Here is a 56891-nt window from a genome sequence, read left to right as displayed (position 1 = left end):
CGCGTCGATTTTAGCACCTTCGCCTCATAGATGAGCGACAAGGGGCGGGATCGAGCCGTTTCGATCCGGCGTGACGTCGACCCTGGGGCCATGTTTCTAGCCACGTTCCTGAGAACCGTTGCGACTGTCGTGCTGGCCGCGCTGATGGCCGTGACGACGGACTACTGCGTCAACATCCTGATCCTGAAGCGGGCCGAGGTCTTCACCCCGTGGATGACGATGGTCATCGTCGTCATCGTGGGCGGGCCGCTGTTCTATGTCCTGCACAGCCAGCGGCTGAAGCTGAAGGCCGCGAAGCTCGATCTGTCCCAGAGCCTGAAGATCCAGCGCCAGACGGCCGAGGAGGCCGAACGCCGGCGCCGCGAGGCCGAGCAGACCCTGTCGCGCCTGCGCGAGCACGAGTCGCTGTACCGCATCCTGGCCAACAACCTGACCGACGCGCTCTTGATGTGGTGGCCGGATGGCCGCCGCCGCTACAACTCGCCGGCCATCGAGCGGCTGACGGGCTACACCCCCGCCGAGTTCCTGGTCGCGCCCAACCTGCTGGGCGTTAGTGATGAGGACGGCGCCAAGGCGCTGGCGGCCATCCGCTCGCTGCAGACCCCTAGCGACAGCAGCACGCTGGAGTACCGGTTCCGCCGCAAGGACGGCGAGACGATCTGGATCGAGAGCACCTATTCGCTGGTGCCCAAGGACGAAGGCGGGGGCTTCATCGCCACCAGCCGCGAGATCACCGAGCGCAAGCGCCTGGCCGAGGAACTGGCCCGGGCGGCGCAGGAGGCCCAGGCGGCTGCCGCGGCCAAGGCCGACTTCCTGGCCAACATGACCCACGAGCTGCGTACGCCGCTGACGGCGATCATCGGCTTTTCGGGCCTGCTGCGGCAGTCGTCGGCGCTGGACGAGACCGACGCGCGGCAGGTGCGCCTGATCCACGAGGCCAGCAACACGCTGCTGGGCGTCATCAACGACGTGCTGGACTTCTCGCGCCTGGAGGCGGGTCTGGAGCTGGACGCCGAGCCGTTCAAGCCCTGCGACATCGCCCGTTCGGCCGCGGCCCTGATCGAGAGCCAGGCCCAGGCCAAGGGCCTGCCGGTGCTGATCGAGTTCGGTCCGGGCCTGACGCCGCTGCTGGGCGACGCTGCAAGGCTCAGCCAGGTGATGCTGAACTTCCTGTCGAACGCGGTGAAGTTCACCAGCGAAGGGCAGATCGTCATCAGCGTCGAGCAGACCCCGACGAACCTGGGCCAACGGCTGCGGATGGCGGTGCGCGACAGCGGCATCGGCCTGCCCGACGACATGCACGAGGCGGTGTTCGAGCGCTTCATCCAGGCCGACGCCGGGGTGGCCCGCCGGTTCGGCGGCACCGGCCTGGGGCTGGCGATCTGCAAGCGGATCATCGAGGCCATGGGCGGGCGCATCGGCGTCGAGAGCGCGCAGGGCCGCGGCTCGACCTTCTGGTTCGAGGTCGAGCTGCCGGTCACCGAGACCGTCGCCAACGACCTGCCCGTCGCGCCCCAGCCAGCGCCGCTGGAGCGGCCGGTGCGGCTGCTGCTGGTCGAGGACAACGCCGCCAACCGCGAACTGATCGGCGCGCTGCTGGCGCCGTTCGAGGTCGAGGTCGACATGGCGGTGGACGGGGTGGCGGCCGTCGACGCCTTCAAGTCCGGCAAGGCCTACGATCTGGTTTTGATGGACGTGCAGATGCCGGTGATGGACGGCCTGACCGCCACCCGCCGCATCCGCGCCCTGGAGCCGATGGGGATCCGGACCCCGATCGTCGCCATGACCGCCAACGTCCTGCCCGAACAGGTGGCTACCTGCATGGCCGCCGGCATGGACGACCACCTGGGCAAGCCGATCAATCCCTCGCGCCTGCTGGAAATGGTGGCGCGGTGGGGGCAGGCGCAGGCGGCTTAGGTCGGCGCAGACCCCCTCCGGCCCTCTGGGCCACCTCCCCCAGAGGGGGAGGATCTACGACGCAGATGCTCCCCCTCTGGGGGAGCTGTCGCGAAGCGACTGAGGGGGTAGCGCCACCCAAACAAAAACCCCCGCCGTTTCGGGCGGGGGGGCTGAGGCATCAGTTGATGTCCGGGATCTGGTCGCTGCCGACCGGGGGCTTGGCTTTCTCGCCGCGGCCCCAGAGGCGTTCGTACTTCCAGCCGGTGAGGTCTTCGACGATGGCCTTGGACTCCGGCGTCTCGGCCTCGGTCGCGCCGGCGCGCAGGCGTTCGACCTCGTGGACCAGGACCTCGTGGGTCTTGGCGTTGAGGCGGAACTTCCACGAGATCAGCATGCCGGTGACCATCACCAGGATCGGGCCGCCGACCATGATCAGCACCAGGGTGTGGATCGCCTGGGGCGTCTGCTGGACGACCTGGCCCTTGCCGCCCGAGACGAAGCCGCCCAGGCCCAGGAGGGTGGTGGTGAGCAGGATGGCGCCCGACTGGGCGATCTTGCGCACAAAGGTCATGACGCCGGCGAAGATGCCCTCGCGGCGCTGGCCGGTGACGGCCTCGTCGACGTCGGGCAGGTAGTTGTAGACGCCCCAGGGCACGAAGTTCAGCGTGCCGCGGCCCAGGCCCGCAAGGATGATCGGCAGGAACAGCCAGAGCAGGACCGTGGGGTTGAAGCCCGAACCGGCGGCGTTGAAGATGTTGCCGTGCAGGCCCTCGACGCCCGCGGCGAAGCCGGCCGGCTTGACCAGGTAGAAGCCCAGGAACAGCAGCAGGGCCGCGGCGACGAAGGTGATGGCCATGCGATAGGCCGCCGTCGGGCCGGTCTTGATGATGACCCGGATGGCGATCATCACCGAGATCAGCTGGGCGAAATACATCATCGTCATCGCCTGGGAGATCACCAGGGTCGAGCCGACCATCACCGTAGCCACGAACAGCGGGAAGGCGGTGTTGAAGATGTCCTGGCTGATATAGCCGCCCAGATACAGCGACAGGTGCTGGCGGAAGGCCTTGAGCTTCAGGGTCGAGAACAGGTCGCGGAACATGTTGACCGGGATCAGCGCCGCCTTGCCCCAGTCCATGGGCTCGGGCTGGATCAGCTTTTCGTCGTCGGTGTAGGGGCGCTCCCAGGTGAACAGCACCACCAGCACGACGACCAGGCTGAACAGGCCGCCGAAGATGGCCGCCATGATGAGGAAGGTGTTGGAGCTGTCCTTGCCGCCGAAGTTGTTGATGATCAGCGTGGGCAGGTACGAGGCCAGGATCGCCGAGCTTTGGGCGATCAGCATGCGGGCGCCCGCGAACTTGGCCTTCTCCTTGTAATCCTTCGTCATTTCCGCCGCGAGGGTTTCCCACGGGATCAGGAACATCGTGTAGACGAACTCGAAGAAGATGAAGGTCACCAGGTAGTAGGTGAAGGTCTGGCCCGACACGAAGATCAGGGCGAAGCTGGGCAGCAGCGGGATGGTCAGCAGCAGGAAGATCTTCCGCCGCCCGACCTTCCGGCCGATCCAGGTGTGGCGCAGGTTGTCGGAGATGTAGCCGATCAGCGGGCAGGTGATCGCTTCCAGCAGGCGCGGAAGGCCCAGGATCAGGCCGGTCTCGACCGGCGACAGTCCGCAGAAGGTGATGAAGAAGTAGGCCAGCCAGCCGGTGATGACGGCTTGAGCGCCGGCCCCCAGCATGTCGCCGGAGCCCCAGCCCCAATAGTTGATCCAGGACGGTTTGCGGGCGTCTGGCGTGGCCATGTGCGTCTCATTCCCAAGAGGAGGGGGTCTTGTCGCCCCCAAGTCCGGTCCGGTCGATCGACAGGACTGGGTAGTTCGAAGTGTCTGGCGTTTGAGCCGAAAACCTCGCCCTTCGACAGGCTCTGGGTGAGGTTTCTCTAGCGGCCGGGCCTATGGGTGGTCCTCATCCTGAGCTTGTCGAAGGACGAGGACCACGCAACGGACCGAAGTCAGCGGCCTAGATGAAGGCGCGCTGGAATTCGCCCAGAGCCAGCATGGCCAGCGACTGGCCGTACGGCATCGAGGTCAGCGGGATGTCCTTGTAGCCCTGGATCGTGTCGAACACCGGGGTGCCGAACGAGACCTGCTGCAGTTCGCCGGCGTCGTCGATGTTGGCCAGCACGCCCTTGATGGCGCGGATGGCGACAGCTTCGTATTCCTTGCCGATGTAGCGCTTGCGGACGGCCTTAAGGACGCCGTAGGCGAAGCCGGCCGTGGCCGAGGCTTCAAGGTACGAGGTCTTGTCGTTGATGATCGTGTGCCACAGGCCGGTTTCCTGGTCCTGGTACTCGGTCAGGGCCTTGATCTGGGCTTCCAGGGCGTCGATCAGGAAGGCGCGCAGGCCGTCGCCCGGCTTCAGGTCGAGCAGCTCGATGAATTCCGGGATGGCGATCGTCACCCAGCAGTTCCCGCGGGCCCACAGGGCGTCGGCGAAGTTGTGACGGCCCTCGAAGGTCCAGCCGTGGAACCACAGGCCGGTCTTGCGGTCGGCCAGGTACTTGATGTGGACCATGAACTGGCGCTTGGCCTCCTCGACGAAGTCGGGGCGGTCGAGCAGCAGGCCGATCTTGGCCAGCGGCAGCACGGTCATCATCAGCGTGTCGTCCCACAGCTGCTGCGGGTTCTCGCTGTTGAAGACGATGTGCTGGAAGCCGCCTTCCTCGGTGCGCGGACCTTCGTACATGACGTAGTCGGCCCAGGTTTCGAGGTAGGGGATGTAGGTGTGGTCGCCGGTGGCCTCGTACAGGTAGGCCAGGGTCAGGAACGGCGAGACCGTGTTGATGTTCTTGGTCGGGGTGCCGGCCTCGAAGCGGTCGGCGAACCACTTGGTCATGATGTCGAAGGCGCGCTCGTCGCCGTACATCTCGTACTGCTTCCACAGGCCGTAGAGGCCCACGCCGTGGGTCCATTCCCAGTCGTTCCAGCCCTTGGTGTCGATGACGCGGCCGTCGTCGAGGCGCAGCAGGAACTCGCCCGTCTCGTCGGTGATGTCGACGAGGTTGCTGATCAGAAGGGCGATCTTGGCCTTGACGTCCTTGGCCTCGATGCCGTGTGCGAGATTGGGCACGGTAGTCTCCTAAAGGGTAGGTCTTGAAGTAGGCGGGGGCCTACTGCTTGTAGTTCGGCGCGGGGACGCGGGCGACGGGCACGCCGCCTTCCACGTTGCGCAGCACTTCCAGTTTGACCGCTTCCAGGGCGTCGCCGGGGGCGCCGTCGCTGGTTACGGCCAGAGCGATGGTGTTCTTGCCGTGCGGATCGACGATGCCGTTGGGCAGCACGAAGGTCCGCTGAGGGCCGACATGGGCGATGAACTGGCCCATGTTCCAGCCGTTGACGAAGATCAGCACGCGATAGCGGCCGGGCGAGCGCGGGGTCTTCGGATCGCCGATCGTCAGGCCCAGCGTCACGTCCTGGTCCTTGGGCAAAGCCAGGTCGAAGTTGGTGCGGTACCAGGTGGTGCCGGCATAGGGCGCAGTCTGCGCCATGTCAGCCTTCTGCCAGGCCTGGTCGGGGAAGCCCGGCAGGTGCCAGCCGTTGCGTTCGCCGTACTGGCCGCCTTCGTTCATCGGGCCGCGCACCGGATCGGCGATGTCCTCGCCGCCCTTGTTGCCCTGAATCTTCCAGCTGATCGGCACGGCGAAGCTGTAGCTCGTGGGGCTCGACAGCGAGGCCGAGACCAGGCCGCGAGCTTCCTTGTGGAAGTCGTCGGCGTCGAGGTCCCAGTTGTGGCCGTTGTTGCGCACCATCACCGACAGCACGTGCTCGCCGTCGCCGCGCAGGTCTTCCGGCAGCTTGAAGGTGGCCACGCCCGTGGTGATCGGGCGGGGCAGGCCGCCGTCCAGCTCGTGCTGGCCCAGGAACTTGCCGTCCAGCCAGACCTGCAGCATCCCCGCGCCGCCGGCGCCGTAGTGCAGGGTCAGGGTGTCGATGTCGGCGCGGCCCTTGTAGCGGCCGCGATACCAGACGTCGCCGTGGTGGAAGCCGTGGGTGCTCATGTCGAGCGCCGGCTGGCCCGTCGGCGGACGCACGGTGGAGCCGCCGCGCTTGCCCTCGGCCTTGGCCCAGGCGCTGTCGTCGAAGGCGGGATCCGACTCCGGCGAGCCGGCGGCGGTCTTCCAGTCGAGCCTGGCGAGATCCGGCACGGTGACGGCGGCGGGGCCGGCCAGCGCCTTGGACGCCAGCAGCGAGCCCGAAGCCGTGGCCTTGGCGGCGACGGCCGCGCCGTTCCAGCGGACGGTCTTGACGCCCTTGGGGGCGAAGACTTCCAGGGCGCTTTCGGTTTCGGTGTCGCCGGTCAGCGACAGGACCGCGCCCTTGACGCTGGCCGAGCGAACGAGGCCGGGGCCGCGTTGCAGGGTCGGGCCGGCGGCGGTGTCCTGGCGCCAGAAGGTCTGCCCAGTCGCCTCGTCGGCCAGCAGCAGCATCAGCGGCGGACGGCCGCCGCCGGTGATCCGCACGCGGGCGAGGCCCGTGTGGCTGTAGGCGAGCTTCAGGTCGCCCTTGGCGGCGTCGAAGCTTGACGAGACCTGGCCTTCCAGCACCTCGACCTTGGGGGCCTCGGCATAGCGCAGGACGGTTTCACCGGCCTCGCCGGCGCGGCCGTACATCAAGGCCAGGTCGCCGCCGTTCCAGGGCAGGTGGGTCTGGATCTCGGACGTCGAATAGACCAGCCGCTGGCCGCCCAGGTCGTACGAAGCCATCAGCATCTTGCTGTCCTGGCCCTTGATCCGCGAGGGAACCACGTACTCGCCGTCGCGGGTCTTGACCTTGAAGGTGAAGGCCTCGTCGCCGGTGGCGCTGCTGGGGTTGTGGATCACCACATAGAGGTGGCTGCCGGTCTCGGCGTTGACGTTGTGATAGACGCGGACCTTGTCGTTCGAGGGAACGACGGCCTCGCCCTTGTCCATGCGGGTCAGGTCCGGAACGGCGTTCAGGAACTGGCCCATCTGCTTCATGACGCGGGCCTTGTCGCGCAGGCCGCGGGCCTCGTCGATGGCCGAGCCGTAGTCGTAGGAGCTGAACACCACCGGAGCCGGCGACCAGCCCCAGCTGGTCCCGCCGTAGGTCATGTAGAAGCTCTGGATCGTCAGGCCGTTGGCGATGTTGGTGCCGTAGAACACGCGCTGGTAGCCGACGCCGCGATGGATGGCGGTGCAGTCGTAGTCGCCGTTGCTGCCCCAGTAGTCGAACCAGCCGCCGCCGAACTCGGCCGCGAAGCCGGGGGTGTTGGGGCTGGCCGAAGCGCCGCCCTTGGCCCCGCCGGCGCCGTAGAGACCCCAGTCGGGGGCCACGCCGGGCGAGGAGGGGGTCGAGTCGACCTTGCACGAGCCGCCCGGATAGCCGTCGAAGGCGTAGAGGTCGGTGGGGCCTTCGACGGCGCCGGGCACGTTGGAGCCCTTGGGCACCCAGTAGCCGTTGCGGCCCTTGTCGTTGTGGAACAGCGGCACGGTGATGCCGTCGGCGCGGGCCTTGTCGGCCAGCCACTGCATGTAGCGCTGCTGCGGCGCGCCCACGACGTCGAGCTCGTTCTCGATCTGGTGGGCGATGACCGTGCCCTGGCCGGTGGTCAGCTGGTGGCGGGCGATGACCTTGTTGATCTGGCTCAGCCACTCGTCGGCAGCCTGGATATATTCCGGCGCGTCGGTGCGGGCGCGGGCCTGCTGGTTGACGAGGTGGCCGGGGAAGCCGCCGCGCGTCAGCTCGGCGTTCACGTACGGGCCGGCGCGGGTGATGACGTAGAGGCCTTCTTCCTTGGCCATGGTCAGCACGCGGTCCATGTCGCGGATGCCCGAGAAGTCGTAGACCCCCTGCTTGGGCGAGTGGTAGCCCCAGTCGATGTAGATCGCGACGGTGTTGTAGCCGCTGGCCTTCATCTTCTGCAGGATGTCGCGCCACAGGTCGGGGCTGGGCACGCGGAAGGGGTGGAACTCGCCGCCCCAGGAATAGATGCGATTGCCGTCGACCTTCAGGGAATACTTGTCCCAGGTGATCTTGTGGGCTTGCGCGGGCTTGGCCGCGACCGCCTGGTCGCCGCCTTCCTTGAGCACGGTGAAGTGGCGGACGGTGCCCGACAGCTCGGGCAGTTCCTTCTTGGGCGTCCAGGTGCGGAAGCCGTCGGTGCTGTCGGAGTACCAGTAGCGCTTCGACATATACTCGTCGAAATAGATGCGCCACGCGCCTTCAGGCGTGCGCGTGAGGGCGGGGCCCTCGAGGAACTTGCCCCAGCCGGCCCAGTCGCCGCCGCCCTTCACCTGCCAGGGACCGTCCAGCGACGGGGCGGTCAGAAGCTCGATGAACTTGGTGGTCTCGTTCTTGGCGAAGGCCTGGTACTGCGAGCCCTCGCGCACGACGAAGGCGTCGATGTAGTTGGGGCCCATTCCTGACAGCGGGCGCGGCGCGCTCCAGCTGGCCAGGTCGGCGTCCTGCGCCGTGATCCGGTAAGGCTGGAACTGGCCGGCGATGCCGGTGGTCGAGACCGACAGGATCAGGTGCTCGGAGCCGTCGGCGTCGACGAACCACTCCGGCGCCCAGGTGTTGGTCGAGCCGGCGACGTCGACGGTGACGTCGCGCAGGAAAGTCCAGTCGACCAGGTCCTTGCTGCGGGCCAGGCCAATGGTGTTGCCGGTCCAGCCGGTGGTGTAGGCGACGTAGTAGAAGCCGTCCTTGCGCTTGATGACGCTGGGATCGCGGATCAGCCCCTTGGGCGGGGTATAGGCCAGCGGCTTTTGCAGGGTGAAGCGCGAGCCGTCGGCCGAGTCGTACACGCTCATGTTCGACTGGCTGGCGTTGGTGAACGCCGTCATGACGTAGCGCGTCGGCTCGGCCGCATTCGCGCCGGAGAGCGCGGTCGTGGCGAGCAGGGCGGCGGCGAGGCCGAGGAGGGCGGGACGCTTCATCATCACTGGTCTCAGCCCTCGAAGTAGAAGACGGGCTTGAGCGGCCATTCGACCGGCTTGTTGTCCGGGTGGACGTCCATCAGGTCGGCCATGAAATCCCACCAGCGCCTCATCACGGGCTGCAGGGGCAGGGCGTCCTTGTCGTTGTCCGGCTTCAGGCGAAGCACGGCGAACAGGCTCATGGTCTCTTCGTCGAGGAAGATCGAATAGTCGTAGATGCCGGCGTTGCGCAGCGCCTCGGCCAGGTCCGGCCACAGCTCGTCATGACGGCGCTCGTACTCGGCGGCGACACCGGGCTTCAGCTGCATGCGGAAGGCGATCGGGCGGCCCTCGGTCAGCGTGCTCATGGTTTCCTCCTGGCGTCGTTTCTTGGTTTTCAGGCGATGCGGTAGACGGCGGCGGCCGTGCCGGCGAACAGGCGCTGGCGCTCGGCGTCGCTGAAGTCGGCCGTGATGGCGTCGTAGGCGCAGTAGAAGGTGTCGAAGCTGCCGTGCACCTTCTCGACCGGGAAGTTGCTGGCGAACATGGTGCGCTCGACGCCGAAGGTCTCGATGACCTGCAGGACGAACGGGCGCAGGCTTTCCACCGTCCAGGCGCGGTCGACCATGGCCAGGCCCGAGACCTTGCAGGTGACGTTCGGACGCTTGGCCAGCGCGGCCATGCCAGAGCGCCAGAGCGACAGGCCCGCCTCGTCGCGGTCGGTCGGCATGCCGGCGTGGTTTACGACCAGCGGAATGTCGGGATGGGCGTCTGCCAGGGCCGCGGCCGTCTCCATCTGCGCGGGATAGAGCTGCAGGTCGAACGACAGGCCGTGCCTGGCCAGCAGGCCAAAGCCCGCGCGCCACTGGTCGTTCAGCAGCAGGTCGGACGGGCCGTAGGTCTTGGCCGGGTCTTCGTGGAAATTGACGATCTGGCGGATCCCGCGCACGTGCGGCCGCGAGGCGTGAGCCTCCAGCAGGGCCTCGACGTTGGGATCGTCCAGGTTGGCGCCGGCGACGATCGCGCCGATAGGCGCATTGGCGGCGATCAGGCCTTCCAGCCAGTCTGTCTCGGAAAGCTGCTTGTCGGCAGGCAGGCCGCACTCGACATGGACCAGGCTCTCGACGCGCCAGGGCAGGGCGTCGGCGGCGTAGTCGGCGGGCAGGTAGTTCTTGCCGGCGATCAGGCTCATGTCGCCCGCCGGGTTGCTGGGCAGGGGAACGTCCTGCAGCCAGGAATAGTAGTGCTTGTCGAGATCCCACAGGTGCATGTGGGCGTCGATGATCGGACCCGCGTACGCCATGCCTGTCCCCTTGGTCTCGTAAGCTCCAGGCCCGCGCATCCCCAGGGACGAGCGGGCCTGGTCTCAAACTAGAAGGTCGTCCGGCCGCCGGACGTGTCGAAGGTGGCGGCGGTGGTGAAGCTGCATTCCTCGCTGGCCATGAAGCAGACCATCGCAGCGCTTTCCTCGACTTCGCCGAGGCGACCCATCGGGATTTTCGAGCGCATGTATTCGACCTGGCTGGCGGGCAGCTGCTCGAGGATCGGGCTCTCGAAGGTGGCGGGGGTCAGGCTGTTGGCGATGACGCCCTTGCCGGCCAGTTCCTTGCCCAGCGACTTGGTCAGGCCGATGACCCCGGCCTTCGACGCCGAATAGGCGCTGGCGTTGGGGTTGCCTTCCTTGCCGGCCACCGAAGCGACGTTGACGATGCGGCCGTAGCCGGCCTTCAGCATGTGCGGCACCACCGAACGGCAGCAGTAGAACAGGCCGTTCAGGTTGATGTCGATGACGCGCTTCCAGCTGTCGAGCGGGAACTCGTGCACCGGAACCGTGGCGCCGGTGATGCCGGCCGAATTGACCAGCACATCGATCTTGCCCAGGGCGTCGACGCTGGCCGTGGCGGCGGCGGCCACCTGGGCCTCGTCCGAGACGTCCAGCGCGACGGTGAAGGTCGCGCCGACTTCCTTGGCGGCGGCTTCCAGCGCGTCGGCGTTCAGGTCCCACAAGGCGACCTTGGCGCCTTCGGCGACCATGCGGCGGGCGGTTTCCTTGCCCAGGCCCGAGGCGCCGCCGGTGATGACGGCGGTGCGGCCCGAAAAGCGGTTGGCGTAGACGGTCACGAGACGCCTTCCTTGGTCCAGGCGATGACTTCCTGGCGCTGCTCGCCCAGCTTCTCGATGCCTAGCGTCATGACGTCGCCCGGCTTCAGGAAGATCTTTTCCGGCTTCTGGCCTTCGCCGACGCCCGGAGGGGTGCCCGTCGTCAGGATGTCGCCCGGCTCGAGGGTGACGAAGCGGCTCATGTAGGCGATCAGCTCGGCGACGCCGAAGATCATCGTCTTGCTGTTGCCGGTCTGCATGCGCTTGCCGTTGAGGTCGAGCCACATGTCCAGGTTCTGGCAGTCGCCCACTTCATCGGCGGTGACGACCCACGGGCCCACCGGACCGAAGGTGTCGCAGCCTTTGCCCTTGTCCCACTGCGAGCCCAGTTCCTTCTGGAAGGCGCGCTCGGAGACGTCGTTCACCAGCACGTAGCCGGCGACGTAGTCCAGGGCTTCGGATTGCTCGACATAGCGGGCGCGCTTGCCGATCACGACGCCCAGCTCGACTTCCCAGTCGCCCTTCTCGGCGCCCTTGGGCAGCATGACCTGGTCGTTCGGGCCGTTGAGGCACGAGATCGCCTTGGTGAAGAAGATCGGCTCGGGCGGGGGCTCGAGACCGGCTTCCTTGGCGTGGTCGGCGAAGTTCAGGCCGATGGCCAGGAACTTGCCGACATTGGCGATCGGCACGCCGTAGCGCGGCGAGCCTTCGACCACCGGCAGGGTGGTCGGGTCGATGGCGGCGATCTTGGCCAGGCCTTCCGGGGTCAGGTCCGCGGCGGTGATGTCGGACACGTGGCCCGACAGGTCGCGGATCTTGCCTTCGGAATCCAGCAGGCCGGGCTTTTCGGCGCCCCGCGGGCCGTAACGCAACAGTTTCATGGTCTTCTGGCTCTAGGGGTAATTGGGGGGAAGGGGAGGCGCGGCTTACCGCGGGTAGGGACGGTGCAGGCCGACGTCGCGGTTCAGCTCGACGCCGAAGCCGGGCGCGTCGCCGAGCTTGAGCTTGCCGTTGACCGGAACGGGCTCGCCGATCAGCTGCGGATGGAACATCGGCACGACCTCGTCGGCCTTCGGCGCCATCATCAGGAACTCGGCGAACGGGCTGTTATGGCGCGTGATGACGAAGTGGTAGCTGTAGACCGACGAGCCGTGCGGGATCATCATCACGCCCTTGCTGTCGGCTAGGTTGGCGATCTTGATCAGCTCGGTGACGCCGCCGCACCAGCCCACGTCCGGCTGGATGATGTCGCAGCATTCCATCTCCAGCAGCATGCGGAAGCCCCAGCGGGTGGCTTCGTGCTCGCCGGTGGTGACCAGCATGCCGGGAGGGGCGTTCTTTTTCAGGTCGCGATAGCCCCAGTAGTCGTCGGGGCTGAGGGCCTCCTCGATCCACTTCAGGCCGTATTCGTGGGCCTTGTGGGCCAGCTTGGTGGCGTAGTTCAGGTCCAGCGACATCCAGCAGTCGAACATCAGCCAGAAGTCTTCGCCCACGCGGTTGCGCATGGTCTCGAGTTCCAGGAGGTTCTTGCGCAGGCCTTCCTCACCTTCGGCCGGGCCGTGGTGCAGGGGCATCTTGCCGCCGATGAAGCCCATTTCCTTGGCCAGGTCCGGACGCGCGCCGGTGGCGTAGAAGGTCAGTTCGTCGCGGACCTTGCCGCCGAGCAGGGCGTAGACCGGCTCCTGGCGCAGCTTGCCGATCAGGTCGTAGAGCGCCAGGTCGACGCCCGAGATGGCGTTCACGACCAGGCCCTTGCGGCCGTAATACTGGGTGGAGAAATACATCTGGTCCCAGATCTTCTCGACCTCGGTCGGGTCACGACCTTCGAGGAAGCGGGCCAGGTGCTTTTCGACGATGAAGGCGGCCGGCTCGCCGCCGGTGGTCACCGCAAAGCCGATCGTGCCGTCGACGGCCTCGATCTCGACCACCAGCGTGCCGAGCACGTTGATGCCGAAGCTCTGGCGGCTCTGGCGGTATTCCGGGTAGCGCGACATCGGGGTGGCGATGTGGTCGTCGATCCAGTGGCCTTCGCCCTGGTCGTGATAGTCGGCGCCGCCCCCGCGAACGACATAGGCGCGAACAGCCTTGATCAAGGGAAGCGGCATCTCGTGCTCCAACCATCGCCCGGTCTCTCGTGACCGGATCTGCCCCTATTAGAGGAGGCGCGCCAGCGGGGCCGCCGAACGACGCGAACGACTGTTCGCGCTACCTCCCCAGAACATCGTATGACACGCTTGTCGCAGGACCCCCGCGACCGAAAGAGTCGCTGACGCGAGCCCTTGTCTTGCGTTCCATATTATGAGAGGTAGTGCTACAAAATGAAACCCAGCACGTCAAGGGGAGCGGAACCGGTGGCGGACGACGAAGGCGCGGCGACCAAGAGCCCAAGCGGCAGCCAGACGCTGTTTCGCGGCCTGGACGTGCTCGACGTGGTGGCCGATGCGGGGGCCATCGGCCTGCCGGCCCTGGCCGCGCGACTCGGCCTGACCCGCAGCACCACGCACCGCCTGGCCACGGCCCTTGTCGAGCGCCGGCTGCTGACCCAGACCCCGCGTGAAGGCTACAGCCTTGGCCCCAAGCTTCTGGAGCTGGGCTACCTGGCCAGCCAGCAGATGGACCTGCCGCGCATCGCGCGCCCGCACCTGGAAAAGCTGTGGGAAGAGCTGGAAGACACGGTCCACCTGGGCGTGCTCGACGACGACCGGGCTCTGTATCTCGACAAGCTGACCGGCCGTCGGCGCATCAACATCTCCTCGCGCGTGGGCGATCGCCAGCCGATCCGGTCGACGGGCCTGGGCAAGGCCCTGGTGCTGGACGACGACGAGGGCCGCTGGCGCGCGCTCTATCGCAAGGAAGGCCCGGCCGCGGCCGGCGCGCCGAACGAAGAGCAGTGGATCGCCTGGATGCACGACTATTCCCAGCGCGGCATCGCCTTCGACTTGGAAGAAAACGAAGACCGCATCCGCTGCGTGGCCGCGCCCGTGCGCGGGGCGGGCGGTCAGATCGTCGCCGCGATCAGCGTCTCGGGCGCTGCTCAATACATGGACGACGAACGGATGGGCGGACTGGTGGACGACATCCGCCTGGCCGCCGACGCGATCAGCCGCGATCTGGGCTGGAACGGCAAGCGGGGGTCAGGCGCCAAGACCTGACGCCTTCCGCGCGTATGTATGACGGAGGAACTATGCTTCTGAAGGACAAGGTGGTGCTGGTGACCGGCGCCTCGGGCGGCATCGGCAAGGCGGCCGCCATCGGCGCGGCGCGTCATGGCGCCGACGTGGCGATCAACTACCACTCCGACGAGGCCGGCGCGGCCGACGCCGTGGCGCAGATCGAGGCCCTGGGCCGTCGCGCCATCGCCGTGAAGGGCGACGTTGCCCAGGTCGAAACCGCACAGGCCTTCGTCGACGCCGCCGTCGCCGCCTTCGGCAAGGTCGACGTCTTCGTCAACAACGCGGGCATCTGCCCGTTCCACGCCTTCCTGGACATGCCGCCGGAAGTGATGGAGCGGACCATGAAGGTGAACCTGTTCGGCGCCTACTACATGGTGCAGGCGGCGGCCAACCAGATGGTCAAGCAGGGTCACGGCGGCTCGATCATCGCCGTCTCCTCGATCAGCGCCCTGGTCGGCGGCGGGATGCAGACGCACTACACCCCGACCAAGGCCGGCGTGCACAGCCTCATGCAGTCGACCGCCATCGCGCTCGGCAAGCACGGCATCCGCTGCAACTCGGTGCTGCCGGGCACGATCGAGACGGCGATCAACAAGGAAGACCTCGCCGACGTCGCCAAGCGCGAATACATGAGCGGCCGCATTCCGCTGGGCCGCCTGGGCGAGCCCGACGACCTGGCCGGCCCGATCGTGTTCCTGGCCTCGGATCTCGCCAACTACGTCACCGGCGCGGCCCTGCTGGTCGACGGCGGCGCGTTCGTGAACCTGCAGTAGATCGATCGTCCTTCCATGATCGTCTCGTCGACCACCGACTTCCGTGAGGCTGCGCGGCGCAAGCTGCCGCGCTTCCTCTTCGACTACATCGACGGCGGCGCCTACGCCGAGCGGACCCTGGCCCGCAACGTCTCCGACCTTGCCGACCTGGCCCTGCGACAGCGGGTGCTCAAGGACGTGTCCAGGGTCTCGACGGCGACCAGCCTGTTCGGTGTGGAGCAGTCCATGCCCGTGGTGCTGGCCCCCGTGGGCCTCACCGGCATGTATGCCCGTCGTGGCGAATGCCAGGCGGTGCGCGCGGCTTCGGCCAAGGGCGTGCCGCTGTGCCTGTCGACGGTGTCGGTGTGCGACGTGGACGAGGTGGCGGCCGCGTCGAGCCGGGCCCTGTGGTTCCAGCTCTACGTGCTGCGCGACCGGGCCTTCATGCGCGACCTGCTGGCGCGGGCCGAGGCGGCGGGGGCGAGCACGCTCGTCTTCACCGTCGACATGCCCGTGCCGGGGGCCCGCTACCGCGACGCCCATTCGGGCATGAGCGGTCCCAACGCCGGGGCTCGCCGCATCCTGCAGGCCATGGGCCGTCCGCAATGGGCGTGGGACGTCGGCCTGATGGGCCGTCCCCATACCCTGGGCAACGTGGCCCCGGTGCTGAAGGGTAATACGGGCCTGGAGGACTTCATGGGCTGGCTGGGGGCCAATTTCGACCCCTCGATCCAGTGGAAGGACCTCGAATGGATCCGGCAGTCCTGGAAGGGGCCGCTGGTCATCAAGGGCGTGCTCGATCCCGAGGACGCCAAGGCCGCCGCCGACATCGGCGCCGACGGGGTGGTGGTGTCCAACCACGGCGGCCGCCAGCTGGACGGCGTGCTGTCTTCGGCGAAGGCGTTACCGGCCATCGCCGACGCCGTGGGCGACAAGCTGACCGTGCTGGCCGACGGCGGGGTGCGCTCGGGCCTCGACGTGGTGCGGATGCTGGCCCTGGGCGCCAAGGGCGTGCTCTTGGGCCGCGCCGCCGTCTACGCCCTGGCCGCGCGCGGCCAGGCGGGCGTGACCCAGCTTCTCGACCTGATGGAGAAGGAGATGCGGGTGGCCATGGCGCTGACCGGCGTCAATTCCGTCTCCGAGATCGACCGTTCAATCCTGGCGGAGACCCGCTGATGAAAACCGCCGCCGCCCTCGCACTGGCTCTGGTCATGGGGGCGGCGCCGGCCGCCCTGGCCGACCCTAACCGGATCGTCATCGCCAGCGATTCCACCGCCGCCGACTACAGCGCCCGCAGCTTCCCGCAGATGGGCTGGGGCATGGTGCTGAAGTGCTCGCTGACGCCCGACGCCCAGATCGTCAACCTGGCCCGAGGCGGCCGCTCGACCAAGACCTTCCAGGAGGAGGGGCTGTGGTCGGTGCTGATGGCCCAGCTGAAGCCCGACGACACCGTCCTGATCCAGTTCGGCCACAACGACGCCGACACCAAGAAGATCGTTCGCTTCACCGATCCCAACGGGGCCTATGCCGACAACCTGCGCCGGTTCGTGGCCGACGTGCGGACGGCCGGCGCCAAGCCGGTGCTGATTACACCGATCGCCAAGCTGATCTTCAAGGACGGCCAGATCCAGGACACCCACGGCCCGTACTCGGCGACCGTGCGGCGCGTGGCGGCCGAGACCAGGACGCCGCTGATCGACCTGGACAAGGAAAGCCAGGCCGCCCTGCAGAAGATGGGCGAGGCCGAGGGCGCCAAGCGCTTCATGATCTATTCGGCGGCCGACAAGATCGCCAGCCACCCCGAAGGCATCAACGACACCACCCACCCCAACGAGCTGGGCGCGCGCATGGCGGCCGGCATCGTGGCCAAGGGGCTGCGGGGGGCGAAGGTCCCGGCGTCCAAGCTGGTGCTGCGGGGCGAGGCTGATGCGTCCGCGCGTGGCGAGCCGATCTGCGCGGGACGTCCGTAGGAACCTCTTCACCCGTAAAATCCCCGCGAAAGCGGGGACCCAGGCTTTTTCTGAAACGCGCGGCGCTCGACGGCAAAACACCTGGGCCCCGCTTTCGCGAGGGTTTTACGGAAAAAGGGGAGCGGGAGCCCTTCAGGCAAAAAGAAAGGAGCGTCGGCGGGGCCGGCGCTCCTGGACCTCAGAGGGGGAAGTACGAGGTCAGGCAGAACAGGGAAGGATCGAGCTTCGATCCATCGATCAATTCTCACAATATGGACAATTGATCGATATATTGAGAATAGCATCGAAGCGGCGAACGTCAACCGCCGTTGTGGGGAAACGCTGATGAACCGTACGATCCTGTCCGCCGCCCTGGTGCTGGCGCTGGCGCCCGCGCCGCTGCTGGCCGCGCCGAAAGCCCGCCCGGCGGCCGTCTCCGAAGCTCCGGCCTGGCGCAGCGCCTGGGGCAACGCACCGATCGCGCCGCAGGCCGTGGCGCGGCCGGGGGAGGCCAGAGCCTTCACCGACGTCACCGTCCGCCAGGTGATGCGCCTGAACGCCGGCGGCGACGCCGTGCGGCTGCGGCTGTCCAACGAACTCAATGAGCGGCCGCTGGCGGTGGGGGCGATCACGCTGGCCCCTGCCGACGCCGACGGAAAGGTCCTGGGCGCGCCGATCGCGGTGACGGTCGGCGGCAAGTCCGAGTTCACGATCCCGCCGGGCGCGCCGGTGCTGAGCGATCCGGTGGCGCTGCCGGTCAAGGCGATGGACTACGTCTCGGCGGCGATCTTCTACGTCGGGACCCAGGCCCCGGCTGGCCACCGCGTGCGCCTGTTCGTGGCCCCGCCCGGCAACCACGTCGCCAAGGACGCGATCCCGGGCGAGCAGGCCCTCAAAGGTCCGGGCCTGGTCAGCGGCGTCGAGGTGCGTGGGCAGGGCGAGGCTCCGGTGCTGGTGGCCATCGGCGACTCGATCACCGAGGGCTCCGGCTCGACCCCGAACGCAGACAAGGGCTGGCCCGAACAGCTGGCGGCCCGCCTGGCCGCGCGTGGCCAGGGCTGGAGCGTCGTCAATATGGGCGTCGGCGGCGGGCGGCTGCTGCGCGAGGTTTCGGGTCCCAGCGCGCTGTCGCGCTTCGACCGCGACGTGCTGAGCGTGGCGGGCGCCAAGGCGGTGGTGGTGCTGGAAGGCATCAACGACATCGGCCGCGCCGTACAGCCGGGCTTCACCGCCGACGCGGTGACGCCCGAAGACCTGATCGCCGGCTATCGCCAGCTGATTGCCCGGGCCCACGCCCGCGGCGTGAAGATCTATGGCGGGGTCATCCCGCCGTTCGAGGGCGCGGCCTACTATCACGACAAGGGCGAGGCCACGCGAGCGACGGTCAACGCCTGGATCCGCACCAGCGGCGAGTTCGACGGAGTCATCGATTTCGACGCGGTGCTGCGCGACCCGGCCAAGCCGAGCCAGCTGCGCGGCGAGACCCACGGCGGCGACCATCTGCACCCGAATGATGCTGGCTACGCGCTGATGGCCGAGGCGGCGGACAAGGCCGTCTTCCCGGGCAAGTAGACCCGTAACCCGCCTTGCCGCGAAGGTGGCGGGCGGGTTAGCTCCCCCCTTGAGTATTCGTGAGGGGGCCTATCGATGAAGACCATCAAGTCGCTGCTGACCATGACCGCCGTCCTGGCGACGCCGGCCCTGGCCCATGCCGCCGACGGCGACTCCAAGAAGTCTCCGGCGGTGTTCATCGCGCTGTTCTCGGTGTTCTGCGGCGTGGGCACGGTGTTCCTGGCTGTGTTCGCCGCGAAGGCGAAGAAGAACAAGAAGTAGGCGGCTTCTCCTCCCAGCCTCTGTTCGCCTTCCTCGCCCTTGTGGCGAGGATCCATCGTTCAGCCGCTCAGATCTTTGCTGGGCGTTCTCGGCCTGAGCGGCGGCCGGCATGGGCCCTCGCCACAAGGGCGAGGGAGGCGGGGAGGGAGGGCGGTTCAAGTAGCCTCAGACCCAGTTAGTCCCCACCGCGCTCGCCAAGCGCGATTGCACCTGTCGCAATCCTGGGTAAGGTCGCTTCAAACGGCTGTTTGGGGTGTGCGATGACAGGGCAAGGTTTGCAGCGGCGTTTCGGGCTGGCGACGGCCCTGGCTCTGTCCCTGGCCTGGAGCGGCGCGCCCGCCCTGGCCGCGCCGAAGGACCAACTGGTCGCGGCCACGCCCGAGAGCGTCGGCGTCTCGCCCGAACGGCTCAAGCGCCTCGACGCCCTGATGAAGGATCTTGTCGCCACCGGCCACCTGCCAGGCGCCACGACCATGCTGGTGCGTCACGGCAAGGTGGTCAGCTTCGAGACCTACGGCGCGCGCGGCTTCGGCGGTCCGCCGATGACCAAGGACACGATCTTCCGCATCTACTCCCAGACCAAGCCGGTCACGGGCGTGGCGATGATGATCCTGTTCGAGGAGGCCAAGTGGAGCCTCGACGACCCGGTGACCAAGTACGTGCCGGAGTTGGCCAATCTGCGCGTCTACAAGGGCGTCAACGCCGACGGCTCGTTCGTCACCGAGGCCGCCGACCGACCGCCGACCATGCGCGAGATCATGAGCCACACGGCCGGCTTCGCCTATGGGCTCAACCCCGACAACCCGGTCGACAAGGCCTATGTCTCGACCAACGTGCTGGGCTCCAAGAGCGGCCAGGAGTTCGTCGAGCGCCTGGCCAAGCTGCCGCTCTACGGCCCGCCCGGCAAGCAGTGGAAATACAGCGTCGGCGTCGACATCCAGGGCTTCATCGTCGAGAAGCTGTCGGGCCAGAGCCTACCCGACTTCATGCAGGCCAAGATCTTCGCGCCGCTGAAGATGAAGGACACCGGCTTCTGGCTGCCGGCCGACAAGGCCGACCGTCTGGCCAGCCTCTATCTGTGGGACGGCAAGACGAAGAAGATCATCCCCGCCGAGGGCTTCATGGTGCTGGACGTCACCAAGCCGCCGGTGGTGGCCTCGGGCGGCGGCGGCTTGGTGTCGACCAATGCCGACTATGCCCGCTTCTGCCAGATGCTGCTGAACGGCGGCGAGCTGGATGGAGCGCGGATCTTGTCTCCGGCCACCGTCAAGCTGATGGCCTCCGACCATCTGCCCGACGCCATCCTCGATGATCCCAAGGCCGGGTTCTCCAAGGCCACGGGCAAGGGCTTTGGCCTCGACTTCATGGTGGTCACCGACCCGGCCCGGGCCGGTACGCTGGCGGGGAAGGGGACCTATAGCTGGGGCGGCGCGGCCGGCACCTGGTTCTGGATCGACCCGGAGAACGACCTTTTCTTCTTAGGGATGATCCACGTGCTGGCCAAGGACGGCGATCCGGCCCTGCGCGACCTGGGCGATCGTGCTTCCACCCTGGTCTACCAGGCGCTTGTCCAACCAGAAAAATAGGCCAATCCCGAAAAATAAGGCCCGCCAAAGGGCTGACGGAGGAAATCACATGCAGGATCTGTTTTCGCTCGAGGGCCGGGTGGCTCTCGTCACCGGCGGTTCGCGCGGCATCGGCCGGATGATCGTCGAGGGCTTCCTGCGCCAGGGGGCGGCCAGGGTCTATATCACCGCCCGCAAGGCCGGCGCCTGCGACGAGGCGGCGCAAGAGCTGTCGCAGTTCGGCGAGTGCGTCTCGCTGCCGGGCGACATCTCGACCCAGGAGGGCGTGCAGGGCCTGGCCGCGCGGATCCTCGAGCGCGAGGAGAAGCTCGACATCCTGGTGAACAACGCCGGGGCGGCCTGGGGCGCGGGCATCGACGAGTTCCCCGAGGCCGGCTGGGACAAGACCGTCGACCTCAACATGAAGACCCCGTTCTTCCTCACGCAGGCCCTGCTGGCGCCGCTGCGCGAGGCGGCCAAGACCCGTGTGGCCAAGGTGATCAACATCGCCTCGATCGACGGCCTGTCGGTGACCAAGGAGGAGACCTATCCGTACGGCGCCAGCAAGGCCGGCCTGATCCACATGACCAAGCGGATGGCCCTGCGCCTGGCGCCCGAGAACATCGCCGTGTCGGCCATCGCGCCGGGCGCCTTCGCCAGCGACATGAACCGCACGGCCCGCGACCATGCCGACGCCGTGGCCAAGTTCATCCCCGCCGGCCGTATCGGCGAGGCCGAGGACATGGCGGGGGCTGCGATCTATCTCGCCTCGCGGGCGGGGGACTACGTGGTGGGCGGCACGCTCGCCGTGGATGGCGGAGTGGCCTGGTCGCGGTAGGGAAGACCCTCTCCCAGAGGGAGAGGGAGGGGCCCAGGCGAAGCCTGGGAGGGTGAGGGGTACAGCCTGGCGGGGCTAGGCGCCGTCAGTGATGGGGGCTCGGTGTGAAACCGGCCAAGGGTGAAACCTCTCACCCTCCCACTGCTTCGCAGCGGGCCCCTCCCTCTCTCTAAGAGAGAGGGTTTGAACTACGGCTTACCCGCCGCGGGCAGTTCGGTCAGCGGGATGGCGTCGGAGAGTTCGACCTCGCGCACGGCCGGCGCCGGGGCGGTCTTGGGTGGGCGGGCGCCGCGTTCGCGGGCCGACATCAGCGACCAGCCGCCGGGCTTGAGGATCTCCAGCGGCGAGAAGCGGGCCTTGTAGGCCATCTTTTCCGAGCCCGGGACCCAGTAGCCCAGATAGACGTAGGGCAGGCCGGTAAGGCGGGCCTGGACGATGTGGTCGAGGATGATGAACGACCCCAGGCTCCGGCGCTCCTCGGTGGGGTCGTAGAAGCTGTAGACCAGCGACAGGCCGTCGGCGAGCACGTCGACCAGCACGCAAGCCACCAGTTCGCCCGGGCCGCGATCGACCGACGGGCGGCGGTACTCGATCAGGTGGGTGCGGACAGCGGTGTCCTCGACCATGGCCACATAGTCGGGCCAGGTCATCTCGGCCATGCCGCCGTCGGCGTGGCGGGCGGTGAGGTAGCGGCGCAGCAGCTCGAACTGCTCCAGCGTGGCCTCGGCCTCGACCAGATGACGGACGAGATCGTTGTTGCGGTTCAGGGCGCGGCGCTCGGAGCGCGAGAATTCGTAGTCGACGGCAGGCGCACGGGCCGACTGGCAGGCGCGGCAGGTCTCGCAGGCGGGCCGATAGGCGATGTTCTGGGAGCGACGGAAGCCCACCTGGGTGAGGCTGTCGTTGACGCCAGGCCCGTCGGACAGGGGCAGGTGGGTGAACACCTTCCGTTCCTGACGGCCGGGCAGGTACGGGCAAGGGGTGGGCGCCGTCAGGAAGAACCGAAGCTGTCGCGTCGGAAAATGCTGCGTCACGTCGTCCCTGTCCCCTTACTCCCGGTCAGGCCCCCGCCTGATCCGTGAAGGTGATTAGGCGGCATGCCGGGCCGTTGTGCAAGCAGGACAAACGCGTGACGCGGCTAACGGTCACAGGTTGTCGGGCAGGACGGGCTTTTCGCGCAGCAGGACGATGGAAATCCGGCGGTTGCCGGCCAGGGTCGGGTCGTCGGCGTAGAGGGGCTCGGAATTGGCCTTGCCCGAGACCTGGTAGATGCGGTCGTCGTCGACGCCGGCGCCGCGGAGAATCTGGCGCGAGGTGTCGGCGCGCTGGGCCGACAGGGCCCAGTCGCTGTCGGCCTTGCGGCCGCGCTGGTCGGCGCTGGTGTGGCCCGAGACGGTGATGCGGTTGGGCAGTTGGTTGATGACCTTGGCCACCGCGCGCAGCAGCAGGCGGGCGCGGTCGTTGGGCTCGCGCGAACCCTCCTTGAACATCGAGCGGCCTTCCTGGTCGACCAGCTGGATGCGCAGACCTTCCGGGGTCTGGTCGATGAGGATCTGTTTCGACAGTTCGGCCAGCTCGGGCATGTCCTGCAGCGACTGGCGCAGGGATTGAGCGGCCGAGGCGAAGCTGTCCTGCTCCTTCTTGGCCAGGGCGTCGCGCAGGGCCTGCTCGCTGGCCGAGTCGAGGCTGGCGGTGGTCGAGGACTGGCCGTCCTGGTTGGTCTGGTCGGGCGCTTCGGGAGCCATCTGCTGGACGACCGACATCTTGCCGTCGGCCTTGGCGCCGTCGTCGCCGAGCGAGGTGCCGCCCAGGATGCCGCCCGAGCCGCTGGTGCTGGACGAGATCGAGGCCGGCGCGAAGTAGTCGGCGATGCCCTGCTTCTGTTCAGGGCTGGTGGTGTTGAGCAGCCACATCAGCAGGAAGAAGGCCATCATCGCCGTCACGAAGTCGGCATAGGCCACCTTCCAGGCGCCGCCATGGTGACCATGGCCGCCGCCCTTCTTGACCTTCTTGATGATGATCGGCGCTTCGCCGGTCGACGCCATCGTGCTTAAGCCTGCTTAACCCTGTCGGGGCAACCTGCCCGCAGGACGTTAAAATGGCGTTGCGATACGCCGCCGTTGGGCTCATGCACGGGGCCAATTCGCAGGGTGCGGCAAGGAGTCTCGCGCATGAAGACGGCGTTCATCGGTCTTGGCGTCATGGGCTTTCCGATGGCGGGCCACCTGCAGGCCGCCGGCCACGCGGTGACCGTCTATAACCGCACCGCGCAGAAGGCCGCCCGCTGGGTGGAAAAGCACGGCGGGACGAGCGATCCGACCATCGCCGGGGCCAGCAGGGGCGCGCAACTGGTCGCCCTGTGCGTGGGCAACGACGACGACGTCCGCGCCGTGGTGGCGGAAATCCTTCCTGCGCTGGAAGCGGGGGCGATCATCGTCGACCACACCACCACCTCGGCCAAGGTGGCCCGCGAGATGGCCGATCTCTGCGCCGCCAAGGGCGTGGGCTTTCTCGACGCGCCGGTCTCGGGCGGCCAGGCGGGGGCCGAGAACGGCCAGCTGACCATCATGGTCGGTGGCGACGAGGGATTTTACGCGGCCGCGGAGCCGGTTCTGAACGTCTACGCCAAGGCCATGCGCCGCATGGGCCCGTCGGGCGCAGGGCAGCTGACCAAGATGTGCAACCAGATCGCCATCGCTGGCGTGGTGCAGGGCGTGGCCGAGGCGCTGCATTTCGCAAAGCGCGCGGGCCTGCCGACCGACGACGTGCTGGCGGCGATCTCAAAGGGCGCGGCCCAGTCGTGGCAGATGGAGAACCGCTGGGGGACGATGTCGCGCGGCGAGTTCGAGTTCGGCTTCGCGGTCGACTGGATGCGCAAGGACTTGGGGATCGCTCTGGACGAGGCCGCCAGCAACGGCGCGACCCTGGAGGCCACCAAGCTGATCGACGGCTTCTATGGCGAGGTGCAGGCCATGGGCGGCAATCGCTGGGACACCTCCAGCCTCGTGGCGCGGCTGGAAAAGCCGTGAGCGACGCCACCGCCAACCTGACCGGGGTCTGGCAGGGGCTCTACTCCTACCCTGCGGCCGTCGCGCCCGTGCCGTTTACCGCCACCGTGCTGGAGAGCGGCGCGTGGGTCAGCGGGGCGGTGCACGAGATCGCCTATGACGAATACGGCGTGGCCGAGGTGTTCTCGACCCTGCTGGGCAAGCGCTCGGGCACCAGCCTGACCTTCACCAAGACCTATGACGGGACGGCCGGGTGGGAGCACGACGTCTTCTATGCCGGCACGCTCAGCGCCGACGGCTCGGAAGTGGAGGGGACCTGGACCCTGCCGGGCGAGTTCTCGGGCAAGTTCCTGATGATCCGATCGCAGGGGGCTCGCGCGGCGAACCTGCGCGAGGCCTTCGAAACCGTCCGCGCATGAGGAGCGCCATGATCCGTTCGTTCGCCGCCGGCCTGACCCTGGGCGTCGCTCTTTTGGGAACGGCGGTGATGGCCGCGCCGGCCGTGACGCCGAAGGAAGGCGACTTCGTCGTTCGGGACTTCAAGTTCGGTTCGGGCGAGACCCTGCCGGAGCTGCGGCTGCACTACACCACCCTGGGCGAGCCCAGGCGCGACGCGCAAGGCAGGGTGACCAACGCGGTGATGGTGCTGCACGGCACCGGCGGTTCGGGGAAGCAGTTCCTGTCGCCGCAGTTCGCCGACGAACTGCTGGTTCCGGGCGGCCTTTTGGATCCGGCCAAGTGGTACGTGATCCTGCCCGACGGCATCGGCCACGGGAAATCGTCCAAGCCTTCGGACGGGCTGAAGGCGAGGTTTCCGCACTACGACTACGACGACATGGTGCGCGCCCAGCACCAGCTGCTGGTCGAGGGGCTGAAGGTCGATCGCCTTCAGCTCTTGATGGGCACGTCGATGGGCTGCATGCACGGCTTCGTCTGGGGCGAGACCTATCCCGGCTTCGCCGCCAAGCTGGCCCCGTTCGCCTGCCAGCCGGTCGCCATCGCCGGCCGCAACCGCATGTGGCGCAAGATGACCATGGACGCCATCAAGGCCGACCCGGCCTGGAACGGCGGCGACTACGTCCAGCAGCCGATGCAGGGCCTGCGCACGGCGACCGACTTCCTGATCATCGCCGGCGCCTCGGCCCTGCCGATGCAACTGGCCCTGCCGACCCGCGAGGCGACCGACAAGGCCCTGGAGGCCGACTTCAATCGTCGGATCGGCGGCCTCGACGCCAACGACCTGCTCTACCAGGTCGACGCCTCGCGCACCTACGACCCGTCGGCGGGCCTGGAGAAGATCGAGGTCCCGGTCCTCTGGATCAACTCGGCCGACGACTTCATCAATCCGCCTGAACTGGGCATCGCCGAGCGCGAGGTGAAGCGGCTGAAGCGCGGGCAGTTCGTGCTGCTGCCGGCCAGTGAAAAGACCAAGGGGCACGGCAGCCATACCTGGGCGGTGCTGTGGAAGGACCGGCTGGGGGTGTTCTTGGCGCAATAACCCTCTCCCTGAAGGGGGAGGTGTCGCCGAAGGCGACGGAGGGGGATGTGTCTGCTGAGATTTGAGCGGGAAGGGCGGTCGAGGTCGCTTCCCCCTCCGGCCCTCCGGGCCACCTCCCCCTTCGGGGGGAGGATCTGGATCATCCCACCAGCGCGAGCCAGGCCTCTTCGTCCATCACCTGCAACCCGCGCTCGCGGGCCGTGCGCAGCTTGGCGCCCGCGCCGGGGCCGGCGACCACGAGGTCGACGGCCTTGGTCACCGACAGCACCACCCGCGCGCCCATGGCCGCCGCGAGATCCTGGGCGTCGGGACGGCTCATGGTGTCGAGCTGGCCGGTGAAGACGACGGTGCGGCCGGCCAGGCGGCGCTCGGCGCCGAGGGGCAGGACGGGCCGAGGGGGCGGCGTGGCCTTCCTAGGAAGATGGCGACTCTGCGAGGGGGCGTAGCCGCCCTGGTCCAGCCGCCCAAGCGTCAGGCCAATGCGGCTCGGCAGGTCGTGGATGCGACCAGCGCCGGTATTGGCCGCGGCCGCCAAGGCTACCGCGCCGCAGGCATAGGCGTCGCCGGCCGCGTCGTGGTGCTTGAAGCTGACGCCGAGGTGCCGGCCGACCACGTTCAGCTTGTGCGAGGGCAGGTCGGGCCAGACGCTGCGGGCGACCTGCACGGTGCACATGTAGTCGAAGGCCGGCGGCGTGATGCGATAGTGCTCGCAGGTGCGGCGGATGACGCTGATGTCGAACGATGCGTTGTGGGCCAGCACCAGGGCGCCGTCGAGGTCGGCCCGCAGCCGGTCGAGCACGGCGGGAAACTCGTCGGCGTCGCGCACGTGGTTCGGTCCGATGCCGTGGAAAGCGATGTTGAACGGCGCAAAGCGCATGTCCCACGGCCGGATGTAGTGGTGGTCGACGCGGGCGACCGCGCCGTCCTCGATAAAGGCCAGACCGATCGAGCACGGGCTCGACCGGGTCTCGTTGGCCGTCTCGAAGTCGATGGCGACGACCTTCATCAGCCGGCGACCAGGGCCAGCCACTCGTCCTCGGTCATCACCTGGATGCCGAGGTCCTGGGCGGTCTTGAGCTTGGAGCCCGCGCCGGGTCCGGCGACGACGAGGTGGGTCTTCTTGGACACCGACGAGGCGACCTTGGCGCCGAGGCTTTCGGCCTGGGCCTTGGCTTCGTCGCGGGTCATCTTCTCCAGCGAGCCGGTGAAGACCACGGTCTTGCCGGCGACGGCGGTGTCGGTCTTGGGCTTGGCCACGGCCTGGACGTCGAGCTGGGCCAGCAGGTTCTCGACCTTCTGGCGGTTGTGCTCTTCGGCGAAGAAGCGGGCCAGGGACTGGGCGGCGACGGGGCCGACGCCGTCGACGGCGGCCAGCTGCAGGTAGTCCTCGCCCGGCGCGCCCTTGGCGGCCTGCGCCAGGCCTTCGGCGAAGGCCTCCCAGGTTCCGTAGCGCTGGGCCAGGGCCGCACGGGCCGGCTTGGTCAGCTTGGGAACCACCTGGCCGATCTTCAGCTCCAGGTCTTCCGACTGCGGCCAGGGATCGGCGGGCACGCCGGCGCGGCCGGCCTCGACCAGCAGGTCCAGGGCCTTGGGGCCGACGCCGGCGGCGGTCGACAGTTCCAGATAGGTCGCGCCCGGCAGGCCGGCGGCGGCGGCCTCGGATGCGGTCTGCAGGTCGGCGAAGGTGTCGAAGTGGCGGGCCAGTACGGTCGAGGTGGTCTCGCCGATGTCGCGGGCGCCCAGGCCGTAGATCATGCGGTCCAGACCGATGGTGCGGCGGGCCTCGATGCCGGCGACCAGGTTCTTGACCGAGGTCTCGCCGTAGCCGTCGCGCTCACGCAGGGTCGCCAGTTTCTCGTCGTCCTTGGCCAGGGCGAAGATATCGGCCGGTTCGTTGATCCAGCCCTCGTCGAAGAAGGCCTGAAGCTGCTTTTCGCCCAGGCCTTCAATGTCGAAGGCGCGGCGGGAGACGAAGTGGCGCAGGTGCTCGACGCGTTGGAACGGGCAGGCGAACTCGCCGGTGCAGCGACGGACGACGGACTCGATCCCGTTGGCGTTGGTCTCGCGGGCCAGCTGCGTCTTCAGGGGGCACTCGCAGACGTGCGGAAACGCATAGGGCTCAGCGCCTTCGGGGCGTGCGGCGAGGTCGATCTCGACGATCTGCGGGATCACGTCGCCGGCGCGTTGCAGCACGACGGTGTCGCCGATGCGGGCGTCGAGGCGAGCGATTTCGTCGGCGTTGTGCAAGGTGGCGTTGGTCACCGAGACGCCGCCGACGGTGACGGGCTTTAGGCGCGCCACCGGCGTGTGGGCGCCGGTGCGGCCGACCTGGATGTCGATGGCTTCCAGGATGGTCCTGGCGCGCTGGGCCGGGAACTTGCGGGCGATGGCCCAGCGGGGCGAGCGCGAGACGAAGCCCAGGCGCCGCTGCCGCTCCAGGTCGTCGACCTTGTAGACCACGCCGTCGATATCGAACGCCAGCTGCGGGCGCAGGGTCTCGAAGCGGGCATAGATGTCGAGCAGGCCTTGCGCGCCCTCGACCCGCTCGGCCGGCGGGGCGGTGGTGACGAAGCCCCATTCTTTCAGCTTGCCCAGCGCCTCGGACTGGCTGGCGGCGAAGGGTTCCGACACCAGGCCCCAGGCATAGCCGAAGAAGCGCAAGGGGCGCGTGGCGCTGATCTTCGGGTCGATCTGGCGCAGCGAGCCGGCGGCGAAGTTGCGCGGGTTGGCGTAGGTGCGCTGGCCGGCTTCCTCGGCGGCCTGGTTGAAGGCGGCGAAGGCTTCGAGCTCGACATAGACCTCGCCGCGGATCTCGATCACGTCCGGCCAGCCCGCGCCCTTCAGGCGGTGGGGGATGTCGGCGATGGTCTTGAGGTTGGCGGTCACGTCCTCGCCGACACGGCCGTCGCCGCGGGTGGCGCCCTGCACCAGTACGCCCTTTTCGTAGCGCAGCGAGGCCGACAGGCCGTCGATCTTGGGCTCGGCCATGTAGAAGACCGGCTCGTCGGCGGCCAGGCGCAGGAAGCGGCGGATGCGGGCGTCGAACTCGGTCGCCTCGTCGTTGGAGAAGGCGTTGTCGAGGCTGAGCATCGGCACGCCGTGCTCGACCGGCGAGAACTGCGCCGAACGTGCGGCGCCGACCTTCATCGACGGCGAGTTCTCGCGGACCAGGTGGGGGAAGTGCGCCTCGATGTCGGCGTTGCGGCGCTTGAGTTCGTCGTAATCGGCGTCGCTGACCGTGGGAGCGTCGTCCTGATAGTAGCGCAGGTCATGGCCGGCCAGTTCGTCGGCCAGGCGTTCCAGCTCCTCGACGGCTTGGGCTTCGGTGAGATCGGAGACGGGGATCAGGGGCACGGGTCGGCGAATCCGGTTGCGGTCGGCGCGGCAGGTTAGCCGATGCCGCGCGCCTGTTCCTCCTCTCCTTTGGGCGAGGAGAGCCTCCTCCTCGCGGAGGTCAGGCTTCCAGCATCGCCAGGAGGGCGAAGCTGGCCAGCCAGTGCTCGCCCATATAGTCGCCGGTGACGTGGGGCAGGGCGGTGGTCAGGTGCAGGTCGGCAGCCTCCAGCGCCACCGCGGCCACTTCAGGAGGCGCGTCCCTGGCCACGGCGCGCCAACACCACGCCCTAGAGAGGGAAAGCCCGTCGAGGTGGGCGATCTTGCCGTCGGTGCGGTCGTTGACGCTGGGCGGGGTGAACAGGGTGGCGGGCTGGCGGTCGGCCAGATCCGGCAGGAAGGCGGCGAACCAGGCGGCGAAGGCTTCCGGCTGGAGGCGACGCATGGCCAGGGCCTCGACCAGGGCGGACGACAGGAAGTCGTCGCCCGACGGCTCCCAGGCCTGGCAGTTGCGATCCTGGCCGTACCAGGCGGCGGCCTTGGCCGCGAGCAGGGCGCGGAACTCGGCGTCGCCGCTGGCGTCGGCGTAGTCGGCGGCCAGGGCCAGGGCGAAGGCGGTGTTGGAGTGCACGCCGGCCCGGATCGGATAGTCGGCGATCGGCAGGAAAGCCCGGTAGCGGGCGACGAAGGCGTCGGCCAGCGGCTGCAGGATCGCCGCCCAGGGGGCGTCGTGGGCCAGGAGTTCGGCCTGGAGTTTCAGGAGCCAGGCCCAGCCGTAGGGACGCTCGAAGCCGCGGCTTTCGGGACGGGCGAGATAGGCGAGCTCGGCGGCGACCTTCTCCTGCGTGAAGGCGTCGTCGAACAGGGCGCGGATCGCCGGAGCTTCGGCGATGCCGGGATGCAGGCGCAGGATCGTCGCCAAGGTCCAGTAGCCGTGGACGCAAGAGTGCCAGTCGAAGCTGCCGAAGAAGATCGGGTGCAGGGCGCGGGGGCCTTGGGCGTCGGCGTCGCCCGCCATTACGTGGTCGAGCTTGTTGGGATACTCGCGGGCGACGTGGCCCAGGGCGGCCCGGGCGAAGCGGGCGGCGGTCTCAGCGGAAGGCGAGGACATACATCAGGACCATGTTGATCAGCAGCATCAGCACCGCCGTCGGCGCCTGGGCCTGGATGACGGCGTAGCGGTTCTTCAGCTGGAGGAGGGCGGCGGGGACGAGGTTGAAGTTGGCGGCCAGCGGGGTCAGCAGGGTGCCGCAGAAGCCCGACAGCATGCCGATGGCGCAGACCACGGCCGGGTCGCCGCCGAAGCGGCCGATCACCAGCGGCAGGCCGATGCCGGCGGTCATCACCGGGAAGGCGGCGAAGGCGTTGCCCATCATCACCGTGAAGATCGCCATCCCCAGGCAGTAGGCGACGACCACGGCCAGGCGGCTGTCGACTGGAGTGATCGCCAGGGTGATGTCGCCGATGGTCTGGCCCACGCCCGCCAGGGCGAAGACCGCGCCCAGCGCCGCCAGCATCTGCGGCAGCAGGGCGGCCCAGCCGACGAGGTCCATTAGGCGGCGGCCTTCCTGAAGCGGTGCGCTGACGGGCTGCTTGAACAGGCGTTGGGCCAGGATCGCGGCGACGACGGCGGCGATGGCCAGCGAGACCAGCGTCGCCTGCTTGGGATCGACGACGTGCTGGCCGTTCCAGGTCAGGGCCTTGAACGTGAAGGTGCCGGCCAGGACGATCACCGGGATCAGCAGGGCGGGCAGGAACAGCTTGAGGCCGAAGCGCTGCGCCATCTGCGCGCGCTCTTCGCCCGTGGTGGTGGCGGGCTGGCCCACGCCCAGGCGGCCCGTGCCGGCCAGCAGGGCCAGCGCCACGACCAGGAAGCCGTTGCCCAGGTCGCCCAGGCTGTCGCCGAACAGGAAGCTGATCGCGAACAGGCCCCAGAACGCGGCGTTGCCCAGGCGCTTGGGGTTGGCCTTGTCGCCGGCGCTCATCGCGGCGAAGGCCGTGAACATGAAGCCGGCGAGCAGATAGACGAGCGGCAGGCCGATCATGATTTTGCTCCCCGGCGCGAGAGCTTGCGGTCGAAGAGCAGCAGGCGCGCTCCGTGAACGAGGAAGGCGCAGATCGCCGTCGGGATGGCCCAGACCGACAGGTGCAGGGGCTCCACCACCAGGCCGTTCTGGTCGAGGAAGCCGACGATCAGCAGGATCGAGCCGATGGCCATGAACACGTCCTCGCCGAAGAAGACGCCGACATTGTCGGTGCCGGCGCTCATGGCCTTCACCTCGTCGCGGGTCGCGTCGTCGAGTTCGCCCTGGTTCTCGGCGGCGGCCTCGGCCATGGGGGCGACGAGAGGGCGGACGGTCTGGGCGTGGCCGGCGATCGAGATCAGGCCCATGGCCGCCGTCAGCTGGCGCAGCAGCAGGTAGACGACCAGGATACGCCCGGCGGTGGCGGCCTTCAGGCTCTTGATCGCCATCCGCGCGCGCTCCTGCAGGCCCGAGCGCTCGAGCACGCCGATGGCCGGCAGGATCAGCCAGGCGATGCTGACATAGCGGTTCTGGTTGAAGGCCTTGCCGAAGGCGGCCAGCACCTCCAACGGGCCAAGGCCGGCGGCCAGGCCCGAGGCCATGGCGGCGCAGACCACCACCAGCAGCGGATTGAACCTCAGCGCGAAGCCGAGGACGATCACGCCCACGCCGATCAAGGGCAACATGCGGCAGATCCCCCGTCTTCGAATCCGCCAGGACCGTCCGACGGCGAAAGGGCTCTGGCAAGTACGATCCCGTCTAACGCTGGTCGCTTGACGTCGGCGCCCGTCGGCGCGACGCTCAACTCAACAATGATAACTTACGGGAGCAAGCGTCATGGCCGACGGAACCGGCGCGATCGCCGCATCGATCAAGGACCAGGTCAGCGAGGCCGAATGGCAGGCCCGCGTCGACCTGGCGGCCCTCTATCGCCTGGTCGCCCTGCACGGCTGGGACGACATGATCTTCACCCACATCTCGGCCCGCATCCCTGGCCCCGAGCACCACTTCCTGATCAATCCCTACGGCATGTTCTTCGGCGAGATGACCGCCTCGTGCCTGGTGAAGGTGGATCTGGAGGGGAACGTCATCGACAAGACGCCGTACTTCATCAATCCGGCGGGCTTCACGATCCACTCGGCGATCCACGCCGCGCGCGAGGACGCCCAGTTCGTGATGCACCTGCATACCGACCAGGGCGTGGCGGTGGCCGCCCATGCCGAGGGCCTGCTGCCTCTGAGCCAGCAGGCGCTGATCGTCACGCCGCAGCTGGCCTATCACGACTATGAGGGCATCGCCCTGAACCTGGACGAGCGCGAACGGCTGGTGGCCGACCTGGGCGACAAGCGGCTGATGCTGCTGCGCAACCACGGCACCCTGGCCACGGGCCGCACGGCGGCCGAATGCTGGCTCGGGATGTTCTTCCTGGAGCGCGCCTGCGCCCAGCAGGTGATGGCTCTCAGCGCAGGGCGCGATCACGTGCTGCTCGCTCCGGAGGCAGCCCAGGCCGAGGTTCGCAGCCAGACGGGGATGGGCCTGGGCATGATCGCGGGCCTGGCCTGGCCCGGTTGCCTGCGTCAACTGGACCGCCAGTCCCCGGGCTACGCGGATTAGCCGGCTGCGGTCAAGTTTGGCGACCGACGTTACGTCAAGCTAAAGCTTTGCAACTGTTTCAAAGTTGAAATGTCACGTAATTCTAGTGTCACTAGACGCGGGTCTAGGGTGGGGTCATATGTCGCCCCAACCTAGACCTTAAGGGCGCCGGTTCAACGGCGCCGGAGCGTATTTGTGATCCGCAGGCACTTCTTCCTCATCGCGGCCGGGGTCGCGTTGGTTCTGATGATCCTGGCCGGCGGAGCCAAGCTGCTGCTTGGCGGCAAGGCCGAAGGGCAGGGCGGCCCTGGCGGTCGCGCCACGGCTGTGTCGCAGGTCAAGGTCGGCGAGCGTCCCTTCACCGATCGCATCGAAGTGCTGGGCGTGGCCAAGGGCCGCCAGTCGGTGACGATCACCTCCAACACCACCGAACTGATCACCGCCGTCCACTTCACCGACGGCCAGCTGGTCTCGCGCGGCCAGGTCCTGGTCACCCTGAAGGACGACCAGGAGGCCGCCGACATCGCCCAGGCCCAGGCCAACCTGGACCAGGCCAAGCGCAACTACGACCGCTGGAAGACCCTGGCCGACAAGGGCATCGCCCCGCGCGCCACCGCCGAGCAGAACCTGGCCGCCTACGAGAGCGCCAAGGCCGCCCTGGCCTCGGCCAAGGCCCAGCGCCTGGACCGCGTGATCCGCGCGCCGTTCGCCGGCCGCGTCGGCATCTCCGATGTCGCCCCGGGCACGCTGATCGCGCCGGGCGGGGCCATCGTCAGCCTGGACGACGCCTCGGTCGTGCGTGTCGACTTCGCCGTGCCCGACCGCTATCTCGCCACCCTGCGTGACGGCCTGCCGATCAAGGCCAGCCCCGACGCCCTGCCGGGCGAGACCTTCCAGGGCCAGATCGCCCAGATCGACACCCGCATCGACGCGGCTACCCGCGCCATCAAGGCTCGCGCCGAGTTCCCCAATCCGGGCGGCCGGCTGAAGCCGGGCATGCTGGTCAAGGTCGCCATCGACCAGGGCGTGCGCCAGGGCCTGGCCGTGCCGGAAGCGGCCGTGCAGTTCGAAGGCCAGCAGGCCTCGGTGTTCCTGGTCGCCAAGGGCGAGAAGGGCCAGGTCGCCCGCCGCACCAACATCACCACCGGCCTGACCGCCGACGGCTTCGTCGAGATCCGCTCGGGCCTGAAGGCCGGCGACGTGGTGGTGGCCGATGGCCTCAACCGCGTGCAGGACGGCGGCGCGGTGCGCGACGTGGCCAAGCCGGTCGGCGGCCCGGGCGCGCAGGGCGGCAAGCCCGGCCAAGACCGTAAGGCCGGCTGATGCTGTCCGACATCTCCGTCCGCCGCCCGGTATTCGCCGCCGTCGCGGCGATCATCCTCTGCGTCATCGGCCTGGCGGCCTTCGGCTCGCTGCCGATCCGCGAACTGCCCAACGTCGACCCGCCGGTGGTGTCGATCTCGACCGTCTATCGCGGCGCCTCGGCCGAGGTCATCGAAGAGCGCATCACCCAGGTGATCGAGCGCCAGGTGTCCGGCATCCAGGGCATCGACCGCGTCAACAGTTCCTCGCGCGACGGCCGCTCGCAGATCAGCATCACCTTCCGCCTGGACCGCGACCTGGACGCCGCCGCCAACGACGTGCGTGACGCCGTCAGCCGGGTCTCGGCCAACCTGCCCGACCAGGCCGACCCGCCGCAGATCGCCAAGGCCAACGCCGACGCCTCGCCGATCATCATCCTGAACCTGACCTCGACGACGCTGGATCCGCTGGAACTGGCCGACTACGCCGACCGCTACTTGGTCGAGCGGATGTCGACCATCGACGGCGTGGCCCAGGCCAACCTGTTCGGGGCCAAGATCTACGCCATGCGCATCTGGCTGAACGCCGACGCCATGGCCGCCCGGGGCGTGACCGTCAGCGACGTCGAGGACGCGCTGAACGCCCAGAACCTGGAGCTTCCGGCCGGCTCGCTGGAAAGCAGCGCCAAGGACTTCACCATCCGCGTGGCCCGCGCCTACGCCACGCCGGCCGACTTCGCCCGGCTTCCGATCCGCGCGGCGGACGGCAACGGCTTCGTGCTGCGCCTGTCGGACGTGGCCCGCATCGAGGAAGGCCCGGACGAGCGCCGGCGCCTGTTCCGCGGCAACGGCGTCGACCAGGTCGGCATCGGCCTGACCCGCCAGTCGCAGGCCAACGACGTCGCCATCTCCGAGGCCGTCCGCAAGGAGGTCGAGGTCATCAACCAGACCCTGCCGCCCGGCACCAAGCTGGTGGTGGCCGTGGACAACTCGGTGTTCACCGCCGAGGCCATCCACGAGGTTTGGATCACCATGGGCATGTCCGTCGCCCTGGTGGCCCTGGTCAACCTGATCTTCCTGGGCAGCTGGCGTTCGGCGCTGATCCCCTCGATCGTCGCGCCGATCTGCATCCTGTCGACCTTCATCGTCCTGGCCCCGCTGGGCTTCTCGCTGAACCTTCTGACCCTGCTGGCCCTGGTGCTGGCCGTCGGCCTGGTGGTCGACGACGCCATCGTCGTGGTCGAGAACATCCAGCGCCGGGTGGACGAGGGCGAGCCGGCCCTGATCGCCGCCCAGCGCGGCTCGCGCCAGGTGTTCTTCGCGGTGGTGGCCACCACCATCGTGCTGATCTCGGTGTTCGCGCCGCTGATGTTCCTGCCCGGCTATATCGGCCGCCTGTTCGTCGAGCTGGCCGTGGCCATCGCCGCCGCCGTGGCCTTCTCGGCCGTGCTGGCGCTCAGCCTCTCGCCGATGATGGCCTCCAAGCTGCTCAAGCCCGCGCACGGCGGGGGCTGGTTCAACAAGCGCATGGACTGGGCGATGGACCGGCTGAAGGACAGCTATCGCGCCTCGCTCGAAAGCCTGCTGGGCGTTCGCGCCGCCAGCTTCGCCGCCGGCGGGGCGGTGATCCTGCTGGCCGGCTTCGCCGCGCTGCTGTTCGTCAGCCTGCCCAAGGAGCTGGTGCCGGCCGAGGACCGCGGCCGCGTCGACATCCAGATCAGCGCGCCGGAAGGCGCGGGCTTCGACTACACCGCCGGCATCGGCGCCAAGATCGAGAAGATCATGGCCCGCTACCGCGAGGACGGCATTGCCGAACGCACCATCCTGACCATTCCGCGCTTTGGCCAAAGCCAGTTCAATTCGGGCAATGGCGTGGTGGTGCTGAAAGGCTGGGGCGAGCGCGACAAGACCGCCGACGACGTGGCGGCCGAGCTCAACAAGGACCTCTCCAAGATCACCGGCGTGCGCGCCGTGGCCAGCGTGCGCGGCGCCTTCCAGCGCGGCGGGGGCGGTGGCGGCGGTGGCGGCACCAACGTCGACCTGATCGCCGTCGGCAACGACTACGTGCAGCTGTCGAACTGGCTGAAGCCGATCCTGGCGGCGGCCCAGGAGAACCCGGGCTTCTCGCGTCCGCGCATCGACTACGAGCCGACCGCGCCGCGCCTGTCGGTGCAGATCGATCTCGACAAGGCCGCCAGCCTGGGCGTCTCGGCCCAGGCCGTGGGCCGGGCGCTGGAGACCATGTTCGGTTCGCGCCAGGCGACGACCTACATCAAGAACGGCCAGGAATACGACGTCATCCTGCAGACCGAGCTCGATCAGCGCCGCAGCGTCGCCGACCTCGACAAGCTGCAGGTGCGCACCAACGCCGGCGGCCTGGTGCCGCTGTCGACGGTGGTCAAGACCGAGCTGCGGGGCGACACCCCGGACCGTCCGCGGGTCGACCGCCTGCGCTCTGTGACCCTGACCACGCAACTGTCGCCCGGCTACACGGTCGAGGACGCCGTGAGCTTCTTCCAGGCCCAGGCCGGGCAGCACCCCACGCCCGGCGTCAGCATCAAGTGGGGCGGCCAGGCCAAGGACTATCTGGAAGGCTCGGGCGGCATCGCCATCGCCTTCGGCCTGGCCCTGCTGCTGGTCTTCCTGGTGCTGGCCGCGCAGTTTGAAAGCTGGATCCACCCGGCGGTAATCATGCTGACCGTGCCGCTGGCGGTGCTGGGCGGCCTGTTCGGCCTGGTCATGGCCGGCTCGACCATCAATACCTACAGCCAGATCGGCCTGATCATCCTGATCGGCATCGCCGCCAAGAACGGCATCCTGATCGTCGAGTTCGCCAACCAGCTGCGCGACGAGGGGCTGAAGGTCACCGAGGCGGTGATCGAGGCGGCGGCCTTGCGCCTGCGCCCGATCATCATGACCTCGATCGCCACGGCCATGGGCGCCTTGCCGCTGCTGCTCTGGACAGGGGCGGGGGCGGGAAGCCGCCAGACGATCGGGGCCGTGATCTTCTTCGGCGCGATCGTGGCGACCCTGCTAACGCTGTTCATCGTTCCGGTGTTCTACAACCTGCTCGCACGCTTCACGAAATCTCCGGAGTGGACGGCGCGGCAGATCGAGGACTATGAAGCGCGCGAAAAGGCGGGCGAGGGGCATACCTCACCCGTATAAACGGGTGAGGAAGCATGGCTGACGGGTCTCTGACGGCCAAGAGGCAGGAAATCGCGCTGCTGCGGCGTCTCGAGGAACGCATTCTCTGGCTGGCGTCGTGGACGATCCACAACGCCAACCACCTTCGTCAAAGCCGCGACGGGCTGAAGGTCGGCGGTCACCAGGCCTCGTGCGCCTCGATGACCACGCTGATGACGGCGCTCTACATGAAGGCGCTGCGGCCGCAGGACCGGGTGGCGGTCAAGCCGCACGCCAGCCCCGTCTTCCATGCCATCCAGCACCTGTTCGGCCGCCAGAACCTGGACAAGCTGAAGGCCTTTCGCGCCCTGGGCGGCGCGCAGTCCTATCCCTCGCGCACCAAGGACGTCGACGACGTCGACTTCTCGACCGGGTCGGTGGGCCTGGGCGTGGCGGTCACCGCCTTCGCCTCGCTGGCCCAGGACTATCTGGCCGCGCGCGGCTCGGTGAAGCCCGAGAGCATGGGACGGATGATCTCGCTGCTGGGCGACGCCGAGCTGGACGAGGGCAACATCTATGAAGCCCTGATCGAGGCCTGCAAGCACGACCTGCGCAACACCTGGTGGATCGTCGACTACAACCGTCAGAGCCTGGACGCGACGACCAAGGACCGGATGTTCACCCGCTATGGCGAGATCTTCGAGGCCGCCGGCTGGACCGTCGAGACCCTGAAGTGGTCCAAGCGCCAGCGCGAAGCGTTCGAGCGGCCCGGCGGGGCGGCGCTGAAGGCCTGGATCGAGACCGCGCCCAACGACCTCTATTCGGCGCTGACCTACCAGGGCGGCGCGGCCTGGCGCGAGCGGTTGACCGCCGACCTGGCGGGCGACGCCGACGCCCTGGCGCTGATCGCGACCTACAAGGACGTCGACCTCGGCGAGTTGATGACCGAGCTGGGCGGCCACTGCCTGGAGACGATCCTTGAGGCCTTCGAGCGGGCGTCTCGCGACGACGCTCCCCGGTTCTTCATCGCCTACACCGTCAAGGGCCTGCGGCTGCCGTTCCAGGGCCACAAGGACAACCATGCGGGCCTGATGAACCCCACCCAGATCGCGGAACTGCGCGAGCGCCTGGGCGTGGTCGAGGGCGAGGAGTGGGACGCCCTGTCGGGCCTGTCCTCGGCCGAGCGCACGGCGCTGAAGGGCCTGGTGGCCCGCGCGCCCTTCGCCCTCGCCAATGATCGCAATTACACGGCGGCAAGCGTGGCGACGCCGACGCAGGACGAACTGCTGTCCGCGGTTGCTGGCGGCGGCGAGCAGTCGACTCAGGCCGCCTTCGGCAAGGTCATGTTCGACATCGCCGCCCGCAAGGACGAGTTCGCCGGCCGGGTGGTGACCACCTCGCCGGACGTGACGGTGTCGACCAACCTCGGCGGCTTCGTGAACCGGCGCGGCGTTTTCCACCGCCGGGCCCACGAGGACGTCTTCAAGCGCCGCCGCATCCCCTCGGCCCAGGTGTGGTCGATGGGCGAGACGGGCCAGCACGTCGAGCTGGGCATCGCCGAGAACAACCTGTTCATCGCCCTGGCGGCGCTGGGCCTGACCGCGCCGCTGTTCGGCGAGCGGCTGTTCCCGGTCGGCACCCTCTACGACCCCTTCATCGCCCGCGGCCTCGATGCCCTGAACTATGCCTGCTACCAGGACGCCCGGTTCCTGCTGGTGGCCACGCCGTCCGGCCTGACCCTGGCCCCTGAAGGCGGCGCGCACCAGTCGATCGGGTCGCCCCTGATCGGCATGAGCCAGCCGGGCCTCGACAGTTACGAGCCTGCCTTCGCCGACGAGACAGCGGTGCTGATGGCCCACGCCTTCGAGCGCATCCAGGCCGCCGACGGCTGCTCGACCTATCTGCGCCTGTCCACCCGATCCATCGCCCAGCCCGAGCGCGCCGACGCGGCCTGGAAGGCCGGCGTGGTCGAGGGCGCCTATTGGCTGAAGCCGCCGGCGCCGGATGCGCGCCTGGCCGTCGTCTATAGCGGGGCGTTGGCTCCGGAAGCGCTGGAGGCGCATGCGGCCCTGTTGGAGGACGAGCCGGGCGCAGGCCTTCTGGCCGTCACCTCGGCCGACGTGCTGCACCGCGACTGGACGGCCGCCGGCCGCTCGCGCTGGACGGACGGCGCCAAGCGTGTCTCGACGGTGGAGCGGCTGCTGGCCGACCTGCCGCGCGAGGCGGGCCTGGTGACCCTGGTCGACGGCGCGCCGGCGACGCTGTCGTGGCTGGGCTCGGTGCACGGCCATCGACTGCGGGCGCTGGGCCTGGAGACCTTCGGCCAGTCGGGGGACCTGCCGGATCTGTACGCCAAGTACCGGCTGGACGCCGACGCGGTGCTGGACGCCTGCGCGGACCTGCTGGCTTAGGCGGAGGGCCCCCTCAGTCGCTCCGCGACAGCTCCCCCAGAGGGGGAGCATCTTCTTGGCGCGGGGCTGCTAGATCCTCCCCCGCTGGGGGAGGTGGCCCAAAGGGCCGGAGGGGGTCAGCGCGTCCCCGGATCCGGCAGCGGGTCGATCCCCACGATCAGGCCGTCGCGGATGAGGTAGGCGATGATGGCGGTGTTCTGCGACCACAGGCGGCCGTCGGGACGGCGCAGGGCGATCTCGACGTCGGCGTGGACCCAGCCGTCGGCCTGGCGGCGCACACGCATCAGGCTGATCTCGACCCCGGCCATGGCGAACTGGCGCTCGAAATAGCCGCGGGCGGCTTCCAGGCCCGACACCTCGCCGCCTTCCAGCACGTTGGCGAAGGCGACTTCGGGATGCAGCTGGGCGACCACGGTTTCGAGGTCGCGGCGGCGCGTCGCCTCGAAGTGCCGGGTCAGCAACACTTCAGCCTTCGCCATGCTACGCCTCGTCCAAACGCTCGACGATATCCATGCGCGACACACGCTCGTCCTGGAACGTGTAGATATGTCGCACGCAGCTGTCGGACCAGAGCCGGCCCTCCAGGTTATGCACAGTCTGGTTCGTGGCCACGGCGATACGGCCGTCTTCCATCACCGTGAAGTCCATGGGGGCGGCCTCGACCCGGACCATGCCGTCGCGCCGCGCCCAGAAGGCCCGCATCGCCTCGACCCCCACGACCCGGCCGCCGCCGATCTGGTCGGGCCAGTCGACGGCGGGATCCAGCTCGGCCGCGAAGGCGTCGAAGTCGCCTTTGTTGTAGGCATCGTAGAGCCGGGTCAGGAGGGCGATGCGCGGGGTCATGGTGCTGGCGTGGCGGGGGCTGTCGCGGCCGAGGGCTCGGGCTTGTAGCCGGTCTCGACCTTCAGATAGGCGATCAGATCGATCCGGTCCTGGGGATTGGACAGGCCCGCGAAGGTCATCTTCGTGCCCGGCAGGAAGGTGCGCGGGTTGTCGAGCCAGTGGTCCAGGCGCTCGGCGTCCCAGGTGAAGCCGGCGTTCTTGACGGCGTCCGAATAGGCGTACTTCGGATGGGTCCCGGCCTTGCGGCCGAACACGCCGTAGAGGTTGGGGCCGGTCATGTTCGGGCCGCCCGGGGTGATCGTGTGGCATGAGCGGCAGAGGGCGAACTTGCTCTGGCCGTTCAGCAGGTCGCCGGTGTTGTAGGGGGCGGGGAGGGCGGCCAGGGCGGCGGCCTTCTCGGCCGGGGTCGGAGGCGGCGGAGGGGGCGTCGCCGCGGCGCCTTCGCCGGAGGTTTCGCCGCCCTTCGAGCAGGCGGCCAGAGACAGGCTGATGGAAAGGCAGAGCGTCGCGGTGGCGACGACGGTGAGGGTACGCATCACAATCCCCGTAGGCGTTATGTCGCAAGGCTTGCGACGCCGCGCCGCATTCAAATCCAAGCCGGTTTCTGACCCGTGAATTCATCGCGGAACGACGTTATTCGGTCAAGGTCTTGCCGCAGTTCAAAACGGCTCCCTGCGACATCGTCTGCTATCCGCCGGGATTCGTTGGAAAAATGTGATTTCGAGAACCGTGGGTATGCACGGAAGAATTTGACCGTCGTTAACCATGATTCTACCGAAGAAGGGCGGGGGCTGATCCCGCACCCTTAAGAAGCGGAAACCGTCATGGACTGGAACGAGGAACGTACCGCCACGCTCAGGAAGTTGTGGCTCGAAGGGTTGAGCGCCAGCCAGGTGGCGCGCCAGTTGGGCGGCGTCAGCCGCAGCGCCGTCATCGGCAAGATCCACCGATTGGGCATCACCGTCCGCGAGACCCCGGTGCGCCAGCGCGCCGTCACCGTCCGGGTGTCGCGCCAGGCCCCGCGGGCTCGCACCAGCGCTCCGGCCCAGGCTCGTCCGGCCGCCCGTGCGCTGACCTCGGTGATGGAAGAACTGACCCCGACGGCCGGCATCCTCGACCTGTCGATGCATTCGTGCCGCTGGCCGATCGGTAACCCGGACGCCGGCGACTTCGGCTTCTGCGGCCGCGAGACCACCAGCAAGCGCGCCTCGTACTGCCCCGACCACACCCAGGGCGCCTTCCGCCGCTTCCAGAGCTCGGCCGATATCGACGCCTGGACCCGCCAGAGCCTGCCCCAGGAACGCCGCGTCCTCTGACGCGCCTTCAAGCCCTCTCAGAGAGAGACATCCAATGATCCTCATCGAGAACGCCGCCGGCAGCAGCCAGGTGATCACGATCATCCAGGAATTCGCGGGCCACTCGGTCTCGCGCGACCTGCAGCCGGGCGACGCCGCCCAGATCCCGGTCGGCCAGTTCAAGTCGATCGTCGTGCGTGAGACCTATCCGGAAGACTGGATGAGCCGCGTGCGCAGCCGCCAGGCCGCTGCCTGAGGCCCGTAGAGGTTCGATCTTCGCGGAACAGCGCGCTCGCCCGTAGGGAGGCTGGAGCCAAGCGCTGAGGATCGCGAAGCCGGATCGGCGAAATCAGTGACAGTCCGCGTAAAGAACGACCCCCGCGAACCCGGTTCGCGGGGGTCGTCTTTTTTCAGGCCGGCGCTGTCGGCGAAGCCGTGGCGCGGATCAGTTCGTTCAGCAGCAGGCGGCCGCGCGGCCAGGCGCCGTGGCCGGAGTCGACGTTGATGTGACCGGCCCGGCCCAGGTCGACGAAGCGAGAGCCCCAGCCCCTGGCGAAGGCCTCGGCGCGCTCGATGGCCACATAGGGGTCGTCGCGGCTGGCGACCACTAGGCTCGGGAAGGGCAGGCGCGGCCGGGGGATCGGCGAGAAACCGATCAGCAGCCGGCCGGCCGGGCCCTCGCGATTGACGTCGGCCGGGGCCACCAGCAGGGCGCCGCGTACGCCCCGGCCTCCGGTCACCTGGGCCAGATGGCAGACCAGGGCGCAGCCCAGGCTGTGGGCAACCAGGATCGCGCCGGGGCGGCTTCGCACGGCCTCGGCCAGGCTGATGGTCCAGTCGCCCAGGGTGGGCCGCTCCCAGTCGACCTGGTCGACGCGCTCGGCGGCTGGCAGGGCGCGCTCCCAGTGGCTCTGCCAGTGATCGGGACCGGAGTTGTAGAGGCCGGGCACGATCAGGATCGGCGGATCGGCGGCGGGATCGGGCGACGAGATGAAAGACATCGCTGAACTCTTCAAGACGGGGCCGCGCGAAGCGGATTTGTGCTGCTTGTCGCTCTCGCGAGGCGGGAGGATCAAATCAGATCAATTCAATAGGAATTGAGAAGCGCTGATGACACCATGCTGGCAGCAGGCCGCCTTGCCCTCGATCCGGGGAACGCCCAAGCTCGCGATCCGTTTTGGACAGCGGCCCGCGCGCGCGGCCGGACAACGCCAGGAGCGTGCATGAGTCCCGACGACACCCTGGTGCTGGCCTCCACTTTCGAGGCGTCCGACACGCCGCTGGCGCGCTATCGCGCCGTGCGCGAGCGCACCGAGACCCTGGCCGCGCCGCTGTCGCCGGAGGACCAGGCGGCCCAGTCGATGCCCGACGCCAGCCCGACCAAGTGGCACCGGGGGCATACGACCTGGTTCTTCGAGACCTTCCTGCTGGCCCCGTATGCGCCGGGCTACAAGCCCTACGACGCGGCCTTCGGCTACATCTTCAATTCCTACTACGAGGCCATCGGGCCGCGGCAGCCGAGACCGCAGCGGGGGCTGCTGACGCGTCCGTCCTGCGCCGAGGTCGGGGCCTATCGCCGGCATGTGGACGCGGCCATGGCCAGGCTGCTGTCGGGCCCGCTGTCGCCCGAGATCCTCGAACGGCTGGAACTGGGCCTCGCCCACGAGGAGCAGCACCAGGAGCTGCTGCTGATGGACATCCAGCACCTGTTCGGCCAGTCGCCGCTCTATCCGGCCTATCGCGAACGTCCGGATGCTCCGCGCCCCGATGCGCCGGCGCTGGGCTTCGTCGGCTTCGAGGGCGGCGTGACGGCGATCGGGGCCGAGCCGGGCGGCTTCGCCTTCGACAACGAGCGGCCGCGTCACCGGGTGTTTCTCGAACCCTTCCGCCTGGCCGACCGGCTGACCACCAACGGCGAGTGGCTGGGTTTCATCGAGGACGGCGGTTACGAGCGGTCCGAGTTCTGGCTGTCGGACGGCTGGGCCACGGTCCAGGAGCAGGGGTGGCGGGCGCCGCTCTACTGGCGCCAGGACGAGGACGGCGCCTGGAGCGCGTTCGGCCTGGCCGGCCGCCGGCCGCTGGATCTCGCCGCGCCCGTGGCTCACGTCAGCTATTACGAGGCCGCCGCCTTCGCGACCTGGGCCGGCGCGCGCCTGCCCACCGAGGCTGAATGGGAGGCCGCCGCGCGCTCTGACAGGGACCTGCGGCAGATGTCTGGCGAGGCCTGGCAGTGGACCGCCAGCGCCTATGCCGCCTATCCCGGCTTCCGCCCCGGGGCGGGGGCCCTGGGCGAATACAACGGCAAGTTCATGGTCAACCAGATGGTCCTGCGCGGCGGGGCGGCAGGCACGCCGCCGGGCCATGCGCGGGCCAGCTATCGCAACTTCTTCCACCCCGCCCAGCGCTGGATGTTCTCGGGCGTGCGCCTGGCGCGCGACGGGGCGGGCGGCCGCGAGAGAGCCATGGACGCCGGATTCCGCGACGATGTGCTGGCGGGCCTTTCCGCCGACGCCAAGAGCCTGCCCAGCAAATACTTCTACGACGCCGAGGGCTCGCGGCTGTTCGAAGAGATCACGGTGCTGCCGGAATACTATCCGACCCGCACCGAGACGGCGCTGCTGCGCCGCATCGCGCCGGAGATCGCCGCCCGCATTCCCGAGGGCGCGGCGATGATCGAGTTCGGCAGCGGGGCCAGCACCAAGACCCGCATCGTGCTGGACGCCGCACCGCAATTGGCGGTCTACGCGCCGATGGACATCAGCGCCTCGGCCCTGGACGCGGCCGCCGCCGCAATCCGCGCCGACTATCCCAAGCTGGCCGTGGCGCCGGCCGTGGGGGACTTCACTCATCCGCTGGGCCTGCCGGCGGCGGCGCGGGGACGACCGACGGTCGGCTTCTTCCCGGGCTCGACGATCGGCAACTTCCCGACGGACGAGGCGATCGCCTTCCTGACCGCGGCGCGGGAGCTGCTGGGCCCCGGGGCGCTGTTCGTGGTGGGAGCCGACATAGCCAAGGGCGAGGACGTGCTGATCCCGGCCTATGACGACGCGGCGGGCGTGACGGCGGCGTTCAACAAGAACCTGCTGGCGCGGATCAACCGCGAATTGGACGCGACCTTCGATCTCGACGCCTTCGCCCACCGGGCCGTCTGGAATGCCGCCGAGAGCCGCATCGAGATGCACCTGGTCAGCCTGCGCGACCAGACGGTCGAGATCGCCGGCCGGCCAATCGCCTTCGCGGCCGGCGAGACCATCCACACCGAGAATTCCTACAAGTACGACCCCGAGGCCTTCGCCGCGATGGCGGACAAGGCCGGCTGGCGCGTCGAGGCGCGCTGGATCAGCGAGGCGCCGGCGTTCGGTGTCTTCGCGCTTCGCTCCTGAGAGCGGAAAAGAAGAAGTCGCGGCCGGCCGCTGGATGGCGGACAGCCCAAGAGCCCGGATCGGCAAGACCGATCCGGGCCCTAAAATCCTGATACGTGCGCCACCACCGTCGGCTGCGTCGCCCGTCCCCCCCTCGGCCGCGGCATTCCTTAAAGGTCGCGAGCGCCGAGGCGGCCGCCGCCACGCGACGAGGAACCGCCCTTGCGGCCGGCATTGGCGGCCAGGTCGCGGTCCTTGGCGAAGCTGCGCTTCTCGCTGGGAACGCTAGCGCCGCCCTTGCGAGCTATCTCGCGGCGACGTTCCGGATCCATGGCGGCGAAGCCTCGGCGGCCGCGGGGCCGTTCGCTGTCGAGGTCCATGTCTTGCTCCTAATCGGGACTGGTAACGGGAGGAACGGAGACCGGAGCGGCGCCATAGGGCCGATCGTCCCCCGGCTGCACCGGAGGCGGCTCAAGCGGGACTTCGTCGGGCGTCGTGCCCGGCGGATCGTCCGGCGTTTGCGGCTCCAGCGGAGGCGGGGCGTCGGGGTCGGTCATGGCGTCGTTCCAGTGTTCCGGTGAAGTAACCGGTGAAGCCGAGTTCGGTTTCACGTGTCAGGCGAGACAAATGCAGCGTTAAGGACGATTGTCTGGGGAAAAGGCAGGCTGAGAGCGATGCGCAAGAGCACCTTGGAGGGTGGTAAATCCTCATTAATTACAAGGCATTGGAGGCTGATTGCGGGCGTCGTGGCGGGGGCTTTGGGATGGCTTTTCGCCCGCCAGATAAATCTGCCCGAAAGCACGCATATTTTGATCGGGTGGGACGTCGGCGCCGCAATTTACGCCGTTCTGCTGTGGCGCCTGTTCCTCACCACCGATGAAGCGACGCTGCGGGCCAAGGCCGCGGCCGAGGACGAGGGGCGCTCTCTGATCCTGTTGATCGTGCTGTCGGCCATCGCCGCCAGCCTGGCCGCGGTGGTGGCGGCGATGATCGGCGCGCGCTCACAGGCGGCCTTCGCCAGGAACCTGACGGCGGCCTGCGCGGGCGTCACCCTGGTGCTGTCGTGGGTCGTGCTGCACTCGGTGTTCGTGCTGCACTACGCTCACCGCCATTTCGGCGCGGGGGCGGGGAAGGGCGGGTTCGGCTTCCCCGGCGAGCCGGCCCGCACCTACAAGGACTTCGTCTACCTGGCCTTCAGCATCGGGGCGACCTTCCAGGTCTCCGACAACGACGTGCGCACCGGGGCCTTGCGCAACCTCGTCACGGCACACGCCGTGACGGCCTATTTCTACAACACCGCCATCCTGGCCCTGGGGATCAACATCATCGCCGGGGTGGTGGCGGGGTAGCGCATCAGCGCGGCGGGCGGCGCCCGCCCTTGCCCCGCCGGCCGCTTTCGCGGGGCTCTTCCTCGCCGCTCAGGATACGCTGGACGCGGGTCTTGGTCAGTTCGGCCAGGGTCAGGCGGCCATCGCCGTCCTTGTCGAGCAGCTTGAAGCGGGCGTTGGCCGCGCGGGTCGCCTCGTCGCGGGTGATGCGGCGGTTGAAGTCGGCGTCGGCGCCCATCACCGGCTGGGGTTCGGCCAGCAGGGCGTAGGGCGTGGCGCCCAGCAGCATGTTGCCCAGGCCCCCGTCACGGCGCGGGCGCGGACCCTCGCCGTCGGGGCCGCCGCCGCCTGAGGGCGGGGCCTGCTGAGGCATGGCCGAGGCCTGGACGATCTCCGGGGCGATGTTGCGCTCGTAGGCCGAGACCTCGAAGCCGTCGAGGACGCCCGACTTGTCGGTGTCGAGCCTGTCGAAGAAGCGCAGGGAGTCGGCGAGGAACTCCTCTCGGGTCAGCACGCCGTCGTGGTCGGCGTCCGCGCCGGCGAACCACAGGGCGACCGGATAGGGCTGGCCTGGATCGGCGCGGAACGGCTCGCCGGCCGGGCTGATGAACACCTGCCTGCCGCCGCCCATGCGCGGGCCGCCAGGGCCGCCTTCGCCCGGAGGCGGTCCGTCGCCGAAGCCAGGACGGCCGCCCGGACCGCCGGGGCCGCGACCGCCTGGTCCATCCGGCGGGGCGTGGCCGCAGGCGGCGAGCGACAGGGCGACGAGAGCCAGGAGGGGCAGGGCGCGTGCGGTCATGGAAAGAAGCTCCTTCCCGTCGCTTGAAGCGCCGCCGCATTGCGCGGTTATGTCGTCACGGCCGCGCTTGATTGCGCGGCCGCAACAGACGTCAGGCCGGCAGGGTCACGCGGGCCCGCAGGCCGCCTTCGGGGCGGTTCAGCAGGGTGACGTCGCCGCCGTGGGCGCGGGCCAGCGAACGGACCACGGCCAGGCCCAGGCCGATGCCGCCGGTTTCGCGGTTGCGCGAGGGCTCGCCGCGGAAGAACGGTTCGAACACGCGCTCGAGTTCGGCCGAAGGCACGCCGGGACCGTCGTCGTCGACTTCGAGGATGGCGCCGCCGCCCTGGCGATAGACACGGCCGCGTGCGGCGCCGCCGTACTTGAGGGCGTTCTCGACCAGGTTGGTGACCAGGCGCTTCAGCGCGATCGGATCGCCCTCGATGACGATCTTGTCGCTTTCCTCGGCGGTGGCGTCGCCGCCGGTCTCGGCCGCCTCGTCCATGACGCTTTCCAGCAGCGAGGCCAGCTCCAGCTTGGTGCGCTCGGCCGGGCGGCTGGTGTCGCGCACGAAGGCCAGGGTGGCCGAGATCATCGCCTCCATCTGGTCGATGTCGCTCTCGAGCTTGCTGCGGACGTCGTCGGGCGTGGTCTCGATGCGGAAGCGCAGGCGCGTCAGCGGCGTGCGCAGGTCGTGGGCCACCGCGCCGATCATGGCGGTGCGGTCCTCGACATAGCGGCGCAGGCGTTCCTGCATCTCGTTGAAGGCGTTGGCGGCGGCGGCCACCTCGGCCGAGCCCGACAGGCTGAGCGGCGGGGCGCGCGGGTCGCGGCCCAGGCGCTCGGCGGCTGCGGCGAAGGCGGTGATCGGGCCGGCCAGGCGACGGGCGAACAGCCAGGCCAGCGGCGACACGGCGACGACCGACAGGGCGAGGATCAGCAGGATCCGAACCTGCCAGGTGTCGCGCAGGACGGTGAACTTGGGTTCGACCACCAGCCAGCGGCCGTCGGCCTGGCGGATGCCCAGCTCGAAATCGCCGAACAGGAAGGGCTCGTCGCGCATGATGGCCGCGATGCGGTCGGCGAGGATCTGGACGCCGGGAGGCTTCGGGCCGGCCGCGCCGGGCGGCGGCGGGGGAGGGCCGCCGGGGCCTCCGGGACCAGGACCGGGGCGCGGACCGCCAGGACTCGGCGGCGGCGGCGGACCCTTCTGCCGTGCGGTGCGGACGAAGAAGCGCGGGCCGTTCTCGGTGCGGATCGAGATCCGGTCGACCGGCACGTTCAGCTCGCGGCCGATGGCGGCCTTGAACTCGGCGCGGCGCTGGGAGTCCTCGCCGTCGGGCTTGATGCTGGTGCGATGGCGAACGACCAGCGGCCGGCCGTCGCGCGGATGCACGGTCTGGCCGGTCTTCAGCGCCCGGCTGATCTCGCTGAGCTTGTAGAGCTCGGGAGGCGGGGGCGGCACGTTGAACACGACCGCCACGCAGATCAGGATCGTAGCGACCAGTGTGACGAGCGCCAGTCCCAGGGCCTGGGCGAACAGGGGCGCGCCGCCGCGCCCCGGGACTGCGAACTTCATGGCGTGCGGGTGACCTTGGGCGTGAACATGTAGCCCTCGCTGCGGATCGTGCGGATCAGCTCGCCGCCGCCGCCGTCGTCGAGCTTGCGGCGAAGCCGGCTGATCTGGACGTCGATGGCGCGATCATAGGCGTCGCTGTCGCGGCCGCGGGCGAGGTCGAGCAACTGGTCGCGGGTCAGCACGCGCTGCGGGCGTTCGACGAAGGCGCGCAGCAGCGAGAACTCGCCGCTGGAAAGGTTGACCACCACCGATTGCGGCGAGCGCAGTTCGCGGCGGACGAGATCCAGGCGCCAGCCGGCGAACTCGCAGGCGGCCCCCATGGTGTCGTCGCTGGAGCGCGGCTCGGTGCGGCGGCGCAGGACGGCGCGCACGCGGGCCAAGAGCTCGCGCGGATTGCACGGCTTGGGCAGGTAGTCGTCGGCGCCGAGCTCGAGGCCGACGATGCGGTCGGTCTCCTCGCCCATGGCCGAGAGCATGATGATGGCCGGGCCGTCCTGGGCGGCGAGGCGGCGGCAGATGGCCAGGCCGTCTTCGCCCGGCAGCATGACGTCGAGCACCACCAGGTCGACCGGGCCCTTGGCCAGGGCCTGTTCCATGGTGCGCGCGTCCTGGGCCGTGTCGACGACATAGCCGTGGCGGACAAGGAAATCGGACACGACGTCGCGGATGCCCGGATCGTCGTCGACGATCAGGATGCGGGCGCCGGCGCCCTTGGCGGTGTCCGCGACGGCGGCGGACGAGGCGGTGGTCGGGGAGGTCTCCATGCCGATGGTCCTTTCATGCCCCTGTCACCGTCAGATTTCACGCTTGCAACAGGCGCGCAACCTGATCGTGGCCCCCTAGCGTCAAATCGCCACGGAGCGTCTTCATGAACCGACTCGTTTGCGCCGTCCTCGGATTGTCTCTGCTGGGGGCGACCGCCCACGCCCAGCCCGGTCCCGGCATGCGTGGCCCGGACGCCGACGGCGATGGCGTCGTCACGGCCGCCGAGTACGAGGCCTCGGCCGTTCAGCGCTTCGAGCGCATGGACGTCAACAAGGACGGCGTCATCGACGCGGCCGAACTCGAGGCGATCAAGCAGCGCTTCGCCCAGCGTGAAGGGCAGGGCGGTCCCGGCGGCGGTTTCGGCGGTCGGATGCTGGCCCAGCTGGCCGCGCAGGACGCCGACAAGGACGGCAGGATCACCAAGGATGAGGCCTTGGCCGCCAGCCGCGCCCAGTTCACGGCGTCCGACAAGAACGGCGACGGCAAGCTGACCGGCGACGAGTTCCGCCCAGGCCCCGCCGGCGGCCCGCCGCCGCGTCAGTAGGGATGGCTTACCCCGGCGAGCGGTTCACCGGAGCCGTGTAGCCGGGGCCTTTCATGGCCGCGACGGCGCGGTCGCCGACGAAGGGGTTGGTGCGGCGCTCGGCGCCGAAGCTCGACATGGGGCCGTGGCCGGGCACGAAGCGGATGTCGTCGCCCAGCGGCCAAAGCTTGCCGGTGATGGCGTCGATCAGGTCCTGGTGGTTGCCGCGCGGAAAGTCGGTGCGGCCGATCGAGCCCTGGAACAGCACGTCGCCGACCTGGGCGAACTTCGTCTCGCGGTGGAAGAACACCACGTGGCCCGGCGTGTGGCCCGGGCAGTGCAGGACCTCGAACTCCGTCTCGCCCAGGGTGACGACGTCGCCGTCCTCTAGCCAGCGGTCGGGCACGAAGATGCGCGCCTCGGGCACGCCGTACATCTCGCCGCTTTCCTGGATGCGGTCGATCCAGAACTGGTCGTCCTTGTGCGGGCCTTCGATCGGAACGCCCGTCTTGGCCTTCAGCTCGGCCGCGCCGCCGGCGTGGTCCATGTGGCCGTGGGTGATCCAGATCTTCTCCAGGGTCAGGCCCTGGTCCTTCAGCGCACGCAGCAGGCGGTCGACCTCGCCGCCCGGATCGATGATCGCGGCCTTCTTGGTCTTGGAGCACCAGACGATCGTGCAGTTCTGCTGCAGCGGCGTGACCGGGGCGATGACGGCGCTGATGGGCGATTGGGTCTGGGTCACGGTGGCTCCTTGTCGGCGCCCAGCATAGAGGCCGGGGCTCGGGCAATAAAGAAGGCCCGGGATCGCTCCCGGGCCTTCGATCCGTCGCTAGGGTGGACGGGTCTTACTTCACGTCGTCGACGCCGTGAGCCATCGCCTCGGCCGGCGAAGCTAGGTCGGTGTCCTCGGTGATGTCGATGCCCTTGGCCAGCTTCGAGTGCCAGAAGCCGTAGGCGGCGTAGATGACCGCGCCGACGGCCGCGTAGCCGCCCAGGATCATCAGCGGCAGCGGATTGTTGTTCATCGCGTGGATGATCATCGGCTGGAAGTTCTGGAAGGCCAGGAACAGGCAGGCGGCGATGCCGAGCACGGCCGTGACGATGCCGCCCGGAACCTTGAACGGGCGCGGCAGGTCCGGATGCTTGATGCGCAGGTAGATCACCGACAGGCAGACGATCGAGAAGGCCACGGCGGTGCCCAGCGAAACCAGGTCGCCCAGCAGGCTGATCGGCAGGAACGAGGCGGCCACGGCGATCACGATGCCCAGCAGGATGGTGCCCAGCCAGGGGGTGCGGAACTTCTGGTGGATTTCGGCGAACACCTTCGGCAGCAGGCCGTCGCGGGCCATGGTGTAGAAGATGCGCGTCTGGCCGTAGCACAGCACCAGCATGACCGAGGACAGGCCGGTGATCGCGCCGATCTTGATGGCGAAGCTGATCAGGTTCAGCTTGCCGCCTTCAGCCGCGGCGAAGGGAATGTTGGCCCATTCCAGGCCCATGCGGTCGATGGCGACGGCGATCGGGGCCGGGCTGGCCAGTTCCTTGTAGGGGACGACGCCGGTCATGACGGCGGCGACGGCCATGTAGATCAGGGTGCAGATCACCAGGGCGCCCAGGATGCCGATCGGCACGTCCTTGGACGGGTTCTTGGCTTCGGCCGCGGCGGTCGAGACGGCCTCGAAGCCGACATAGGCGAAGAAGATGATCGCCGCGCCGCGGAAGATGCCGCCGAAGCCGAACTCGCCGGGCTGGCCGGTCGGCTCGGGGATGAAGGGCGTCCAGTTGGCCGGGTTGATGTATTGCACGCCGACGGCGATGAAGGTCAGCAGCACGATCACCTTGATGACGACGATCGCGTTGTTGACGTTGGCGGACTCGCTGACGCCGACCACCAGCAGGGCCGAGACCAGGGCGATGCCGATTGCGGCCACCAGGTTGAACGTGCCGGTCATGGTGAACATGGTGCCGCCCTCGGGCGAGGCCACGGCCTGGATCAGCGGCGTGGCCCACATCGGCGCATCGGCGCCGGCCACGGCTATGGTCGGGAAGTTTATCCCCAATGCATGCAGCGTGCTGACGACATAGCCGGACCAGCCGACCGCCACCGTCGAGGCGGCGACGCCGTATTCGAGCACCAGCAGCCAGCCCATGATCCAGGCGAAGACCTCGCCCAGCGTGCCGTAGGCATAGGTGTAGGCCGAGCCGGAAACCGGCATGGTGGAGGCCAGTTCAGCGTAGCACAGGCCCGCCAGCGCGCAGGCGATGCCCGCCACGACGAACGAGATCATGATCGCGGGGCCGGCGTTGGCCGAAGCCACCTGGCCGGTGAGGACGAAGATGCCCGCGCCGATGATGGCGCCGACGCCGAGGCTCATGAGGTTGATGGGACCCAGCGTGCGTTTCAGCTGGCTGTGGGCGGCTTCCTTTTGGATGCTCGCAATGGACTTTTTAAGGAATAGCCTGTTTCCGGCCATGTGTTGTTTCCCCGACGACCAGCGAACCCCCGCTAGTCTGGCATTGGGGGCGGACGTTAGTCAGACTGGCGCGGTCGCGCAACGCCCCGCGGTGACGGGACGGCTTTGAGGGTCTATGCCTCCCGCCCATGCTGCCTATCGAGAATGTCCTGCCCGCGCTGAAGGCGGCGCTGCTCGCTTCCAATGCGGCCGTGCTGGTCGCACCGCCTGGTGCGGGCAAGACCACGGCCGTTCCCTTGGCCCTGTTGGAGGAGTCGTGGGCAAAGGGCGGAAAAATCATCGTCCTGGAGCCCCGTCGTCTCGCCGCGCGGGCGGCCGCGGCGCGCATGGCCGCCAATCTGGGCGAGCCGGTTGGTGAAACCTTGGGCTTTCGCGTGCGCCTGCAGTCGAAGGTGTCGGCCAGGACCCGCGTGGAGGTGGTCACCGAGGGCGTCTTCACGCGGATGATTCTCGACGACCCGGGCCTGGACGGCGTGGCCTGCGTCATCTTCGACGAGTTCCACGAGCGCAGCCTCGACGCCGACCTCGGCCTGGCCCTGGCGCGCGACAGCCAGGGCCTGCTGCGAGACGACCTGAAGATCCTCGTCATGTCGGCCACGCTGGACGGCGCCCGCGTTTCGGCCCTGCTGGGTGACGCGCCGGTGGTGGAGAGCGAGGGCCGGATGTTCCCGGTCGAGACCCGCTATCTGGGTCGCGACGATCGCCAGCGGCTCGAGGAGCGGGTCGGACGCGCCGTCGAGCGGGCCCTGGCCGAGGAGACCGGCTCCATCCTCGTCTTCCTGCCGGGACAGGGCGAGATCCGCCGGGCCGAGAGCTGGCTGGCCGAGCGCCTGCGCCGGCCGGACGTCGATCTGGCGCCGCTCTATGGCGCGCTGGAGCCGGCCGAGCAGGACCGCGCGGTGCAGCCCGCGCCGGCCGGGCGCCGCAAGGTGGTGCTGGCCACCTCGATCGCCGAGACCAGCCTGACCATCGAGGGCGTGCGCGTCGTCATCGACGCAGGGCTCTCGCGCGTGCCGCGCTTCGATCCGTCCAGCGGCCTGACCCGGCTGGAGACGGTGCGGGTGGCCCGCGCCGCCGCCGACCAGCGCCGGGGCCGCGCCGGCCGCACCGAGCCCGGCGTCTGCTACCGCCTGTGGGACGAGCCGGAGACCCGCTCGCTGCCCGCCTTCGCCCGGCCCGAGATCCTGGAGGCCGACCTCTCTCGCCTGGCGCTGGACCTGGCGCGCTGGGGCGCCAAGGACGCGGAAGGCCTGGCCTTCCTCGATCCGCCGCCGCGCGCTGCGTTCAGCGAGGCGCGGTCGCTGCTGAACCGGCTGCAGGCGCTGGACGCCAATGGCGGGCTGACGGCGCACGGCAAGGCGCTGTCGAACATGCCCCTGGCCCCGCGCCTGGCCCACATGGTCGCCCGCGCCGCCGCCTCGGGCCAGGCGCACCGCGCCGCCGAGATCGCCGCGGTGCTCAGCGAGCAGGGCCTGGGCGGCCGGGGTGTCGATCTGCGCGGCCGGCTGGAGGGCTTCGGCCGCGACCGTACGCCAAGAGCCCGCGACGCCCGGGCGCTGGCCGAGCGCTGGTCGCGCCAGGCCGGCAAGCCGAGCGGCGCCGAGCCCCTGGACGACGCCCTGCTGCTGGCCGAGGCCTATCCCGAGCGGGTGGCCCGCGCCCGCGGCAAGCCCGGCGAGTACCAGCTGGCCAGCGGCCGCGGCGTCTATCTGGAGCCGACCGACGCCCTGGCCCGCGAGACCTGGCTGGCCGTCGGCGAGCTGGGCGGCGGCGAGGCCCGCGACCGCATCCTGTTGGCCGCGCCCCTCGACGAGGAAAGCCTGCGCGCCGCCTTCGCCGACCGCCTGGTCGCCGAGGACCGGCTGGAGACCAGCGGCGGCGGCAAGCTGCGCGCCAAGCGCCTGCTGCGCCTGGGCAAGCTCGTCGTCGACGAGAAGATCATCGAAAAGCCCGACCCGGCTCTGATCGCCGCAGCCCTGGCCGACCAGGTGCGGGCCGACGGCTTGGCCGCCCTGAAGCTGGGCGAGCGGGGCAGGGGGCTGCTCGACCGCGTGGCCTTCCTGCGCGCCCATGACGGAGACGTCTGGCCGGACCTGTCGGAAGCGGCCCTGGTGGCTCGCCTGGACGAATGGCTGGAGCCGCTGCTGGCCGGCCGCTCGTCACTGGCCAGTATCGACGAAGGCACGCTGGAGGCGGCGATCAAGACCCTGATCCCGTGGGACATGCAGGGCAAGATCGAAGCCCAGGCCCCAGCGCGCTTCGCCGCCCCCACCGGCTCGACCTTCGCCATCGATTATGGCGCGGAAGGTGGTCCCCGCGTCGAGGTGCGGGTGGGCGAGCTTTACGGCCTGGCCGAGCACCCCTGCGTGGCCCACGGCAAGGTCCCCCTGACCCTGGCCCTGCTGTCCCCCGCCCACCGCCCGATCCAGATCACCAAGGACCTCCCGGGCTTCTGGAAAGGCTCCTGGCGCGAGGTGAAGGTCGAGATGAAGGGGCGTTATCCACGGCACGTCTGGCCGGACGATCCGGCCAACGCTGCGCCGACGACGCGGGCTAAGCCGCGGGGGACGTGAGGGGCGGCTGCTGACTCATAGGTGCCCTTCGGAAGGTCCGTTTTTAGGGTATCCGTTCGAGTTAGAGTGTCGGACTAGCGTCGTCGTCAGTCTTCTTGCGCTGAATATAACGGTAGAAGCTGACCCCATCGAAGGTCGTCTCGCGCGACCGCCGCACGAACACGAAGGTCGTACATTCAACGCCTCCACCGTTCGGCATCAGCGTGGCAACGAGACCTCTGCCTGTCCCTTGCCACTCCAGTCTGTCTGGCAGCGTCTTCGCGAGGTATACGCCGACTGCGAAAACCTTGTCGCCGATCTGGTATTTTAGGAACGCAAAGTCGCCGTCCGTCGGCGTGACGCCTCTTCGAGCGCGTCGAATACGACGTTCAATATCGGCCAGTGCGGGGGGCAGCTGATTCAGAATCGTATTGATGATGTCGAACCGGTGGCGCTGGGATTTATCCTTGTAGAGTTCGCGGATGATGGCCTGCCAAAGGGGCGTCAGCGCGATCCCGTGAATCTCCACGATGGTGCGATCTGGTCGAGGCTGCTTGGGCAGCCGCACCATGGCGTCCGAACCGAAGAACAACACCCGTCGTCCCGCCAGGGCGTCCTTGTCTACCCACAGCCCGTTAGTGAGATAGGCCGAGAGGATATCCTGCTCGTCCCCCTCAAAGTCGAGGACAAGCTCAAGGGTGGCCCGCCGCGTGAGATAGTGGATGCACGACACTTCGCTGTCGAGGAAGCGGACAATCATCTGGAGTTCGCCCAGCGACAGTACGGGAGCCCACGGCGTATCGTGGGCCACGAGCCCGAGCTCCTTGAGGTAGTGACGCGCGCTTGTCAGCGATGCGAAGTGCTCAATGCAGATGCTGAACGGGAAGACCACCTTCGCCACGTCGAGCTGAAGGTCGACCGGCTCCCCCGTGGATTTCAGCCGTAGCCGAGTACGTTCTCGGTGGGTGTTCAGGTAGTTTTCGAGCCGTCCAGATTGTTCGCCGGGCTCGACGAAGAGCTCCCTGAAGTTCTTGCGCAGACTGAGCGTACCACCTCGCCGCGCCGCGTCCTTGATGCGGCCTGACTTGGCCTCGAAGATGAAAATGAAATTGCCGACAATGGCTACAACGTCGTTTTCCCAAGTCTTCCCTGTCTCGGGGTCATCCCACATGACGCCTCGGTAGACCGTCGCACTTGGCATCGCAGTCGTAACCAGCGCCACAATCGCGTCTTCCAAATAGCTGGCCCGTGCATCCTCATACGCTGCCTGCAAGGCTAGGTGTCCCTCCATGAGGGATTCCATAATCACGAAGGGGAATGAGAACACGAGTTGAGGGAGCGCTACAAACAAGCTGCCGTCTGGGCGCAGGATGTACGGTCGCCGCCAGATCGGGTTGTTGAGGTAAATGTGCTCTGGTTCGATATCCGCCAGATCGCCCGGTGCTAACGCAAGGCTATAAAGCACATCGACTAAAGCGGCCGGGAGCTCTATTTCTAGCTCCTTCCGCGATAGGGTGTAGATCCAAGGCTGCGCCATCTCCGACATCTGAAACGCAGCCATGCGGAGAGATTCAGGATCTGCGAACTTCTCCGTCCTGTTCCGCCAAACGCGGTCAGCGAGTGGGTAAGCTTCGCGAAAGAAATCGATGGAGGCGATGATGTCCGATTTCTTCTTGGTCGTGAGCAGACGGTTCAGTTGCTCGCCGAACATCCATAGCCGCGACTGGATCATATCCGCTACGCGCACCATTGCCCGGAACAGGTCAGACAGCGTGTAAGCCAACGCCTCTTGGGACGGGCCATCGATGCGGGATAGAATACCCGTCAGCGCCTCTTCGCAGCCATCACGGTTGAACAGGTTCCGGTAGTAGAGCGTTTGAAGGCGCGCGCGCCGACTTACGCTGCGCTCAATCTCAGTTTCATGTTCAGCCTCACGCTGCTTGCGGATGAAGCCGCTGAGGTGACGACTGAGCAGTGACCAATAGCGCTCGAAGTTGCCAGGCGACGTGGAGTTGGCAGATTTTGGCTGGCCGCTCAGGAGAAGCAGCGT

The 56891-nt window shown here is 68.5% G+C and carries 48 protein-coding genes (1 of these 48 cut by a window edge); 22 read left to right on the top strand and 26 right to left on the bottom strand.

All coding sequences use genetic code 11. The features are described from left to right. Positions 1-90 precede the first annotated feature (90 nt). Positions 91-1917, top strand: coding sequence for a hybrid sensor histidine kinase/response regulator (locus ACODR1_RS13415; RefSeq protein ID WP_488880891.1), 1827 nt, complete (start codon positions 91-93; stop codon positions 1915-1917). A 160-nt stretch (positions 1918-2077) separates the two neighbouring features. On the opposite strand, the gene ACODR1_RS13410 is transcribed toward ACODR1_RS13415, so the two are convergent. From ACODR1_RS13410 to rhmD, 8 genes are all read right to left on the bottom strand, one after another. Further along, positions 2078-3703: an MFS transporter gene (locus ACODR1_RS13410; protein WP_488880890.1), complete on the bottom strand. Its 1626-nt coding sequence runs from the start codon at positions 3701-3703 to the stop codon at positions 2078-2080. Positions 3704-3920: 217 nt separating this feature from the next. Next, a complete protein-coding gene (gene bglB, locus ACODR1_RS13405) occupies positions 3921-5030 on the bottom strand; it encodes a beta-galactosidase BglB (protein WP_488880889.1) in 1110 nt (369 codons plus the stop codon). 40 nt (positions 5031-5070) lie between these two features. Next, a complete protein-coding gene (locus tag ACODR1_RS13400; protein WP_488880888.1) occupies positions 5071-8862 on the bottom strand; it encodes a beta-galactosidase in 3792 nt (1263 codons plus the stop codon). 8 nt (positions 8863-8870) lie between these two features. Next, positions 8871-9206 carry an L-rhamnose mutarotase gene (rhaM, locus tag ACODR1_RS13395; RefSeq protein WP_488880887.1) on the bottom strand — a complete coding sequence of 112 codons (336 nt, stop codon included), beginning with the start codon at positions 9204-9206 and terminating at the stop codon, positions 8871-8873. A 29-nt stretch (positions 9207-9235) separates the two neighbouring features. Next, positions 9236-10141 carry an amidohydrolase family protein gene (locus ACODR1_RS13390; protein ID WP_488880886.1) on the bottom strand — a complete coding sequence of 302 codons (906 nt, stop codon included), beginning with the start codon at positions 10139-10141 and terminating at the stop codon, positions 9236-9238. A 68-nt stretch (positions 10142-10209) separates the two neighbouring features. Further along, positions 10210-10959 (bottom strand): SDR family NAD(P)-dependent oxidoreductase, encoded by a 750-nt coding sequence (locus ACODR1_RS13385; protein WP_488880885.1) that lies wholly within the window; start codon positions 10957-10959, stop codon positions 10210-10212. Continuing rightward, the gene (locus ACODR1_RS13380) at positions 10956-11819 is read right to left on the bottom strand and encodes a 2,4-didehydro-3-deoxy-L-rhamnonate hydrolase (RefSeq protein WP_488880884.1); all 864 of its coding nucleotides are present in this window, start codon (positions 11817-11819) and stop codon (positions 10956-10958) included. The genes ACODR1_RS13385 and ACODR1_RS13380 overlap by 4 nt, the downstream gene beginning before the upstream one ends. 45 nt (positions 11820-11864) lie before the next feature. Next, the gene (rhmD, locus tag ACODR1_RS13375; protein ID WP_101717586.1) at positions 11865-13043 is read right to left on the bottom strand and encodes an L-rhamnonate dehydratase; all 1179 of its coding nucleotides are present in this window, start codon (positions 13041-13043) and stop codon (positions 11865-11867) included. Between the two features lie 213 nt (positions 13044-13256). On the opposite strand from rhmD, the gene ACODR1_RS13370 reads away from it, so the two are divergent. From ACODR1_RS13370 to ACODR1_RS13335, 8 genes are all read left to right on the top strand, one after another. Next, a complete protein-coding gene (locus ACODR1_RS13370; RefSeq protein ID WP_101717587.1) occupies positions 13257-14090 on the top strand; it encodes an IclR family transcriptional regulator in 834 nt (277 codons plus the stop codon). 32 nt (positions 14091-14122) lie between these two features. Next, complete coding sequence (gene lra1, locus ACODR1_RS13365) at positions 14123-14884, top strand: L-rhamnose 1-dehydrogenase Lra1 (protein WP_058350571.1); 762 nt, start codon at positions 14123-14125, stop codon at positions 14882-14884. Positions 14885-14899: 15 nt separating this feature from the next. Continuing rightward, a complete protein-coding gene (gene lldD, locus ACODR1_RS13360; protein ID WP_488880883.1) occupies positions 14900-16039 on the top strand; it encodes an FMN-dependent L-lactate dehydrogenase LldD in 1140 nt (379 codons plus the stop codon). Then, positions 16039-16833 (top strand): rhamnogalacturonan acetylesterase, encoded by a 795-nt coding sequence (locus ACODR1_RS13355; protein WP_488880882.1) that lies wholly within the window; start codon positions 16039-16041, stop codon positions 16831-16833. Before lldD ends, ACODR1_RS13355 begins: the two co-directional genes overlap by 1 nt. 324 nt (positions 16834-17157) lie before the next feature. Next, complete coding sequence (locus ACODR1_RS13350) at positions 17158-18384, top strand: SGNH/GDSL hydrolase family protein (RefSeq protein ID WP_488880881.1); 1227 nt, start codon at positions 17158-17160, stop codon at positions 18382-18384. 75 nt (positions 18385-18459) lie between these two features. Continuing rightward, a complete protein-coding gene (locus ACODR1_RS13345) occupies positions 18460-18645 on the top strand; it encodes a hypothetical protein (protein ID WP_488880880.1) in 186 nt (61 codons plus the stop codon). A gap of 260 nt (positions 18646-18905) precedes the next feature. Beyond that, positions 18906-20231 (top strand): serine hydrolase domain-containing protein, encoded by a 1326-nt coding sequence (locus tag ACODR1_RS13340; protein ID WP_488880879.1) that lies wholly within the window; start codon positions 18906-18908, stop codon positions 20229-20231. A gap of 49 nt (positions 20232-20280) precedes the next feature. Beyond that, positions 20281-21048 carry an SDR family oxidoreductase gene (locus ACODR1_RS13335; protein ID WP_488880878.1) on the top strand — a complete coding sequence of 256 codons (768 nt, stop codon included), beginning with the start codon at positions 20281-20283 and terminating at the stop codon, positions 21046-21048. A 188-nt stretch (positions 21049-21236) separates the two neighbouring features. Here the strand turns inward: ACODR1_RS13335 and ACODR1_RS13330 are convergent, their stop codons facing one another. Further along, complete coding sequence (locus ACODR1_RS13330; RefSeq protein ID WP_488880877.1) at positions 21237-22082, bottom strand: arginyltransferase; 846 nt, start codon at positions 22080-22082, stop codon at positions 21237-21239. Positions 22083-22193: 111 nt separating this feature from the next. Further along, positions 22194-23093: a flagellar motor protein MotB gene (locus ACODR1_RS13325; protein ID WP_058350562.1), complete on the bottom strand. Its 900-nt coding sequence runs from the start codon at positions 23091-23093 to the stop codon at positions 22194-22196. Between the two features lie 126 nt (positions 23094-23219). Between ACODR1_RS13325 and ACODR1_RS13320 the strand changes: the two genes are divergently transcribed. Genes ACODR1_RS13320 through ACODR1_RS13310 form a run of 3 tightly spaced genes read left to right on the top strand, consistent with a single transcriptional unit; the run spans position 23220 to position 25554 of the window. Then, positions 23220-24077, top strand: a complete 858-nt coding sequence (locus ACODR1_RS13320) for an NAD(P)-dependent oxidoreductase (protein ID WP_488880876.1) — start codon at positions 23220-23222, stop codon at positions 24075-24077. Further along, a complete protein-coding gene (locus tag ACODR1_RS13315; protein WP_488880875.1) occupies positions 24074-24475 on the top strand; it encodes a hypothetical protein in 402 nt (133 codons plus the stop codon). The genes ACODR1_RS13320 and ACODR1_RS13315 overlap by 4 nt, the downstream gene beginning before the upstream one ends. Before the next feature lie 8 nt (positions 24476-24483). After that, positions 24484-25554: an alpha/beta fold hydrolase gene (locus tag ACODR1_RS13310; RefSeq protein ID WP_488880874.1), complete on the top strand. Its 1071-nt coding sequence runs from the start codon at positions 24484-24486 to the stop codon at positions 25552-25554. A 139-nt stretch (positions 25555-25693) separates the two neighbouring features. Here the strand turns inward: ACODR1_RS13310 and ACODR1_RS13305 are convergent, their stop codons facing one another. The 5 genes from ACODR1_RS13305 to ACODR1_RS13285 form a co-directional block, all read right to left on the bottom strand. Next, positions 25694-26584, bottom strand: a complete 891-nt coding sequence (locus ACODR1_RS13305) for an exonuclease domain-containing protein (protein WP_488880873.1) — start codon at positions 26582-26584, stop codon at positions 25694-25696. Then, complete coding sequence (gene ligA / locus ACODR1_RS13300; protein WP_488880872.1) at positions 26560-28908, bottom strand: NAD-dependent DNA ligase LigA; 2349 nt, start codon at positions 28906-28908, stop codon at positions 26560-26562. Before ligA ends, ACODR1_RS13305 begins: the two co-directional genes overlap by 25 nt. Before the next feature lie 100 nt (positions 28909-29008). Beyond that, positions 29009-29998 (bottom strand): DUF2891 domain-containing protein, encoded by a 990-nt coding sequence (locus ACODR1_RS13295; RefSeq protein WP_488880871.1) that lies wholly within the window; start codon positions 29996-29998, stop codon positions 29009-29011. Next, positions 29979-30932 carry a DUF979 domain-containing protein gene (locus tag ACODR1_RS13290; RefSeq protein ID WP_488880870.1) on the bottom strand — a complete coding sequence of 318 codons (954 nt, stop codon included), beginning with the start codon at positions 30930-30932 and terminating at the stop codon, positions 29979-29981. Before ACODR1_RS13290 ends, ACODR1_RS13295 begins: the two co-directional genes overlap by 20 nt. Next, positions 30929-31597 carry a DUF969 domain-containing protein gene (locus tag ACODR1_RS13285; protein WP_488880869.1) on the bottom strand — a complete coding sequence of 223 codons (669 nt, stop codon included), beginning with the start codon at positions 31595-31597 and terminating at the stop codon, positions 30929-30931. Before ACODR1_RS13285 ends, ACODR1_RS13290 begins: the two co-directional genes overlap by 4 nt. Positions 31598-31748: 151 nt before the next feature. Here ACODR1_RS13285 and ACODR1_RS13280 point away from each other — a divergent pair, with 151 nt between their 5' ends. From ACODR1_RS13280 to ACODR1_RS13265, 4 genes are all read left to right on the top strand, one after another. Continuing rightward, positions 31749-32525: a class II aldolase/adducin family protein gene (locus ACODR1_RS13280; protein WP_488880868.1), complete on the top strand. Its 777-nt coding sequence runs from the start codon at positions 31749-31751 to the stop codon at positions 32523-32525. Positions 32526-32699: 174 nt separating this feature from the next. Further along, a complete protein-coding gene (locus ACODR1_RS13275; RefSeq protein WP_488880867.1) occupies positions 32700-33827 on the top strand; it encodes an efflux RND transporter periplasmic adaptor subunit in 1128 nt (375 codons plus the stop codon). Then, complete coding sequence (locus ACODR1_RS13270; protein ID WP_488880866.1) at positions 33827-36973, top strand: efflux RND transporter permease subunit; 3147 nt, start codon at positions 33827-33829, stop codon at positions 36971-36973. The genes ACODR1_RS13275 and ACODR1_RS13270 overlap by 1 nt, the downstream gene beginning before the upstream one ends. Positions 36974-36987: 14 nt before the next feature. After that, positions 36988-39342: a transketolase gene (locus ACODR1_RS13265; RefSeq protein ID WP_488880865.1), complete on the top strand. Its 2355-nt coding sequence runs from the start codon at positions 36988-36990 to the stop codon at positions 39340-39342. A gap of 116 nt (positions 39343-39458) precedes the next feature. Here the strand turns inward: ACODR1_RS13265 and ACODR1_RS13260 are convergent, their stop codons facing one another. From ACODR1_RS13260 to ACODR1_RS13250, 3 genes are read right to left on the bottom strand one after another with little or no spacing between them, the layout of a single operon-like run. Then, positions 39459-39821, bottom strand: coding sequence for a nuclear transport factor 2 family protein (locus ACODR1_RS13260; protein ID WP_488880864.1), 363 nt, complete (start codon positions 39819-39821; stop codon positions 39459-39461). Between the two features lies 1 nt (position 39822). Further along, positions 39823-40185, bottom strand: a complete 363-nt coding sequence (locus tag ACODR1_RS13255) for a nuclear transport factor 2 family protein (protein WP_488880863.1) — start codon at positions 40183-40185, stop codon at positions 39823-39825. Further along, positions 40182-40721 (bottom strand): c-type cytochrome, encoded by a 540-nt coding sequence (locus ACODR1_RS13250; RefSeq protein ID WP_488880862.1) that lies wholly within the window; start codon positions 40719-40721, stop codon positions 40182-40184. The genes ACODR1_RS13255 and ACODR1_RS13250 overlap by 4 nt, the downstream gene beginning before the upstream one ends. A gap of 288 nt (positions 40722-41009) precedes the next feature. Between ACODR1_RS13250 and ACODR1_RS13245 the strand changes: the two genes are divergently transcribed. Then, complete coding sequence (locus ACODR1_RS13245) at positions 41010-41501, top strand: GcrA family cell cycle regulator (RefSeq protein ID WP_116570088.1); 492 nt, start codon at positions 41010-41012, stop codon at positions 41499-41501. A 34-nt stretch (positions 41502-41535) separates the two neighbouring features. Next, a complete protein-coding gene (locus tag ACODR1_RS13240; RefSeq protein ID WP_101717610.1) occupies positions 41536-41736 on the top strand; it encodes a hypothetical protein in 201 nt (66 codons plus the stop codon). Between the two features lie 154 nt (positions 41737-41890). On the opposite strand, the gene ACODR1_RS13235 is transcribed toward ACODR1_RS13240, so the two are convergent. Further along, positions 41891-42481 (bottom strand): alpha/beta hydrolase, encoded by a 591-nt coding sequence (locus ACODR1_RS13235; RefSeq protein ID WP_488880861.1) that lies wholly within the window; start codon positions 42479-42481, stop codon positions 41891-41893. Positions 42482-42703: 222 nt separating this feature from the next. On the opposite strand from ACODR1_RS13235, the gene egtB reads away from it, so the two are divergent. Further along, complete coding sequence (gene egtB / locus ACODR1_RS13230) at positions 42704-44863, top strand: ergothioneine biosynthesis protein EgtB (RefSeq protein ID WP_488880860.1); 2160 nt, start codon at positions 42704-42706, stop codon at positions 44861-44863. Between the two features lie 149 nt (positions 44864-45012). Here the strand turns inward: egtB and ACODR1_RS13225 are convergent, their stop codons facing one another. Next, a complete protein-coding gene (locus ACODR1_RS13225; protein WP_058350544.1) occupies positions 45013-45222 on the bottom strand; it encodes a KGG domain-containing protein in 210 nt (69 codons plus the stop codon). A gap of 429 nt (positions 45223-45651) precedes the next feature. On the opposite strand from ACODR1_RS13225, the gene ACODR1_RS13220 reads away from it, so the two are divergent. After that, positions 45652-46191, top strand: a complete 540-nt coding sequence (locus ACODR1_RS13220) for a DUF1345 domain-containing protein (RefSeq protein WP_488880859.1) — start codon at positions 45652-45654, stop codon at positions 46189-46191. Positions 46192-46195: 4 nt separating this feature from the next. On the opposite strand, the gene ACODR1_RS13215 is transcribed toward ACODR1_RS13220, so the two are convergent. The 3 genes from ACODR1_RS13215 to ACODR1_RS13205 form a co-directional block, all read right to left on the bottom strand. Further along, positions 46196-46969 carry an EF-hand domain-containing protein gene (locus ACODR1_RS13215; protein ID WP_488880858.1) on the bottom strand — a complete coding sequence of 258 codons (774 nt, stop codon included), beginning with the start codon at positions 46967-46969 and terminating at the stop codon, positions 46196-46198. 91 nt (positions 46970-47060) lie between these two features. After that, entirely contained in the window at positions 47061-48527 is a 1467-nt protein-coding gene (locus ACODR1_RS13210; protein WP_488880857.1) for an ATP-binding protein, read from the bottom strand. Next, positions 48524-49291 (bottom strand): response regulator, encoded by a 768-nt coding sequence (locus tag ACODR1_RS13205; protein ID WP_101711996.1) that lies wholly within the window; start codon positions 49289-49291, stop codon positions 48524-48526. The genes ACODR1_RS13210 and ACODR1_RS13205 overlap by 4 nt, the downstream gene beginning before the upstream one ends. A gap of 104 nt (positions 49292-49395) precedes the next feature. Here ACODR1_RS13205 and ACODR1_RS13200 point away from each other — a divergent pair, with 104 nt between their 5' ends. Beyond that, on the top strand, positions 49396-49836 hold the full coding sequence (locus ACODR1_RS13200) for a dockerin type I domain-containing protein (RefSeq protein WP_488880856.1): 441 nt from the start codon (positions 49396-49398) through the stop codon (positions 49834-49836). A 7-nt stretch (positions 49837-49843) separates the two neighbouring features. On the opposite strand, the gene ACODR1_RS13195 is transcribed toward ACODR1_RS13200, so the two are convergent. After that, complete coding sequence (locus ACODR1_RS13195) at positions 49844-50557, bottom strand: MBL fold metallo-hydrolase (RefSeq protein ID WP_488880855.1); 714 nt, start codon at positions 50555-50557, stop codon at positions 49844-49846. Between the two features lie 103 nt (positions 50558-50660). Further along, positions 50661-52289, bottom strand: coding sequence for an amino acid permease (locus ACODR1_RS13190; RefSeq protein WP_488880854.1), 1629 nt, complete (start codon positions 52287-52289; stop codon positions 50661-50663). 128 nt (positions 52290-52417) lie between these two features. Between ACODR1_RS13190 and hrpB the strand changes: the two genes are divergently transcribed. Next, positions 52418-54862, top strand: coding sequence for an ATP-dependent helicase HrpB (gene hrpB, locus ACODR1_RS13185; protein ID WP_488880853.1), 2445 nt, complete (start codon positions 52418-52420; stop codon positions 54860-54862). Positions 54863-54923: 61 nt separating this feature from the next. Here the strand turns inward: hrpB and ACODR1_RS13180 are convergent, their stop codons facing one another. Continuing rightward, on the bottom strand, positions 54924-56891 hold the 3' portion of the coding sequence (locus tag ACODR1_RS13180; protein ID WP_488880852.1) for a hypothetical protein. The gene runs 258 nt beyond the window's last position; only the last 1968 of its 2226 coding nucleotides appear in the window; its start codon lies beyond the right edge, outside the window; it ends in the stop codon at positions 54924-54926.

The organism is Caulobacter sp. FG7 (assembly GCF_057808875.1).
This window is presented reverse-complemented; position numbering and strand designations above follow the sequence as displayed.

What these genes read in the sequence shown, in the direction of transcription:
- ACODR1_RS13355 (WP_488880882.1), top strand. Translation starts at nt 16,039, where the DNA reads ATGAAAACCGCCGCCGCCCTCGCACTGGCTCTGGTCATGGGGGCGGCG.
- ACODR1_RS13410 (WP_488880890.1), bottom strand. Translation starts at nt 3,703, where the DNA reads ATGGCCACGCCAGACGCCCGCAAACCGTCCTGGATCAACTATTGGGGC.
- ACODR1_RS13310 (WP_488880874.1), top strand. Translation starts at nt 24,484, where the DNA reads ATGATCCGTTCGTTCGCCGCCGGCCTGACCCTGGGCGTCGCTCTTTTG.
- ACODR1_RS13200 (WP_488880856.1), top strand. Translation starts at nt 49,396, where the DNA reads ATGAACCGACTCGTTTGCGCCGTCCTCGGATTGTCTCTGCTGGGGGCG.
- hrpB (WP_488880853.1), top strand. Translation starts at nt 52,418, where the DNA reads ATGCTGCCTATCGAGAATGTCCTGCCCGCGCTGAAGGCGGCGCTGCTC.
- ACODR1_RS13290 (WP_488880870.1), bottom strand. Translation starts at nt 30,932, where the DNA reads ATGATCGGCCTGCCGCTCGTCTATCTGCTCGCCGGCTTCATGTTCACG.
- ACODR1_RS13320 (WP_488880876.1), top strand. Translation starts at nt 23,220, where the DNA reads ATGAAGACGGCGTTCATCGGTCTTGGCGTCATGGGCTTTCCGATGGCG.
- ACODR1_RS13205 (WP_101711996.1), bottom strand. Translation starts at nt 49,291, where the DNA reads ATGGAGACCTCCCCGACCACCGCCTCGTCCGCCGCCGTCGCGGACACC.
- ACODR1_RS13325 (WP_058350562.1), bottom strand. Translation starts at nt 23,093, where the DNA reads ATGGCGTCGACCGGCGAAGCGCCGATCATCATCAAGAAGGTCAAGAAG.
- ACODR1_RS13260 (WP_488880864.1), bottom strand. Translation starts at nt 39,821, where the DNA reads ATGGCGAAGGCTGAAGTGTTGCTGACCCGGCACTTCGAGGCGACGCGC.
- ACODR1_RS13245 (WP_116570088.1), top strand. Translation starts at nt 41,010, where the DNA reads ATGGACTGGAACGAGGAACGTACCGCCACGCTCAGGAAGTTGTGGCTC.
- ACODR1_RS13295 (WP_488880871.1), bottom strand. Translation starts at nt 29,998, where the DNA reads ATGTCCTCGCCTTCCGCTGAGACCGCCGCCCGCTTCGCCCGGGCCGCC.
- ACODR1_RS13240 (WP_101717610.1), top strand. Translation starts at nt 41,536, where the DNA reads ATGATCCTCATCGAGAACGCCGCCGGCAGCAGCCAGGTGATCACGATC.
- ACODR1_RS13335 (WP_488880878.1), top strand. Translation starts at nt 20,281, where the DNA reads ATGCAGGATCTGTTTTCGCTCGAGGGCCGGGTGGCTCTCGTCACCGGC.
- ACODR1_RS13265 (WP_488880865.1), top strand. Translation starts at nt 36,988, where the DNA reads ATGGCTGACGGGTCTCTGACGGCCAAGAGGCAGGAAATCGCGCTGCTG.
- ACODR1_RS13190 (WP_488880854.1), bottom strand. Translation starts at nt 52,289, where the DNA reads ATGGCCGGAAACAGGCTATTCCTTAAAAAGTCCATTGCGAGCATCCAA.
- ACODR1_RS13255 (WP_488880863.1), bottom strand. Translation starts at nt 40,185, where the DNA reads ATGACCCCGCGCATCGCCCTCCTGACCCGGCTCTACGATGCCTACAAC.
- ACODR1_RS13280 (WP_488880868.1), top strand. Translation starts at nt 31,749, where the DNA reads ATGGCCGACGGAACCGGCGCGATCGCCGCATCGATCAAGGACCAGGTC.
- ACODR1_RS13215 (WP_488880858.1), bottom strand. Translation starts at nt 46,969, where the DNA reads ATGACCGCACGCGCCCTGCCCCTCCTGGCTCTCGTCGCCCTGTCGCTC.
- ACODR1_RS13210 (WP_488880857.1), bottom strand. Translation starts at nt 48,527, where the DNA reads ATGAAGTTCGCAGTCCCGGGGCGCGGCGGCGCGCCCCTGTTCGCCCAG.
- ACODR1_RS13340 (WP_488880879.1), top strand. Translation starts at nt 18,906, where the DNA reads ATGACAGGGCAAGGTTTGCAGCGGCGTTTCGGGCTGGCGACGGCCCTG.
- ACODR1_RS13250 (WP_488880862.1), bottom strand. Translation starts at nt 40,721, where the DNA reads ATGCGTACCCTCACCGTCGTCGCCACCGCGACGCTCTGCCTTTCCATC.
- ACODR1_RS13270 (WP_488880866.1), top strand. Translation starts at nt 33,827, where the DNA reads ATGCTGTCCGACATCTCCGTCCGCCGCCCGGTATTCGCCGCCGTCGCG.
- ACODR1_RS13415 (WP_488880891.1), top strand. Translation starts at nt 91, where the DNA reads ATGTTTCTAGCCACGTTCCTGAGAACCGTTGCGACTGTCGTGCTGGCC.
- ACODR1_RS13400 (WP_488880888.1), bottom strand. Translation starts at nt 8,862, where the DNA reads ATGATGAAGCGTCCCGCCCTCCTCGGCCTCGCCGCCGCCCTGCTCGCC.
- rhmD (WP_101717586.1), bottom strand. Translation starts at nt 13,043, where the DNA reads ATGCCGCTTCCCTTGATCAAGGCTGTTCGCGCCTATGTCGTTCGCGGG.
- lldD (WP_488880883.1), top strand. Translation starts at nt 14,900, where the DNA reads ATGATCGTCTCGTCGACCACCGACTTCCGTGAGGCTGCGCGGCGCAAG.
- ACODR1_RS13235 (WP_488880861.1), bottom strand. Translation starts at nt 42,481, where the DNA reads ATGTCTTTCATCTCGTCGCCCGATCCCGCCGCCGATCCGCCGATCCTG.
- ACODR1_RS13285 (WP_488880869.1), bottom strand. Translation starts at nt 31,597, where the DNA reads ATGTTGCCCTTGATCGGCGTGGGCGTGATCGTCCTCGGCTTCGCGCTG.
- ACODR1_RS13345 (WP_488880880.1), top strand. Translation starts at nt 18,460, where the DNA reads ATGAAGACCATCAAGTCGCTGCTGACCATGACCGCCGTCCTGGCGACG.
- rhaM (WP_488880887.1), bottom strand. Translation starts at nt 9,206, where the DNA reads ATGAGCACGCTGACCGAGGGCCGCCCGATCGCCTTCCGCATGCAGCTG.
- ACODR1_RS13380 (WP_488880884.1), bottom strand. Translation starts at nt 11,819, where the DNA reads ATGAAACTGTTGCGTTACGGCCCGCGGGGCGCCGAAAAGCCCGGCCTG.
- lra1 (WP_058350571.1), top strand. Translation starts at nt 14,123, where the DNA reads ATGCTTCTGAAGGACAAGGTGGTGCTGGTGACCGGCGCCTCGGGCGGC.
- egtB (WP_488880860.1), top strand. Translation starts at nt 42,704, where the DNA reads ATGAGTCCCGACGACACCCTGGTGCTGGCCTCCACTTTCGAGGCGTCC.
- ACODR1_RS13390 (WP_488880886.1), bottom strand. Translation starts at nt 10,141, where the DNA reads ATGGCGTACGCGGGTCCGATCATCGACGCCCACATGCACCTGTGGGAT.
- ACODR1_RS13350 (WP_488880881.1), top strand. Translation starts at nt 17,158, where the DNA reads ATGAACCGTACGATCCTGTCCGCCGCCCTGGTGCTGGCGCTGGCGCCC.
- ACODR1_RS13225 (WP_058350544.1), bottom strand. Translation starts at nt 45,222, where the DNA reads ATGGACCTCGACAGCGAACGGCCCCGCGGCCGCCGAGGCTTCGCCGCC.
- ACODR1_RS13370 (WP_101717587.1), top strand. Translation starts at nt 13,257, where the DNA reads ATGAAACCCAGCACGTCAAGGGGAGCGGAACCGGTGGCGGACGACGAA.